This is a genomic window from Gracilibacillus oryzae, assembly GCF_009498735.1.
In the GTDB taxonomy this organism is placed as follows: Bacteria; Bacillota; Bacilli; order Bacillales; family Amphibacillaceae; genus Gracilibacillus; species Gracilibacillus oryzae.
Genome location: NZ_ML762424.1, coordinates 92,619 through 150,289, shown reverse-complemented (window position 1 = coordinate 150,289; position 57,671 = coordinate 92,619). Strand labels below are relative to the sequence as shown.

Below are 57,671 nucleotides of genomic sequence, written 5' to 3'. Positions count from 1 at the left end.
CCAATACCTATCAGATCGTAGAATTGTGTCATAACGTTCGCCCCAATTATTTTAATATTAACCTTAGTAAAGTTATCTTATCAGAATTGCAAAATTTATAATAATTATATACTTTGTTGAAACTTTTCGCTAATTCTTTACGTATCTGTATTAACCATTTTTTGAAGACATATATATTATGGTAAAATGCAAGGAGACTGAAGGGAGGGGAGAATATGCGCGAAAGTGATGATAGACTGTTTTCCATGTTGATTTATTTACTGAGTCTATTTTTTCCAATTATCGCACCTTTAATCATATGGTTGATGAAACGAGATGACTCAGAGTTGGTAGATTTTCATGGTAAGGAATACTTTAACTTTTTAATATCTTTTACTATTTATTCAATAGCAAGTACAATCCTTATGTTTGTGTTAATCGGATTTGTATTAATTTTTGTTGTTGGTATTGCTGCTCTTATCTTAACAATTATTGGAGCAGTAAAGGCATACCAAGGCGAAAGATACAAATTGCCTTTAGTGATCCATTTTATTAAATAAAAGCAAAGTGCGCATAAGTTTCGCGCACTTTTTCTTATTCCGTCACTTCAATGCTATGTTCTTCATGCTCATGTAAGCCCTCGTCATTTGTTACATGGATAACAACGGTGCTTGAACCAGTCTTGGCAAATGTATGTGTTGCTGTATAGACTCCTGCTTGCTCTGTTGCATCAAGCCATTTGTGTTCTTTTTCACCGTCCTGGATGATTTCATATCGAACTTCGGCATTTTCCAGAGGCTGCTCATCTAACATAGGAGAAACAGTCAGTGTAATCTCCTCGTTCACTTTTGCAGTTTCTATTGTTGTAAACTGCATATGGAAGTTTTCATTCTGATGTTGATGGCTGTGTTCTGTATCCTCATGTGATGGATGAGAATGTTCTTCTGTTGGCTCTCCAGTTACAGTGATGGATTTTTTTGGAATTGTGTGCAGTTCTCTTGCCGTCGTATGTGCATATATTTCATATGTACCAGGTTGCTGAAAAGTTACTTCCGCTGTGTAGGTGCCATCATTATTGTTAACTGATTCTACCATCGTTTTATTCGCTTCATCTTCTACATTCCAATATTCGAAACTCATTTCTTCCGCATCTGCAACCATTTCCTCCCCATATGTCACTGTTGCTTTCAATGGCACTGCTTTACCAGTTTCAGCCGATTCAGGAAGATCAAAATTTACCTCAAGACTTTTTGGTTCTTCCATTGTATTTTCTTCCGTTTTATTATTTTCCGATGAGTTGCTGCTGCATGCGGTAACAAATAAAAATAAGAGTACTATTACTAGTGTTTTTCTCATGCTATTTCCTCCAACATATCCTATTTATTCATTGCAACTATATTATTAAATAACAGATAAATCAATGGATAAATTATGAAAATCAAATCGTAATAATTACTGTTTACAAAATAGGGTTTACTATGTATAATAGGTTGATAAATCGTACTTATTTCGTTTTAATTGATTAAGCGGAAATTTTGGTTTCTATAATGTATATAAAACCTAAAAGGGGGACTGGAAATATGAAAAAAACAAGCTTACTAGTTTTATCATTTTTCTTTATTATTTTGCTTGCAGCTTGTGGACAAGAAGAGCAGTCAGAGGCTGACAGCACTGGCAATCAAGATACAACTGCAGGAACAGACGCACAAAAAACAAACAGCGAGGTAATAGATATCTATACAACATTGTATCCATTACAATTTTTTACAAAAGAAATTGGAGGAGAGTATGTGAATGCAACTAGTATCCTGCCTCCAGGCACGGATGCCCATACATTTGAACCAACCTCCAAGCTGATGGTCGAAATAGCAGAAGGGGACTTATTTGTTTATAATGGAGCAGAAATGGAATCATATGCCAGCTCAATCGAAGATGCACTGCAAGATGAAGATGTGAAAATCATAGAAGCAGCAGAAGGCATAAACCTTGTGGAACACACGCATAGTCATGAACATGGAGAAGAGCACAGTCATGGAGAACATGCTCATGATGAAGAAGAGCACAGTCATGAAGAGCATGCCCATGAAGAAGAAGGCCATGATCACGACCATGGTGGCAAAGATCCGCATATATGGCTAGATCCAATCAAAGCAATTGACTTGGCTGAAAACATTAAAAAAGCACTTGTTGAATTAAAACCAGAACAAGCTGATTATTTTGAAGAAAACTTTCATAACCTTGAAGAAAGATTAATAGCATTAGATGAGTCTTTTCATGAAACAATTGAGCAAGCTCCAAACAAAGAGATCTTAGTAACACATGCAGCTTACGGGTACTGGGAGCAGAGCTACGGTATGGAACAAATAGCTATTTCTGGTATATCTTCTTCTGATGAACCATCACAAAAGAAAATCGAAGAAATATTAAACCAGGTGGAAGAAAGCGGAATAAAGTATCTTTTGTTTGAACAAAATGTAGAACCGAAAGTAGCGAAGGTTATCCAAGAAGAAGCTCAAGTGGAACCTTTACAACTACACAATTTAGCTACATTAACAGAAGAAAACATTGAAAATGATGAAACATATTTCACGTTAATGGAAAAAAACTTAGAAGTTTTAGAAAAGGCATTGCAATATTAATAAAATGATGAAATAAAATAATATCAGAAAGCAGTTGGTTGATTGTAACCAGCTGCTTTTTTACTGTGTTGGATTCTCAATATTGTCAGCGGGATATAATTCCAGTAATGGTGAATCCTTTATAATTCCTGATCGTATAGGTAAGGGAACGTGCTGAGAGGAAAAGACTACTTTGGAAAGAAAAGGTGGGTATGGAATGATGGAAGACATGCAAGCAAGTAAAATATTTAGAAAAGAATTTATTTCTATTGATGGGCATAAGCATGGCATGATTATTGAAGGAGAAAATCTTAATAACCCTGTATTACTATTTCTGCATGGTGGTCCTGGCTATCCTCAATACCCGATGATAAAAGCATCTGGACTAGAATGGTCGAAATATGTAACCGTTTGTTATTGGGATCAAAGAGGAACAGGTATGTCTTTTGATGCGAAAACGCAAGGTCCTTTAACTATTGATCGTTTTATTGATGACACATTAAAGATTACTGAATTCTTAAAGAAAGAGTTCGGTAAAGACAAGATTTATTTGTTTGGTCATTCATGGGGAACATTATTGGGTAGTGTAGCTGCCTCCAAGCATCCGGAGCATTATTACGCTTATATCGGTTCAGGACAAATGGGCAGACATTTTAATTCAAATGAAGAAACTTATCAATTCTTACTCCATACATCGATTGCCAGGAATGATAAAAAAGCGGAGAGAAAGATAAGAAAGATTAATTTTGATGAAAATTTTTATCAAGATAAGAATTATCGAGATGTGTTGAATCGTTACTTAATAAAATATGGTGGCGGTATGAAACGTGAGAATTATAAACAAAAACATGGATTGATGGAGATATTAAAGTGCAGGGAATATACGTGGAAAGAAAAACTTAATTTCCCGAGAGGTCTATTCACAACCTATCAAGCATTTGGCGAGACGATTGCTAAAACAGATCTGGTGGAATTAGCTAACAGCTTTGAAATTCCGGTATATATCATGCAAGGCAAGTATGATTACCAAACTACCTATAATGAAGCAAAACGTTTTTTTGAATTAATAAGAGCCCCGCATAAGAAAATGTATACCTTTGAATCATCTGCCCACACTCCTTTTCTCGAAGAACAAGATAAATTCACCAAGCTTTTCTTGCAAGAAGTCTTAACACAGCATGGAAATGAAACAACATCTTGAAACCTTTTTATTTTTAATTCGACTATAAAAGTAAAAAGGCAGGGTGATTTGATGAAATATATATTAACCTTTTTCCTTGTAATTCTTGCAGCTTGTGGAACTGGTAACATGACTGATGGTGATAATAATTACGCAGATAATGAGAACAGTATGACTGGTTATGTTGCAGATGTAGGGGATGAGCGAATAATGGTAGTAGAGAAGAAACTGCAAGAACCATTTTCTGAGATTCCAATAGAAGAATTATCAGAAAAAGCAGGTAATGCGATTAGTTTTCGTGTAGAGGGTAATAAACTGTCAGAATCTTTACAGACAGGTGAAAAGGTGGAAGTAACTCACGGAGCTGTTGCAGAATCATACCCAGAACAAAGTACTGCTAGTCAAATAAAAAGAGTGGTTGACGAGGACGATGATATCATCTTACAACAAGATCAGAAAATGAACCTAATCGAGCTGGAAACATTCAGGCAAGCTGTACAGAATGGGAAGGAAGAACAAATAAGAATGGTTCAATATACAACAGAAGGTGATCCAGTTTTTATGAACATAAACTATGTGAACAAGCAAATCGAAGTAGTTATTGATAGTTCAGAGGATCAGTACGGATCCGAAGAAAATGCCATTCGCCACATTACATGTAGTCAATTGGAGTATTTTTTGACGGAAAGCCAGACAGTTTCTTTTGAAATAGTGAATTGTAATAATAGTGAGTCAACATTATTGGTTGCAGATATACCCCTTGCGGAGATTATCATCCCTGATCAGTCTTATCATAAAGTAGAGGTTAAAGCGGGGGATAACATATTGTTCAATACTTCTGATCAAAAGGAAATCAATGAGATAATTTAAAACATTAGAGGTAGTAAAGGAAATTCAATTGCAGCAATGAGCTTAATGCAGCCGGAAGGGGAACTTACACTTTACGGGGAAACAACAAACATTTCATTTGATTATTATCAAGGCGGAAATCTGGTTCGCTTAAACAGTTATCTGGAAACAGAATTATCTATTTGAAATAAGAGAGGAAAGATGTCTTTCCTCTCACTGAATTATCCGTGAAGTTTTTTAGCTACATCTGCTACACGTCTTGCCTGGTGTTTTACCGCATTTTCCACATTTTCAATCAAAGAACCGTCTTGTGCATGTGTCACACTTGTTCCGTATGGATTACCGCCAGATTCATAGGCACTGTCATCCGTATATCCTGGAGGTACAATTACTGCGCCCCAGTGCATCATGGAAATATAGAAGCTTAATAATGTCGCTTCATGCCCGCCGTGAGGGTTGGATGCTGATGACATTGCTGTCACGACTTTATTTGCAGTTTTGCCAGAAGCCCACAGACCACCTTGTGAATCGATAAATTGTTTCATTTGTGATGGCACATTTCCGAAACGTGTCGGCATACTGAAAATAATCGCATCAGCCCATTCAATATCATCAGAAGTTGCTACAGGAACATGTTGTGTTTCGTCAACATGTTTTCTCCATGCCGGATTCGAGTCAATCGCTGCATCTGGTGCTAATTCTTGAGTCCGCACAACCTTTACCTCTGCTCCAGCTTCTTTTAATGCATCTTCAGCCCATTTAGCAAGCTGATAGTTTGTTCCTGTCGAGCTATAATAAACTACTGCTACCTTAACCATTTATTCAAACTTCCTTTCATGTTTATTCCATCTTGGTTATGTTGGCTTGAACGATAAGAAATATGTATTATCTCAGTTTCAAGGCAATTGCCATCATAACAAATTATCTTTCAATTTTGCAAGATATAAGTCTTCTCATAGCTAGTTTCCATAAGATATGGTATTTGCTAAACAAACAGGAACATAAAACGTTTAGAAAAATTTATAGGATAATTTTACTGCTTATATCTTCTTTATTGTTGCGATCACCTTAAACAGTCATTTAAGAACAGGTAAAAAGTAACTGTACAAAGTGCATGATTTTTTATAGTATTATTTGTGAACATAGTTAAAAATTAACATATAGCGTAAATTAGAGGTGAGAACATGACAATAATAGGAATCGATCTAGGTACTTCTAATAGTGTAATGGCCTATTGGGACGGTGCAAAAGCAAAGATAATACCGAATTCACTTGGAGAAAATCTTACACCATCGATTGTTAGTATGGATGAAAATGGAGAACTTTTTATTGGAAAAGTTGCTAAAGAAAGGTTAATTACCTATCCTGAACAAACGGTTGCCCTGTTTAAACGGAATATGGGAACAGAAAAACAAATGATGTTAGGGAAAAAGTATTATTCAGCAGTTGATCTTTCATCCTTCTTATTAAAAAAATTAAAAATCGAGGCAGAAAAATTTTTGAATGAGACGATTGAAGAGGCGGTTATCAGTGTCCCCGCCTATTTTAATGATGCTCAAAGAAAAGCAACGAAAAGAGCTGGGGAATTAGCTGGTCTGCGTGTTGAAAGACTGATTAGTGAACCGACAGCTGCAGCATTGTCTTACGGAATTCATGAACGAGAGACAGATGCGAATTTTCTTGTGTTCGATTTAGGTGGCGGAACATATGATGTGTCGATTTTAGAGAAATTTGAAGGTGTTATTCAAGTTCGAGCAATCGCCGGCAACAATTATTTAGGGGGGACTGATTTTACTGATGCCCTCATCCATTATGCTTTATCAAAAAGAGGATACTCTCAACAGCAGATAACTACCAAAGAAAAAGCTGCCTTAGTAAAAAAAGCAGAAATTTGCAAAAGAAATTTAACGAATGGTAACACAGCGGAACTTGTATTTACTATTGATGGACAAAATGAAACAGTAAAAATGACGGTTGAGAAATTTGAAGAGATTACACATGATTTGATAATTAAACTTCGCGAACCATTACACCGTGCCATGCAAGATGCTTCTTTACAACCAAATGAATTAGATGCGGTAGTTTTAGTTGGCGGGGCTACAAGAATGCCATTAATTAAAACAGTTGTTAGTAAAATGCTCGGCCGAATCCCTTTTTCGCCAATTGATCCAGATGAATCTGTTGCACTTGGAGCTGCCATTCAAGCAGCATTAAAACAAAGAGCAGAATCTTTAAAAGAAGTAATCCTTACAGATGTTTGTCCATTTACACTAGGGACAGGTGTCGTAAAGGAAATCGGTCAGAATCAATGGGAGAGCGGATATTTTTTTCCGATAATCGAAAGAAATACTCCTATTCCAATCAGTATCCAAAAAAGATTATATACTGTGTATGATAATCAGGAACAAATATTGGTGGATGTTTATCAAGGGGAAAGCAGAAAAACGAAAGATAATCTGAAAATCGGAGAAGTGCGCATTCAGGTTCCCCCTGCGCCTGCAGGAGAAGAAATGATTGATGTCCGTTATACATATGATGTAAATGGTATCCTAGCCGTTGATTGTATCTCTGTTACTACACAGGAAACAAAAAGCATTGTTATTGAACAAAATCCTGGAATGTTAACTAATGAAGAACTAGAACAACAATTGGAAAAGATCGCACAATTAAAAGTACATCCAAAGGATAAAGAAGAAAATCGCTTACTATTAGCTAGAGGAGAAAGGTTGTATGAAGAACTTATAGGTGATCGAAGAAAATTAGTGGCTAATTTACTAGAAGAATTCGATCAGGCTCTAGAAACACAGCGGCCCGATATCATTGAAAAAGCAGCGAAGATTCTGAAAGGGAGGCTCGATCAATTAGAAGGGTGGAATCCACATGATTATTGATTGGGACTTGCTTGAGATAGAGCCAACAAAGGATATTCCAGCAATTAAAAAGGCTTATGCCAAACAATTAAAAAAAAATCATCCAGAGGATAATCCTGTTGGCTATCAAAAATTAAGAGAAGCCTATAACAATGCAGTTAAATATGCGAAGAATCCTGTTGAAAAAGAAGCATATTCAGTAGAACACATCGAGTTCGAGTTAAATCAAGATGCTGACATACATACCTCACCAATACAACCATTCTTGAGTACTCCCAGCTTATCATTCTATGAGCAAATATTATCCATATATGAAGATTATACGAGAAGAATTGACATTAACGAATGGAAAGGCCTGCTTGATCAAGAAGAAATATGGAATGTTGAATTATTTGAAAGAAATAAAAGAGTAATGACCCGATTTCTAGAAGAACACCATCATTTGCCTAGGGAAGTGTGGGAGTGGTTCAATCAAATTTTCCATTGGCAAAGTTGGAATCAGGATTTTTTTCAGACATATGTTCAATCACATAACAATCTGCGCTTTCAATACATAAAAGATATGGAAAAAGATCATGATCTGTTTTTAAACTATCGGGATAATGTATATAGCGGATTAACAGGTCAAACGGCCTTTGATCCTGCAGAATTACAGAAGGCAATGGAATTATTTGATCGTGATCCGGATCTGCTGAAAATGCAGGCACACTATTATAAAGAACTAAAGGAATGGGAATTAGCCTTGGAAACCTATTACAAGGCAATTGAAATAGAACCGGAGGAATGGGACTGTTATGCAGAGAGAGTACGTATTTATACCTATTTGGAGAATTGGCAGATTGTAATAAAAGAAGCTAGTGATATTTTAGAAAAAATACCTAATCATCAAATTAAAATTCATTTAGCAAAAGCCTATTCGGCGACAGAAAATTGGGAAAAGGCACTGGAAATAATTGAACAAATTCTGGCAGAAGAAAAAAATAACCTTGAAGCTAACCTGTTATATGCCCAAATACCAAAAAGTAAAAAACTTATAGTGCAAAATGAAATGGTACAAAAAGAAATGGCTCCCTTTTCATGGAAAGAACGGATAAAATTATTCAGGAAATTTTTATTTATTCCATGGTTGATTCTTATATCCGTAATTACCTTTATCATTCATGTAAGTTTGACAGATGATATAGAACGGCACACTGGACTCGATCTAGTTGGCTGGATGCAGAATCTGTTCCAGTCAGTCGAAGTGATGAAAATAGATTCAGTCAATCAATTAGAGGATTTAGAAGATACTCCCCATTCTTTTGTAACTTTATCGATTCAGGATGCAAGACATACAGGTCTTTATGAAACCCTTGGCAAAAGAGTAGAATGGCATACAAGAGAAAGAGGTTTTTATAACATCGAAGATGCAACCTATCCAGAGAATCTACTGGAAGATGATGCGAAACCCATCTTTGTTGGATACTTGGGGGATACGGCAATTATCTTCACTCAATCGTTAGAAGATATACCGGTAAATTTACCGACAACACAATCCTTCGATACAATTGTAACAGGTGAGTGGCGGCCAATCGATAATCATAGTGATAGTGAAGCAGTTACCAATAGAGTAGAGTCGAAAGTAATCCTGTCTAAGGATGACAGAACGGCACCTGTTATAACTGACATGTATGCTGATGGAGCGATGAAACTTGACGAACCAATGTCCTTTTTAAATTATCCATTTATTGCATTGCTTTTATTTCTGTACTCCTACATTATCTTCAGCATTTACCGAGGTTGTCGCATTGCTTTTTACAGGGAGGTTAGAAAATGACAAGAAAGGTCCCAAAAGAAATAAAACAATTTGTCACAGCAATTCTAGTATTAAATTCTCGTAAGGAATATATATTAGCTGTAGGGTTGTGGCCATATTGGCGCCATAAGAAGCTTTTCCGCAATGGTTTAAAAGCTAGAAAGATAGAAAATAAGCAAGACCTTGAAGAAGGATTGGACTGGTGTTTTGAAAAAGGAGGGAGGAGTGATTTTGATACAGCTTACAGCAGAATAAGTCTTATGCCCATGGATAGCAGGCAATTCATCCTCAAGACAATGTCACAGGAAGATGATAATTTCCATAAGTGTAACGGAATACACCATGAAATGCATCGAATACCTTTAGGCGGAATATTGGCTGTGGATATGACAGAATATCTGTTTATTGCTCTTGCCGGCCAACGATTAGGTTATTTAACGGAGGAAGAAGCAGCAGAACGATTTCGTTCAGGGCTGAAAAAATTACAGGAAAATTACCGTGATTGGAACGAATTTATCGTTGGATATAATTATGGTATGCAACATCACTCAGCTAATTTTTCGAACGAATATGCCAGAATAAATAAAAGATATTTGCGAACAATTCTATTAGCTAAGCGAAGCCCGATGAATAAGATTAATTGGCAGATGTCCTTAGACTTCTAAACAGAAACCATCTTCCTTCTCGTTATCTTCAACATAATTGTACAGAAGAAAAAACTTGAACTATTTGTTGTTTTATGTCAAAGTAATAAGATAAGATCATAAAAAAATGTGGGGGGACTGGTGTTGCCAGTTGAGATTGTATCCGTACAGATACTGACCCTTAGAACCTGATCTGGTTAGAACCAGCGTAGGGAACATATGGGATAATGCTATCTATATGCGCTCTAGGCTTATGTCTGGAGCGCTTTTTGCTGTATGTTCCCTTGTAAAAACAATTATAGGGGGAAAAAATCATGAAAAGAATTTTAGTTGTAGCAGTCAGCATGCTCTTGTTTTTAGCAGCATGTGGCGGGGGAAGCACTGAAAACGGAGAAGCAGAGGAAAATGCTTCCGAAGAATTAAAAGACATCACCTTTGTACTTGACTGGACACCAAATACGAATCATACCGGATTATATGTCGCACAGGAAAAAGGGTACTTTGAAGAACAAGGATTAAATGTAGAAATAGTCATGCCTGGTGAAGCAGGAGCAGATCAAATGGTAGCATCAGGCCGAGCAGATTTTGGTATAAGTGCACAAGAAGCTGTCACAGAAGCCCGTGTTCAGGATATTCCAATTGTATCAATTGCTGCAGTTATCCAGCACAACACATCAGGGTTTGCGGCACCAGTCGACAGAGGCATCACATCACCAGCTGACTTTGCCGGCAAAACATACGGCGGCTGGGGAGCACCAGTAGAGGCTGCTGTTATTGACTCATTAATGAAACAAGAAGGTGCGTCAGTTGATGATGTTGAGATTATCAATATGGGTGAAGCGAACTTTTTTACAGCAGTTGAGAGAGACGTAGATTTTGCCTGGATTTATTATGGCTGGACAGGTGTGGAGGCAGAATTAAGAGATGTCGAGCTTGATATGCTTTATTTAACCGATTATTCGGAAAAACTAGATTACTATACTCCTGTTATCACTACAAATGAGGAAATGGTTAATAGTGATTCAGAAACAGTTAGTGCATTCGTAGCTGCTGTAGCAAAAGGTTACCAATTTGCGATCGATAATCCAAGTGAAGCTGCTGATATCTTAATTGAAGCAGTACCAGATTTAGACCCTGAGCTTGTAAAGGCAAGTCAGGAATGGCTCTCACCGAAATATCAGGATGATGCAGCAAGATGGGGTGAACAGGATGCAGAAGTTTGGCAAAACTATGCAGACTGGATGTTTGAGAATGAACTATTAGAAAAAGAGCTGGATGTGGAATCAGCATTCACAAATGAATTTTTACCAGAGGAGTGATCTTGGATGGCAAATGCATTAGTCAGTATTCAAATAATTCCGAAAACACCGAATGGGGAGGACGTTATTCCGTTTGTTGATGCAGCGATTGAAGTGATTCAAGCTGCTGGTGTCGATTATAAAGTCGGACCATTGGAAACAACGATGGAAGGTGACCTGCACGAATTATTATTAGTTCTGGAAAAAATGAATCAGCGGATGCTGGAGTTAGGCTGTCCGAGCAACATATCACAGGTGAAAATATATACACGAGCAGATGACAAGGCATCAATGGATGATTTAACCGCAAAATATGATTAAACTTAGTTAATCTGGAAAGGAGGTGCCACACATATGATTAGGAAATCATGGCTCCCGGTTACTGTGATACTCTTCATTATCATTATTTGGGAGCTCTCTTCCAGGTTTTTCGCAATTCCTGACTGGATATTACCAGCACCTACGGGGATTATGACAGAAGCATTGGCAGGCTGGGCTGATTACCAGCACCATATTTTTTCAACTATTCAGTTAACCATTTACGGCTTTTTACTTGGTGTCACGATTGGATTGCTGATAGCCATTGCGCTGCATCTCATGCCGAAATTAAGAGAAGCTCTATACCCGTTATTAATTATGTCACAAAACATTCCGATCATTGTGCTGGCACCACTTCTTGTGATCTGGTTCGGATTTGGACTTACGCCAAAACTGATCATAATTGTTCTCGTCTGCTTTTTCCCAATTGCTGTCGCGACAATTGATGGCCTAAGACAGACAAATCCAGAACTTATTCACTATATGAAAATGGCAGGAGCAACAAATAAGCAGATTTTTACCAAACTGGAACTTCCACATGCACTCCCATCGATTTTTTCAGGACTGAAGATCTCTGCAACTTACAGTGTGATGGGTGCTGTGATTTCAGAATGGCTTGGTGCCAATCAGGGAATTGGTGTCTATATGACGCTGGCATCATCATCTTTCCGGACGGATCGGGTGTTTGTAGCGATTCTGTTTATTATGATATTATGCATGCTCTTTTTTGCGATTATTATCGGGTTGGAAAAATTGCTGATCAGATGGAGAAAGGATGAGAATGGATGAGCACATTAGCAATAAAGGATTTGTCGAAAAGCTTTGGCGGTGACACCATTCTCAGCCAGCTCGAACTTAAGGTAAATGAAGGAGAATTTGTTTCCTTATTAGGACCTTCAGGCAGTGGGAAAAGTACAATCTTTCATCTGATTGGCGGCCTTTACCAGCCGGATAAGGGAATAATCGAACTGGATGGGAAAGACATTACAGGCCAAAAGGGATCGATAAGCTATATGCCGCAGTCACCGTCCCTTTTCCCATGGCGGACGGTCTTGGAGAATGTGGTTTTAGCACAGGAGCTTTTCGAAAAACCGGATAAACAAAAAGCGACGGAGATGTTAACACGAGCAGGATTGGCAGATTATATCAACAGTTATCCCGCTCAATTATCTGGTGGAATGCGACAGCGAGTTGCTTTTGTCCGCAGTCTCCTGAGTCCGCAATCATTGATTTGCTTAGATGAGCCATTTTCCGCACTGGACGAATTTACAAGATTAGATATGCAGAAGTGGCTTTTATCGATATGGGAAGAAGAACGCCCATCTGTATTGTTTGTCACCCACAATATTGAAGAAACCATCTTTCTGTCTGACAGGATACTTGTCCTTGGCGCGCGGCCAGCAAATGTTATCGAGGAAATCAGCATCCCATTCGACAGACCAAGAGAAGAATCCTTAACATTAACACCAGAATTTTTACAATTGAAAAAACAGATCTTCCACACATTGCGAGGGATCAACAATGATTGATGCCCACATTCATTTGGACTGGTATAATGAGGAAGAACAAGCGATAATTTTAGAGGATTTGGAAAAACGTACGATCGACGGCGTTATTGCGGTATCGAGTGATTTGAATTCATGTAACAACGTATGGAAACTTCATCAAGCGTGCCCACACGTTTATCCGGCGTTCGGCTGGCATCCGGAGCAAAAGCTGCCAAGTGAAGCAGAACTTGATGCAATAGAGGAAATGATTCATAAACATCAAGATTCTCTTGCAGCAATTGGTGAGGTGGGCTTACCATATTATATGAAAAAAGAAGATCCTTTTCTTGATGTGCAGCCATATACGGAGATATTGGAGCGATTTCTTTCATTGGCGAAAAAGTGCGACTTGCCGATTGTTCTTCATGCCATCTATGAAGATGCAGAGCTTGTTTGTGACTTGCTTGAGAAACATCAGGTGACAAAAGCACATTTTCACTGGTTTAAAGGATCAGAAAAGACTATCCAACGAATGATTGAGCGGAAATATATGATATCTGTAACACCAGATTGTTTGTACGAACAAGAAATTCAAAGATTGATTGAGCAATATCCGCTTGAGTTAATGATGGTTGAAACAGACGGCCCCTGGCAATTTGAAGGACCATTTCAAGGGCAGATGACACATCCTAAGATGATGGAACAATCCCTTGCACAAATAGCGCGAATAAAAAACATGCCATTCGGAACGGTATCTGCAACGATTGTGAAGAATACTGTTACTTTTTATCAAGTAAAAGATCGCCATTGAAACGGCGGTCTTTCTTAATGAGAAAACCAGGGGGAAAATAACAGCTGGTGTGATGTTCTCTTTCACCACTGCCGTGAGAATTGTGATCGGAGAGAGTGAAGGCATTGAGAGAGTGGATCAATGCCGTGAGAGTTGTGATCGGAGAGAGTGAAGGCATTAAGAGAGCGGTTCAATGCCATGAGAGTAGTGATCGGAGAGAGTGAAGGCATTGAGAGAGCAAATCAATGCCATGAGACTTGTGATCGGAGGAACTCAATGCACTGAAAGAGTATTGCAAAATGCTAATGCCCTGCAGCAATAAGTATTTCCGGTTTATCTATCTAAATCAGCGAGTGTTGGTGCTATGATAGCAGCAGATTGACCAGACATATAAGCTCTGCCTAATGTGAAGTTTAGATAATATGTTCCATTGGACAAGGCATTTTTGCTGTAAAAACTCCATGTTTCGCCAGCAGGTATTCTAACAGTAAATCCTTCTATAACATCCCAATCTTTTCTTGTAATATCCTCTAATGAGATTGTAATGCTCTTTGATCCTGTATTTTGAATCCAAAATTTTGCATACTTAAATTCTCCATTTATCTCAAATTGTTGGGAATGATCAAGACCACTTAATGATATTAAGAATTCAAGATCGCCCATTGTTCCATCAGTTTCTTCTACTGGCAAACTATCATCTGCCACTCTTTCAAAAATAACATCGCCATTCTCCACAATAGTACCAACATCACCTTGAAGAATTGACTTGTAAGTTCCTTCTCCTGCGGGTGCGGCAGCAGCTTGCTCTTCCTGACCGGTATTCATATTGCTATTCGTTCGTTCTTCACTTGTAAAATGATCAATTGTAATGGTTCCTAAGAAAAACAGCAGAGATAGAGTAACCGCTACACTTATCAATTTAGGCAAGAGTGTCCTTTTTGCTTTTTTTTCGTGTAATTGCTGAAAAACATTGTGTTTTTGCTTTGAGCCGAATTTAATGTTCTTTAACTCAGAGGAAATCATATCGTTTCTAAGATTTTTTAATTTATTTTCCATTTTAGAAATCACCTCTGTCTATTTTTTTTCTAAGAATTTCTTTTGCCTTCTTCAGTCTGGTTTTTATCGTATTCTCATTTAATTGAAGTATTTCTTTTATCTCTCTAACTTTTAACTCCTCAAAATAATGTAATATGATTACTTCTCGATATTTGGGACCTAATGAAAATACACACTCAATTAGAGTGCTGGAAGTATCTTTTTCCATATATGCAGATTCTGATGATGGGGCCCTTTCACGATTCAATATTTCTTTCATATTAGTAGGGATATTGCGTTTAACGTAGGAGCTTCTCAGATAATCTTTACAGCAATTAATGGTGATTCGATAGATCCAGGTCTTTATTGAAGAGTTATTTTTAAACTCTTCTCGTTTTTGGTAACATTTTATAAAGGCATTTTGTGCTAAATCTTCAGCAATAGCCCTATCTCTTACATAACTGTATGCTAACCAGATAATCTCCTGTCCATATTCGTTCATCAGGTCATTTAGCCACGTTTCCTCGCTTGGCTGGTCTGTATAAATATCATTGAGTTCCGTGTGATGCGAGGACTTAGCGAAATTGTTTGCCATTTTTTTACCTCCTTCCTTCAATTATTAGACGTAGTTAACAAGAGTTTGGTTTTTGTTTTTAAAAAATATAAACATGACAGGAACATTATAATATATCGCTTCCATTTACTTTGCCTGCCCGCACATGGAAACTTTGAAAAATTAAAAAAGAATCCAATCATCAAACTAGATGACTGGATCCTTTTTCTGGTATTAACTAGTACATTCTGCTAGTTTAGATGCCCCTCAATTAACTATTGCCGTGGTGCACGAAATCCAGCCTCTATAGCTTCCATCTCTGTACAAAACATAACTTCTGCCTTTGTCTGCTCATACCAGGGTGATTCTTGTGTATGATAAATCTTATCAGATCCTATATTCCCTTTTATGAGACAACTGTTATTATCTGGAACGTCTTCTGTTTGCTTTTCGATCTCCTGATTAAAACCGTGTTCCGTAACATATCCTGGTATACTCCATATTCCTTGCATCTCAGATTTTGCTGCTTCCTCCACTTTTTCCATCTCGTCCTGATAAACATATGGCGGATCAATTATGTAAGCATAACGAGCATAACCTTCTTTGACAAGCAATTCGTTGAAGTTCACGCCATCCACCCAGACATATGCAAGTAATCGGCCATAGTGATCTTTCCTTGGTCCATCGAATTCTAGTTGAATATCTTTGCCATCCAGGGTTTTCTCAGCAAATGCAGATGCCTCTGGTCCAAATGGCTGAACAGGCAGATCGGGGTGTTTCGTTTCCGGTGTATCGACTAACAATAATCTAACCGTTTCTTCCTTTCCTTTATATCTTACTTTTACTGTATCGCCATCAATTACTCGAAGTACTTCGGCTGTTTCTAAGGTTTCTGCCCCGTTTTTTTCAACATTACTATTAAAAGAATTCTGCTCATGTACTTGTGCTGTTCCGCAGCCAGCTAATAGCAGCATGATAATAAGGAGTGCTGAAAAACTATTTTTCCAATTCATATCTGTATGTCCTCCTGCTGTTAAAACATAAAGCTATCAAACAGTTTACTATATGACAGACATGTTTAAAAGATTTACTTTTTCCTGTAAAATAAAGTAAAGGAGGATGCAATGAAACGAAAACTGATATTTACCATAATTCTCGCTATTGCTGGTGTTTTACTTATTCATATTGGCTGGATTGTTGTGGATGGACTTACAGACGAAAAGCAATCTGCACAAACAGGAGTAGTACTTGGTAATAAAGTAAATGAAGACGGTACTCCATCTGACAGATTAAAAGCAAGGTTGGACAGGGCCGTGGAACTGTACAACGATAACTTAATCGAAAAAATAATTGTCAGTGGCGGGACAGGGAAGGAAGGATATGATGAAGCTGTGGTGATGGGGGAATATTTAAGATCACAAGAGATTCCGGCAGAGCATATCATCAAAGACAGGAACGGCTATAACACAAGGATGACAGCAGAAAATGCGGCAAAAATTATCGAGGAGAATAATCTTAACGATGACGAGATTTATATAATCAGTCAGTTTTACCATATTTCCAGGACAAAGTTAGCATTTCAGCAGGAGGGTTTTGAAAAGGTTTATGGAGCACATCCAGCATATTGGGAATGGCGCGATATTTATTCTACATTAAGAGAAGTTCCAGCATTTTATAAATATCTTTCAGAGGGAATATTTTCACCAGGATGATTTATTTGTGAACTTTTTGTGAAGGAGACAATTAAAGCTAGTAAAAAAAACACACTTATCGTTATAATGAAAATGTTGGGCGATAATTAGTTTCATAGCTTAAAACTCTACATATCTGGAGAGAATAGTAATGGTGTGATCTTAATCAATTTATCTTTGATTTTAAATCACTATAATGAACAGGTAACCGATTAAAATAGTAAAGGGGTAAATGTAAATGAAGAAATGGTTAGTATCATTAACAGCAGTATCACTACTAGTTTTACTTGCAGCTTGCGGTGGCGGCTCTAGTGAAGAATCTGAATCTGGAAATAATGAAAATGAAACAAAAGAAGCTGGCGGAAGTGGGGAAACGGTTGATATTATCGCTTCAAACTGGGAATTTGATCAGGAAGAATATACAGTGCCAGCTGGTGAAGTAACTGTCAATCTATCAAGTAAAGATGGCTTTCATGGAATCGAAATTGAAAACACAGACATCGCAATTGAATCTGAAGGCAGCGCAACAGCAACATTAGAACCAGGGGAATATAAAATATACTGTAATATCCCATGTGGAGCAGGACATAGTGACATGGTAGCAACATTAATTGTTCAATAGTTTTAAGATAATAAGACTTCCTGGTTCACCAGGAAGTCTTTTCGATATGTTATGTACACAATAAGGCTGAAAGAGGAGAAGTTTATGAGTACATTTGAATTTGGTATTTATTCTTTATCAGAAATGATGGAAGATCCGATCAAAAAAGGGAAAATATCTGCTGCTGATAGATTGGAACAAATTATCCAACTGGCAGAATATACGGAAAAGGCTGGACTTGATTTATTTGGAGTAGGGGAACATCATCGGTTGGATTATGCGGTATCATCACCGCAAATGGTTTTATCGGCAATTGCGCAAAGAACGAAAAGAATCCGCTTAACTGCTTTAACATCTTTATTAAATACGTCTGATCCAGTCCGTTTGTTTGAAGATTTTTCCACATTGGACTTACTTTCAAAAGGCAGAGCAGAGTTTACAGCTGGACGAGGAGCATTTGTTGAATCATTCCCATTGTTCGGATATGACGAGCGAAATTATGATCAATTGTTTGAGGAACATTTGCAATTGTTTATCAAATTAAATCAGTCTACTAGTGTGAGCTGGCAAGGCAATTACCGGCCATCTTTAGATAATGCAGAGATTGCTCCAAGACCATACCAGCAAAAACTGCCAATTTCCATTGGGGTAGGCGGTACGATAGAAAGTGCCATTCGTGCCGGCAAATATGGCTGTGGTTTAACAGTTGTAATGATTGGGGGTACTGCAAAAAAATATCAGCGATTAATTCAAGCATACAGAGATAGTTATCAAGGGGAAAGCCCGCATATCGCGATAGCAGGTCATACCTTTATAAGGGAAACGGAGAAAGAGCTGGAAGAAGAGTTCTATCCTTACTATGCAAATTACTGGAAACATATAACACAAGAAGGTATTGGCGGTGCAATGGGTGCGGCAAGATCTGATTTGGAATATTTAACTAGTAAGGAAGCATCTATCTTTGTTGGTACACCTGAGCATATTATAGAGAAACTAAAATATCAATCCGAATTATTCGGCCATCATCGTTTCAATGCACAAGTGGATTTTGGCGGACAGTCATTAGAAGCAATGGAAAAAACAATCAGACTATTAGCTGGCAAAGTAGCTCCAGCGTTTAAATAACTTAGAGAATCCTCATTAAAACCAACAATAGACTAGTCGATTCAGCGAGGTTATGGTACGATGTAAGTATATTGAAAGCGTTTAAGAGGGGGATCTTATGTATTATAATAAAATACGAATACCTTTACTTATTGTTCTTGTTGTCCTGATGTTTTTAGATTTAAGTGGTATTATCTATGTACCGCCATTGGTCATATTCCTGATTGCAATTGGATTGATTGCTTATAACATTTATATCAGAAAAAATGCAGCAAATTATTATAAGAAGAAAGATTAACAATAGGAGCCGGAAAAAGAAGCGAAAAAATGCTTCTTTTTTTTGTACATTGGAAAAGATTTCTGCGAAAAAGTCTTGGTCGATGTACGGGGAATTTTATTTTTCCAAGTATAAGCCAATGGGATTTTTTCTAATTTGATCAGGTGTCTTTACAGATGTATAGAAAAGTGTATAATGATAGTGATAAAAAGAAATGGGCAGGTGGGGACAATGAATAAAAAAGAGAAAATATGGGGTTTGACCATTTTAATAATAATACTTCTAGGTTACCTTATTCCTTACACACTTCTTAGCAATGTTGCCAAATGGTACGGCAGTTTCTTATTATGGACAGTTTTAGCCATTTTAATCATTGCGGCAAACTATATGTTGACGAAAGATTGGAGTGATGAGGAATGAGTACAACGCTTGTATGGAGTATGATCATTATTTACGTAGCTTTTGCTTTAGTAATTGCATATTTGTCAAGAAACGGAAAGCAGGACAGTATGACAGGTTATTTCCTTGGTGATCGAAAATTAAACGGATTTGTGTCCGCACTTAGTTACAGTGCGACAACATACAGTGCTTTTATGTTAGTAGGATTAGCCGGACTTACTTATAATGGCGGAATTGGTGCATATGGTTTTGAAATTATTTATTTTATGGGTGTTTCTTTAGTAGCAATTTTCGGGCCGAGGTTCTGGTTAGTTGGGAAAAAATATGGCTATGTCACTCCATCAGAAATGTTAGGTGACAGGTACCAAAATAAATGGGTAGCAATAGTCACTGCTATATCAAGCTGCCTTTTTCTTATTCCTTACAGTGCTGTCCAATTAACAGGAATAGGCTATTTACTGCAAGGTGTGACGAATAATGCGGTCTCCTATACAACCGGTGTAATTATTGCGACAGTGTTAGCATTAGTATTTTCTTATATTGCGGGTATCCGCTCTGTTGCATGGACCGACTCCTTACAGGCATTAGTGATGATTATTACTGCTACCATTGTTGTTATTCTGATCATTAACGGATTAGGAGGAATAACAGGATTCTTTGACAGAATTGAAACAAATCATGCTGAGGATTTAACCGTTCCGGGGAATGGGTATTTCAGTTTCTGGACATTTCTTGGCTTGACGATTCCGTGGTTTTTCTTTAGTATTTCCAATCCGCAAGTCAGCCAACGATTATTTATGCCAGCTTCATTAAAAAGTTTGCGACATATGCTGATGGGCTTTCTTATATTTGGGCTGATTTATACGATTGTTTCTGTTGTGTGGGGATTCTCTGCAGCTATATTATTTCCCGATTTAGAGAATGCAGACCTGGCTACACCCATGTTACTATCATCTGATTTAGTGCCGCCAGTATTAGGTGCAATTGTGATGGTAGGAATCATGGCTGCAGCAATTTCCACAATCGATTCGATTCTTTTAACACTGTCTTCCCTTTTCTCCCGTGATGTATATGGCAATATGAAAAAACAGACAGACGATAAAAAGCAGCTTAAAGTCGGTAAAATTGTGATTCCAATAATAGCTATTCTGGCCTTCTTATTTGCGCAGTTACAGCTTGACTTGATTGCTGTACTGTCTGTAGCTTCATCAGCGGGTCTGATTGTTGTTGTGCCAGCAATTATCGGTACATTCTTTTGGAAAAAAGGAACAGCTGCTGGGGTAATCAGCAGTGTGTCGATTGGTAGTCTGGCAGTTATTATTCTTGAATTTTTCACCATAACGCCACTCGGATTAAAATCAGGGATATGGGGTCTCCTGCTATCAGCAATCTTATATATTGGAGTTAGTGCTGTTACAAAACCGCCAGCAGAAAAGGCCGAAGAATTTATTGGATATGTTACAGCTAAATTAAAAAGCAATAAATAGTTACCTGTGAAAGGGTAGCTATTTTTTTCTATTATTTTCCACGAAATGGTTGGGTGAAAAGGCTTTACTTCTTGAGGATTTTGTCGATATATATACAAAAGGGGAGTGTCGTATGAAAAAGATAAAATTAAGCAGCAGTGTTACAGCTAAATTAAATCTCTTAATAATCGGAATTGTGCTAATTACTGGTATTGTAATTGGAACAGTCAGTTATAATGTTGCTAAGAACCATTTACTGGAATCTGGACAAAGTGAATTAAGAAAAATTGCAGATGGGGCATTCACAGTTCTGGAGTTATTAAACCAGGATGTGGAAGAGGGGACGCTGACTTTAGAGCAAGCAAAAGACCGTGCAAGAGAAATTCTGAACGGACCGGTAAATAGTGAAAATGAATATGATTATATGCAGACAAATTTTGTCTATAAAAATGAAGGGTATGTTCTAGCATATGACCAATCATTAGTATTACAGCTGCACCCATCCAAAATCGGCGGCGAACCAGCCGATGAACTTAATCGCAGCAACAGGGCGAATTTAGTGGAAGCAGGTATGGAAACAAATCCCGAAGACCGCTTTGCTGGATACAATGATGAGCAGCCAGATGGCAGTTACCGTCAGAAAACAGCCTATATGCGTTATTTCGAACCATGGGATTGGACAGTTGGGATTGCCGTTTTTGAAGATGAATTTTATGAAGGACTCCACAATTTAAAATATGTCATTGTTGCAATAACTGGAGCCATTATTGTAGCAAGTTCCATTATCTTTTACTTGCTAATCAGACGTAAACTTAATTTACTTAAGAATGTCGCGGAAGCAGCTGCAACAATTTCTTCAGGAAATATAAGCCAGACTGAGCTTCCAGAATCAAAGGACGAGATCGGTTTATTAGCCGTTTCCTTTAATAGAATGTCTGGAGAATTAAAGCGTCTTGTGACAAGTGTTCAGCAATCAAGTGAACATCTGTTAGACTCTGCAACAGATCTGTCAGCCATATCTGAACAAACTTCGGCAAGCAGTCAGGAAGTAGGTACAGCAATGATGGAAATTTCCAGCGGTGCACAGGAGCAGGCGAACGACTTAGAAGATGTCCATTCAAGAGTAGAATTATTAATGAAGACAGTTCAGCAAATGAAAGAAGAGACTGTAAGAGTCGAAACAGTTATGCAACAGACAGAACAAGTATCCAATAAAGGAATGGCCATTGTTTCCAAGCTCAAAGTATCGAATAAGCAATCAGCTGACGCTTCGAGTGAAATATCAAGTGATATGAAACAATTAAGTGACAAAGTAAAACGAATTACCACTGTAATGGACACAATTGAACATATTGCAGAAGAAACTAATTTACTTGCACTGAATGCAAGTATAGAAGCAGCCAGAGCAGGTGAACATGGCAAAGGGTTCGCAGTAGTTGCTGATGAGATTAGAAAGCTGGCAGAACAGTCAAAGAAAGCCGCGCATCAGGTGCAGGATGTGATCTCTACTGTCGTGAAGGAAACAAACAAAACAGTAGAAGCAGTTAATGCGAATATGAAAAGTACCGAAAGTCTTAACATGGACGTATTAGAGACAGAAGGAAAATTTGCCGATTTACAAAAAGCGATTGAGAAGATTGCCCTTGCAACTAGTTCATTAAATAATAATATGGCTCAAATAACGAATCAGACAGAAATGATGAGTGAAAGTATTGAAAGTGTATCAAGCGTGTCAGAAGAAACTGCTGCGTCTGTTGAAGAAATATCTTCGTCTATTGATGAACAAGTTAATGCGATCACGAATGTTGCAAAAGCAGCAGAAAGTTTAACAAATCTAAATCACGAATTAAGTGACCTGCTTAGGAAGTATCATGTCTCTTAATACAGGAAGCTTCCATTGTATCTCCTTCCTTGATTAGGTAAAATAAATGTGGACAAGTATGATAGGAAGCTTTTCATAATTTTTCTGAAAAATTGAGGTGATAAAGTGGCAGGAATCAAATTTGAGATTGTTGAGCATGTTGCCGTCCTTTCTGAATCCGGCAAAGGCTGGCAAAAGGAGATCAATCTTGTAAGCTGGAATGACAGAGAACCAAAATATGATATAAGAGATTGGTCACCGGAACATGATAAGATGGGCAAAGGTGTAACGCTGAGTTTAGAAGAATGGCAAGAATTAAAGAAATATTTCAGAGCGGAATAATGTGGTTGCCAGAAGAAAAGTGGGCATAAGCAGGTTTATCCTAACGTAATCCGGACGATTTGAATCGTTCGGATTATTTGCTTTCTGAATATAGAGTTTATCCTCCTCTACTTAATATCAGGTTCATGCTTTTGGATGAGAGACTTTCATTGTAATAATTTTCATACCTACACTTACCTTGAGTGATGCTCTCTTCATAGGATGATATTCGTTCCACTTATTGGTCTAGAAAAGCAATAAAAGCTGGGGAAAATGCGAGACTCCAATGGGACAGCGAGACTGAAGATCCACTTGTTAAAGTGGGTTTCTTTAACAAGTTAGCTGAAGCAGTGCCCATGGAAAGCGAGTATTTTCCCCAGCGGTGTGTTAGCACTATCTATATTAGTACATTAGTAAGTGACAAACCTGTGTATTTATTGTTCGGTTTTTAGATTAACTTTTTTATGTCTCAACACTTCTTTTTCTTTTAAAAAGTCATCAAAAAACTTTGTCAGATTTTCTTACAAAAGTCATGACGGAACTCACAAGGAAATAGTAGGATTGTTTATAACAATAGATGTTAAATAAATTAACACAACAAAAAGGGGAAATGATTTATGGCAACTATAGCACCTGAAAGAACAGTGGACACAAAAGCTTTATTGGAAAATATTAAAGAAGAAATCAAACAAAAAAATGTCGATTTATTGCATTTACAATTTGTAGATATAGAAGGATCTTTGAAACAAGTGACAGTAACGGTTGAGCAGCTAAATGAAGTAGTAAAAGGTGAAACAATGTTTGACGGATCTTCTATCACAGGTTTTACTCCTATTAACAAATCTGACCTGTACTTATTACCAGACTTAAATACATTCGCTGTATTACCATGGACGGAAGAAGAAGGCTATTCTGAAGCAAGATTCTTGTGCAGTGTAACAAATCCTGATGGGACTTTATTTGAAGGGGACCCGCGTAATATCCTGAAAAAAACAGTAGATGAGGCTAAAGAAAAAGGATTCTCCATCAATGTAGGTCCTGAATTAGAGTTCTTCTTATTTGAAACGGATGAAAAAGGTGAACCAACAAGCCAAGTAGCTGACAGAGGCGGTTATTTTGAACCAGCTCCATATGATTTAGGAGAGCGAGTTCGTCTGGAAATTTATCGTACATTGAAGAAAATGGGCTTTACCATTGAAGCTTCTCACCATGAAGTAGCTGTTGGTCAGCACGAAATTAACTTCAAGTTTGGTGATGCGTTGACAACAGCAGATAATGCAACAACTTTTAAATGGGTAGTAAAAACAGTTGCTCAGCAATTTGGACTTCGTGCAACATTCATGCCTAAACCGATTTTCGGTGAGAATGGAAATGGAATGCATGTAAATATGTCATTATATGATGAAGAGGCAGGCAAAAATGCATTCTTTGATGAGTCAGATTCACGTCAATTATCTGAAACGGCATACCAGTTTATTGCAGGGTTGTTAACACATGTTCCATCATTTGCTGCATTAACAAATCCATTGGTTAACTCTTATAAGCGACTTGTTCCAGGATATGAAGCACCTTGTTACATTGCATGGTCTGCATCAAACCGTTCTGCATTAGTTCGTATTCCAGCAACTCGCGGCGCTGGAACACGTGTGGAGATCCGCTGTCCAGATCCATCAGCAAATCCGTATTACGCTTTTGCAGCAATTGCTTCTGCAGGTATTGATGGTATTGAAAAAGGGATGGAAGTACCTGGTGAAACAGTTGACGATATCTTCAGTATGTCTGAGGTGGAACGTGAAGAAAGAGGCATTCAGAACCTTCCAACAACATTAGGTGAATCAATTGAAGCATTGAAAAATGGCGAGATTGGCACAAAAGTTCTTGGGGAATATGCATTAAATGAATATGTTTCGTTAAAACAAGATGAGTGGAACAGCTATAGAATCGCTGTAACTGGATGGGAATTAGATAGATACCAAGCGAAATTCTAATAGAAAAATGATGAGGCCTGAATTCAAGTGGAATTCAGGCTTTTCTAAAGACTTTGTTGAGTAGTGGATTTACAGATATAGAGCTGTAATAAAACTGAGTACCGTAAAACAGAAGCTCTCCCTTATTCTAAAGCAGATAGGTAATATTATCACAGCGTCAACCGTCTGGTAATACCCCTGCTGATGAAAGTCTCCCTTTTTAATGTAGAATGCTTGTATGTGTCAAAATTATTCGCTTTCATAGCCTTTTTCGATATAATAATAGATAAGTGGGCTAATATGTGAGGTGAAATAAATGGATCCATTAGAGATTATGTTAGATCTAGAAAAAGCGAAGCCACTTTATCAGGCTATTTTCAGTGCGGACAGTCATGAAGTTACTGGCTATCAGGTGTTAGGTTATATGGAAACAGATAACGGAATGAAGAGTTTAAGAAATTTTTTCCGGGATGATAATGTTCCAGAAGATTTTAAAGTGGAAATGGATCGTCATTTACATAAACAAGCATTAGATGAGTTTATCAAAGAAGATGTCCAAACCTATATTTATTTAATCGTTCATCAAGATTATTTAACTAGCACCGGCGAGAATGACTTTATTCAGGAAATGTTATCATATGAAGAAAAAGGGCTGAATCTTTCTCAATTGGTCATCGAAATTGTGGAACAGGACCGGATTGATGAGATTAACGCACTGGCAAATTCTATTAAGTATTTAAAAACATTCGGTGTAAAAGTTGCAATAAATGTTGCATTAAAGGGCTCGAATAATTTAGACAGAATTAGTATGTTAGAACCGGATATCATTAAAATTAACTTAGCATCATTACAAACTCAATCGTTTATGGATAATTATCAGAATGTTATTTATTCCTTATCACTCTTAGCGCGAAAAGTTGGGGCAGAGCTGCTGTTTGACGGGATTGATTCCAATTACCAGTTTCATTATGCCTGGAGAAAAAATGGCAGGTATTATCAAGGCGAATTTTTCAGCGGTGCTAAAAATCATTTTGTTGAGAATACATTATGGAAAGAGAAGTTCAGGAAAGATATTGGACAGTTCATCTCTATTGAGAGATCCCATCTAACATCAAGGTATCAGTTAACCTCATCCTTAAATAATCAATTCCGTGATCTATTAATACAGTCTAAGAAAAATAAAACACTAGATGAACGTATTGAAATGATGGCAAAAGAGCTGCAAACAATCTGTTTTCGAATGTATGTAACAGATGGGGAAGGTTTCCAAAAAACAGCCAATGTCGAATTAACGGAAGGGCAATGGCAGATAGATGAGGCGGTAAAAGGCAAGAATTGGAGCTGGCGTCCGTATTTTATTGAAAATGTGATCAGAATGAATGAAGAGAAGAATGGTATCTTATCTGATTTATATAGTGATATTGAGACAGGCGAAATGATCAGAACTTTCTCCTACCCAATGGAGCAGGATCTATTCTTATTCATGGATATCTCTCAAATGTATATTGATGATAATCCGTATTTACTATGGTGAAATAAATAATCCCAAAAGAACGATCATTTCAGGCATTATTCTGCAATGATCGTTCTTTTTTTGTTTTTTTAGACTTTACATAAGGCTCCTTTTAAATCATAGCAATTACACTCCTTGTCCATATTTGTCTGACAATAGCCGGGTTTCCCTGAAATTATCTGAGAGTAAATGGATATTGTCGAAAATAAGGATTGATAGGTATTGTCTCTAACTGAGATTAGATGTTGGATTTTTGCTAACTTATCCAATAATCAAGAGAAGACATAGATTCAAAAGTTGAATTATTTACAATAATTCGATGCTTTTCCTTGTCAATCTCGATATACTATTAGTAAATCACTTGAAAGGAATGGTGAGTTTGGACGAACCGTTGAGAGTCGGATATCGAACGAGCAAAAATGAAGAATATGATTATCACTCGCATCCAGACCATTATGAAATTTATTTTTTTCATGCAGGATCCTGTCGTTATTTAATACATAATCAGATTTTTGATTTAATACCAGGTGACCTGCTGCTTATGGATGGAATGACACTTCACAAACCAAATATAAACCCAAATAAAGAATATGTTCGAAGTGTCATTCATTTTTCTCCGCAGTGGATTAAGAGTGTCCTTTTAGAAATAGACAGTATGTATTTATTAGAAGTATTTGAAAGGCTTCATCATTGCTTAATCCGTACAAAAGAAAACAATGAATCGAAATACTTAGAGGATGTAATTCACCGGCTTTATCAAAAGAAGATTGAAGCAATTCGGAATAATACTGTTAATGAATCAGAACTGAAAATATTATTAATCCAGATATTAATCAGCGTTCATCATCTCGGGCAGCTTGATTCTATTAAACTTCCAGACCGTAAAACTGATAAGTTAGTACACTCGGAGAAAATTGCAGAATATATTCAGGTTAATTATAAAAACAAGTTATCATTAAATGGTATTGCAGAAGCACTCAACTTAAGTAAATCTTATGTTTCGCATGTGTTTAAAGAAATGACAGGTTTTACTGTAATGGAATATGTGATGGGATGCCGCCTGAACCAAGTGAAATATTTATTAGAAATGGAACCACATAAACCACTCAAAGATATCGCATATGAGTGCGGTTTTGAAAGCGTTTCGCACTTTAGTCGCTTTTTTCGTGAAAAAGTTGGGATTACGGCGAAGCGCTATCGTCATAGTAGATTGGACAATAATTAAGAACTGCTTAGTCATCATTAATGTGACTTATGAGGATAACTGTGATGAACAGTTAGGTTTTTTTAGGAGATAAACGAAAAGCACGCTCAGATAATTTTAAGGATAATTTAAATAACTTCATGCACTGATTTTTCTCCAAAACCAAACTATACTGTAACTAGTTTCAAGTAAAATTAAGGTTATTTTTTGAAAACGATTGCATCTCGTATGATATTACATTACGGATTAGGAGAAGAGAAATAAAGTTGCTCTTTATTGAGTAATTATTTTGTGTAAAGGAGAGGTTGTTAATGGAAAACAAGTTTGCTGCACAGCTGTATACAGTGCGTGAGGAATTAAAAAACGAGGGGATACGTCCGGTATTCAAAAAATTGAAGGAGATGGGATGGGCAGGTGTGCAAATCTCCGCATTGCCACAAGATTATGATCCAAATGAAGTAGCACTTGCTTTGCAGGAAAATCAGTTAAAGGCTGCAGGGATGCACATTTCATTACAGCGTTTGCAAGAGGATTTGGATAATGTAGTAAAGGAAGCAGATTTATATGGAACAAAGGATATTATTTGTCCATTTCTTTCAGAGGAATTGCGCAATGAAGCTGGCTATCGTGAGGTCAAAGATATTTTAAACAAGGTTGCCGAACAAGTACCAGATTATCGAATTAGTTATCATAACCATGCATTCGAATTTGATAACGAAATTGATGGACAGGATGCTTTAAGTTATTTGCTGAATCCTCTCCATGATAACAAGATCCTTGCAGAGATAGATGTTTTTTGGGTGAAAAAAGGCGGGCAAGACCCTGTCGAATTTATCTCCCAATATCCCAACCGTATGCCAATCATTCACTTAAAAGATATGACACAGGATGAGCGTCAGACTTTTGCGGAAGTGGGGGAAGGTCTAATTGACTTTGTACCAATTCTCGAATGGGGCGAAGCAAATGGCATTGAATGGTATGCAGTAGAGCAAGATGTCTGTGAACGCGATCCGTTTGATTGCCTTCAAACAAGTTTAACGAATGTAAAGAAATTGTCGAAGCAAGTTAGTTTCGTGCAAAAATAAATCGTTAGGAAGTGAGTATAGATGAGTTTAGTTAAAGTCGGTGTAATCGGTATTGGTAATATGGGACGTTCTCATGCGAAAAATTTAAATCAAGGGGATGTAAAAGGAGCAATTTTAACAGCAGTTTGTGATGCATCAGAACAGCAGCTTGAATGGGCGAAAAATAACCTGACTAATGAAATTGAAATATATCAGGATGAAGACAAATTTTTAAACGAAGCTGACATTGATGCAATTATTATCGCTACACCACATTACTTCCATCCGACAACCGCAATGATTGCATTTGCCAAAGGAATTCATGTCATGCTTGAGAAACCAGCTGGTACGTATGCAAAAAATGTAAAAGAAATGAATGATCTGGCAATGGAGAGCGATGTTGTTTTTAGTATGATGTATAATCAGCGTACGAATCCATTATTTCAGAAATTACGCAAAATGATTCACTCTGGTGAACTAGGAGAAATCAGAAGAACAAACTGGATAATAACAGACTGGTATCGTTCGCAAAGCTATTATGATTCAAGTAAATGGAGAGCAACATGGGACGGAGAAGGTGGAGGTGTGTTGTTAAATCAGGCGCCACATCAATTAGACCTGTGGCAATGGACAACTGGTCTTATGCCGAAAAAAGTTCGCGCATTTGCCAGTTTGGGGAAATATCATGATATTGAAGTGGAAGATGATGTTACGGCATACGTTGAGTATGAAAATGGTGCGACAGGAGTGTTTATTACTTCAACAGGTGAAGCGCCTGGTACGAACCGGTTTGAAATCACAGGTGACCGTGGGAAAATTGTGGTAGAAAATAATAAACTAACTTTCTTCCGTTTAACTGAATCAGAGCGTGAATTTAATAAAGTAGACAAAACAGGATTCGGCAGGCCGGAATGCTGGGAAATTGAAATCCCGGTTACAGGGGATTATCCAGGTCATTTAGGAGTACTGCAAAACTGGATTGATGCTATTCAAAATGGCACTCCATTACTTGCTCCGGGAATTGAAGGAATTAAGGGATTAGAGATATCGAACGCTATTTATCTATCTGCATGGCTAGGGGAAATGGTTGAATTACCAGTAGACCCAGACTTATATCTGGAAAAACTGCGTGAGAAAATTAGACTGTCCACTTTTCAAAAAGAAGAAGTTACGAATGTAACACTTGATGTGGAGAAGTCCCACTGATTATTAAATTGAAGATGAATAAAGTATTGCATATGTAAAGCTCATACTTATTAATTAAAGCTCAGAACAGTCACTTACCATATTGATTGTTCTGGGCGAATACATTGCTTCCTGACACCATAAAATGATTTAGTATCGCTTACCAGTCTCCATATCCCCACTGATCAAAATTTCACTAATAGAAAACGCCTGAATATCACAGTCTCCCTTGTTCTGTTGACATTAACAGTTTATCTGCAAAAATGTGTTAGTTTCGCATAAAAGTATGGGAGTAGAAATCATGACAAAAAAATATTTACAAAAAATTATGATTGAAGGAAAAGTTAAAAGAATATATAGTACTATTATAGTTTGGAGGTGGTTTAGGAAAACTTTGTTCTTCAATTTTTCCCTCGCAAATTGTGAAAGTGCTTACATTTGTGGTAACATAGATTTTGGGAGGTGAAGAATATGAAAATTAAGCAAAAAATTTCCAAGGTAGTTCATTGGTTTTCATTACGCTGGCAAAGCAATTTCTTTAGAAAGAGTTTTCTGTTAATCCTGTTTATTACATCCATACCAGGTATCATTTCGGCAATTGCTATTTATACATTTGGTTTACATTCAACAGAAAATGAATTGAGAAAGGTCCATTTAGAAGAGATTGATGAGCGAGCAAAACATATTGATGAACAATTTAGTTATTTAGAAGAATCACTTACATATTGGGCGTTTGAGCCAACATTTAACTATCAACTGATTACAACCGATTTTGTTTATGAATTCCAGACAACAGAAGAAATAATGCAAAAGCTGATGATACTGGAAGGAAGTCAGCCACTTATTAATAAAGTGGATCTTTATGTTGAAACAGAGAATGGCCCGGTACTATTTACTCCATATATTCAGCATATTGATGAACAAGCAAAACAAGAAGCCTACCATTCCTTGTTAGAACAGACTAATAACATCACATGGAATCATACCAATAATTTTTATGAAAATACAGAATACAGCAGCAAACTTGTCCTGACACACCAAATACCAGGTGTAACTAGCAACCCTTTTGGCGCGATCGTTGTATCAATTGATAACAAGAGTCTCGTGCGTTCACTGGAAACTCTTACACCATACAGTAATGGTGTCACCTTATTAATGAGCGAAAATAATGAAGTATTAGTTTCAACAGAAAGTTCGGGAAGCGGTAGTTTCACAGAGCAGTTAATTTCTTATATTACAAGTAATAATCCAGCAGACCGGTCGTTTCAATTAGATTGGAATAACACTACTTACTCTGTTTCCTACGGTACATTTGACCGTATTGGTTCAGAGTGGACATATGTGTCTGCTGCACCAATTTCAGCAATTACAACACCAATTGTAACCATTTCTAAAGTCATTTTGATTGCAAGTCTGATTGTATTGGGATTGGCCTTTTTTCTGACATGGTTTGCATCCAATCGTTTATATCAGCCTGTGAAGAATTTAGCCAGCAGCTTTATACCAGCTAGCAATTCAGCAAACAAAGGGACGAAAGATGAATTTAAACAGATACGTGACAGGCTGGATACATTGACATCTGTGAGTGAACAATTAGAGAAACGAATCACTCGTCAAATTCCCCAGTTGAGACATAATTTCTTAATACAGTTAACAAAGGGATACTTATATGATTTCGATGAAAATGCTTTAAAAAGAAGAATGGAAAATTACCGTTGGAATGTTGATGACCATTCTTTCATATTAATAGATATCCAACTGACAGGGCTTATCAACAGCTCAAAGCGCACGTATGAGGATGACAGTTTAATTGCATTTGCCATGGCAAATATTGCGGATGACATCACAAGAGAGTATATGGATCAGTATACTGTCCTTAATCAATATGATATGACAGCAAGCATTTTCTTAATCGTTCCTAACGATTTTTCTAATCTGTCTAATCATTTAAATCAGCTTGCAAATGATATAACAACAGCAATAAACCGTGTCTTATCAAGATATGTAACGATTACGATCAGCTCTCAAAAGTCGAAAATTAAGGATATATCCTTTTTGTTTGATGAAATAGGAAAGGCGAGAAGGTTGAGAGATTTTAATAATCAGAATCAGATTCTTATGCTGAATGAAGTGGAGAAAGAAATGAATGGACAAACACTCTACTACCCGTTTGAAACAGAAAAAGAGATTATTCAATGTATTAGAAGAGGAAGGATTAAGGAAGCGGAGGAGCTGATCCGTCAGTTTTTTGATGAATTACTGGATAACAGCAAAAAAGAGGTTAGTGTCCAATCAGGTATGATGCAATTATACAGTACAATTCAGCATGAAATTTTATTATCTGGAGTGGATCCGGTCTTATTGTACAAAGGGCGGAATATGTATGAAGAATTATCACAGCTGAGAGAAATTGAGTGGGTTATTAGATGGTTAATGGAGCAGGTGATTGAGCCATATATCACTTATCTTGAAGATCATACCAATATGGAAATGAAACTGATTATAGATCAGGTAGTCCTGTATATTGAAGAGAATTATATGGAAGATATATCTTTGGAAAGCTGTGCAGAATATGCTGGCATTACTCCATATACATTAAGTAAGGCTTTTAAAAAGATTCACGGAACTAATTTTATTGATTATTTAACAAAAGTAAGAATGGATAAAGCAAAAGAACTGTTATTACAGACAAACATGAAAATTAATGAAATTTCTGAACAAGTAGGTTACAGACACAGTTACTTTAATCGGATATTTAAAAAACACGTAGGATTGCCTCCAAGTCAATACCGTAAATCGAGAGCAAGCAATTCATAGGGAGTGAGTAAAATGGACTCGTTATATCAACAATTTTTGAATCCAGCTTCTGAATTTTCGCCAATGCCGTTCTGGTTTTGGAATGATCAGCTTGATAAAGAAACCTTACGATCACAGATAGAAGACTTTCAGCAAAAAGGTGTAGAAGGATTTGTCTTACATCCAAGAATTGGGATACCAAAAGACACAGAATACTTATCAACTGAATTTATGGAATATGTAAAGTTTGCTGTAAAAGAAGCCCATCAACGAAACATGCACGTAATATTATATGATGAAGCAATGTATCCATCAGGTGCGGCCAATGGAAAAGTTGTGCAAAAAAACCGCAAATATGCCAGCAGGGGATTATATGCACAAGTTATCAATGATTTGGATCAGCCAGTTTCTTTATCTTTGGAAGAAGATGATCGAATAGTTGCCATTTACTTAGCAGAGAAACAAGATGATAAAACGTATATTCCAGAGCAGATAAGCTGTCTCTATCCATTAAATGCTCAAATCATTGAAGTGAGTGATAATACGGTTTTTATTACTAAAGAAGTGATTGATCAGTATTTTCAGGTAAAACAAAGAGATAAGGAAAATTACGAATGTATCGTCTTAATCGAGAAGTACACATATGGAACGATTCGCGGCATACATGCAGATCAGGATGATGGACAGTCTGAGGCTCCACGTTCAGCTGACCTGTTAAATCCTGAGGCTGTTAATACATTTATTGGATTAACACATGAGAGCTATAAAGAAGCAGTAGGCGATTATTTTGGCAATACGATATTTGCCATGTTTACAGATGAACCTGATATTACAGGGCGAAATGCAAGAAAAGGTGGTATTGCCTGGACCAATCAGTTTGAGAGATTTCTATATCAGAAAGGCTTGCATATTGAAGATTTGCCGGGGTTGTTTTTTTCTGTTGGGGAAAAAACAGACCGTTTGCGAAAGCTTTATGAAAAAGCGTTGAACAAAAGAATGTTAGAAACGTATTATGTTCCCATCAGCGAGTGGTGTGAGAAGAATCATCTGTATCTAACAGGACATCCGGCTAAGAGTGATGACATTGGGTTGCTTCATCCTTTCACCATTCCTGGCCAGGATGTTGTTTGGAGATGGGTTGCTCCAGAAGATGAAAAGGGATTGGCCGGCCAGCATGCAACTGCAGGAAAATGCGGCGCTGATGCTGCGAGGCATTTTAATCGGAGACGTAATTTGAATGAATATCTTGGTGTTTGCGGGAAAGACAACGGCTGGAATCTGTCGGCATCTGATATGAAATGGTACACCGATTGGTTAGCGGTAAGAGGAGTTAACTTATTTTGCCCACATGCCTTTTATTACAGTGTGGAAGGAAGAGAAAGAAGCCATGAACGTCCGCCGGATGTTGGGCCAAACAATGTATGGTGGCAATACTATCATTATTTCAGTACATACATTAAAAGAGTCAGCTGGTTAATGACAGATAGTGTGAATCAGGCTGATATAGCGGTCCTGGCTCAAGACAGTCATTTGCCATGGAAGATGGCGAAATATTTTCATCAAAATCAGATTGAGTTCAATTATTTGCACGAATCCTTGTTCAGTATGGATAAAGTCACGATCAATGGAGATCAATTATCCATCGGCAAACAAATCTATCATGCTTTCGTAATTGATAATATGGATCTAGCTGATTTTCATCCTAAAGTTGAACAGATAATACAGCAATTTGCAGCGAACGGCGGAAAAGTATATTTGGTAACAGGTAATGATGAGAAGAAGATAAATAATGCCACCTGCTTATCACCAGAAGAAGAAACTGAAATGAATGAGCATTTTCTGCCATATCGTTATTTTGAAATTACGGAGTCTGCTTCTGATCTCCGGATAACAAAGTTAAAGAAATCCGGTAAACAATTTTACTTTATGACAAATGAAGGAGAGACTTCCTGTCAAAGAAAAGTGAAATTGAAAGAACCTTTCCCTGTTGAAGAATGGAATCCATGGACAGGAACCAGACGTAGGCTGACAAAAAACGATCAAGGCGAGTATTTGCTGGAACTTTCCTCTCGTGAATCGAGAATATGGTATACAGAAGCAGGTATTAATTCAGAGAATCAACAGGAAGAATTAATAAAGGTGGCAGAACTGGATCTTAACGTGCAGCCATCTGCAGAGAATGATTACTGGAATAAAAATAGCTTAAGTGACTGGTCAGAATTGGAAGACTTGTGTCATTTCTCCGGTTCACTGGATTATCAGTTTAATTTTAATTATCAAGGACCAGAATTGGATGAAGTGGTCATTGACTTAGGCGAAGTATATGAAATCGCGGAAGTAATCTGGTCTGAAGAATCAAATGTAAAGATGTGGGCACCTTATCGGGTTACAATTTCTGGAGAAAAAGTCCAAAAAGGAGAAAATTCTTTTATTGTCAGGATAACAAATAACAGTGCTAATAAAATGGATAAACAGTTATTGCCATCAGGATTAATTGGTCCTGTCAGACTTTTTGGATACCAAAAAAAGATGAAAAGGAATGGACAGTGATGACAACATTATTTTTAGCGAGTGATTCTACGTGTCAATCCTATGAGGAGAAAGATGCTCCTCAAGCTGGGTGGGGCCAATTCTTACAAGAATACTTACCAGCGTATCAAATTAGTAATCATGCAATAGGTGGCAGAAGTTCAAGAACATTTATTGAAGAAGGACGATTATCGGTAATAGAAAAGACAATGAAAGAAGGCGACTTTCTATTAATCCAGATGGGTCATAATGATTCTACAAAAGATAAACCGGAACGCTATACCGAACCGTATCGAGATTATAAGCAATACTTAAAACAATATATCCATACAGCAAGAAAGAATCACGCCGCTCCTGTCCTAATCACCCCTGTTGCGCGCCTGCATTACGTTTCTGGCGAATTTCTGGCAGACTTTGGGGATTATTGTAATGCGATGAAAGAGGTTGGGGAGGAAGAGCAGTGTCCTGTAATTGATTTGATGCAGCATTCTATTAACCACCTGAAAAATGCAGGTTTTGAAGAAGCGAAAACCTATTATATGGTTGATGTTAATGGCACAGATCATACTCATTTTACTGAAAAAGGTGCCAGCCAAATTGCAAAGATCTTAGCAAATCACATAAGCAGCCTGATGAAAAGTTATTAAACTATTAACCTTTGATCCATTCCCCGTACTGCTGACAGTATGGGGAATTTCCATATTTGATATTCTATCAGAAAGGGATGTTGAGATTGAAAGTAAATTTAAAATGGTTAGAGGAAAAACCTGAAAATCTGACGAATATTACATGGGGTGTGCCTTGGCAGAAAGGGCAGCTCGATAGTACGGATTCCATAAGTTTAGAAAATGAAGCAGAGAATTCAATTCCTGTACAAACATGGCCACTTGCTTATTGGCCTGATGGCAGTGTGAAATGGACAGCGCATTCAGCCAACCTGCAAAATGAAGAAAAGGCAGCAATTACAACTGAAAGAAATGTATCAGAATCCGAGGGTCTACTGATTAAAGAAAATGAAAAGGGATTCTTTGTAAATAATAATAAACTGGAATGCTATATTCCTAAAAAGGGGGAGATAATCTTTGAAACAAACAAAAATCAGCAGAAATACCAGGCGTTCTTAGAAACAACAATAGAACAAAGAGAAAAAATGAAGAATAAACATGTTAATACTTATACAAATGTGCAGGGAAGAATTGAGGATGCACAGATAGAGAATAAAGGAAATATCCGGACAGTGATCAGGTTGGAAGGTGCACATTATTCAGACGATGAAGAGCGATTTTTACCGTTTATATTAAGGTTGTACTTTTTCCATCAAATAGCTGATATAAAAGTGACTTACACGATGATCCATGATAGTGATCCGGAGAAATATTTTATCAAAGGATTAGGATTAAAACTAAAAGCAAGATTCAGCGGAGATCCCTGGAATCGTCATGTTCAATTGGCTAGTGATGAAGGAATCTACAGTGAGCCTGGACAACTGATCCTAACGCGAAGGTATCGAAACACCGATGGATTATTTGAGAAGCAGATTGCTAATCAGACAATAGATTTAGACGAAATGCCGGATTTGAAGAAACATGTGCAGACAAACGCAATATGGAATGACTTTAAAATGGTTCAGGATAGTGCAAACCATTTTAAAGTATTAAAACGTTGTGATAATAACAACTCGTGGGTTGAAGTCATGCATGGTAACCGTTCGAAAGGTACATTGTATGCTGGCGGTGTAGATGGCGGGATTGCTGTCTGCCAAAGAAAGTTCTGGCAGAAATTCCCGAGTTCGCTTGAAGTAAATGGATTAAACAAAGAGGAATCGAACATAACGATCTGGCTCTGGTCACCAGACAGTGAAGCAATGGATCTGAGACATTACAGCAATGATACCCATGTATTAAGTGCATATGAAGGTTTTGACGAAATGCGCGCAACACCAATAGGAATAGCGAATACAAATGAATTAATTGTTTCTTTTTTTGACTCTGCCCCGACGACGGAAAAAATGTATGATAAAACAATCGATTGGCAGAACACCAAATTACTTGTATGTGAACCGGAATATTACCATCAGACGAAGACACTAGGAATATGGAGTATGCCAGATTATCGAAGTGACTTCACATCATTTTTGGAACAGCAGCTTGATAATGCTTTTGATTTCTACCAAAAGGAAATCGAACAGCGGAGCTGGTATGGTTTCTGGAATTACGGAGATGTGATGCATACATATGATCCAGTAAGGCACCAGTGGTGTTATGATGTTGGAGGATATGCATGGCAGAATACAGAACTCGCGCCAAATATCTGGTTATGGTACAGCTTTCTGCGAACAGGCAAGGCAGAAATATTTCATTTAGCGGAAGCGATGACAAGACACAATAGTGAAGTAGACTGCTATCATCTTGGGGAATACAAGGGACTTGGATCAAGGCATAATGTTAGTCACTGGGGTTGTGGCTGCAAGGAAGCTCGGATCAGTATGGCTAATTTATATAAATTTTATTTCTATTTAACAGCAGACGAACGAACTGGTGAGGTCTTAACAAGTGTAAGGGATGCTGATGAAGCGACAGTGGGACTTGATCCTATGAGAGAATTTTACCCGAAAGATGAATATCCAACACATACAAGAGTGGGACCGGACTGGGCAGCTTTTTCTTCTAACTGGCTATGTGAATGGGAGCGGACGAAAAATCCTCTATATTTGGAAAAGATCAAAACAGGCATAAATGATCTGAAAAAAATGCCATACCGCTTGCTGTCAGGGCCGACCTATGGATATGATCCAAAGACATCCCATTTATATCATATGGGAGATGGCAATGAAGGCGGATATCATATGATTATAGCGTTTGGTGCACCACAAGTATGGATGGAACTGGCAGAACTCTTGGATGACGAGGAATGGAAAGATATGATTGCAGAATTTGGTGAGTTTTATTCCCTATCTGATCAGGAAAAGCGAGACAGAAGTAATAATGCATTGCAAGATAAGTTTTTTAATTGGCCAATGTTTGCTTCTGCGATGGTTGCGTACAGTGCCAATCGGAATAACGATCAAAAAATGTCAGAAAAGGCATGGGAATTATTACTTAATCTGGAATACAGCCATACCCCACTTCCCATTAAAGCTCAACAAATAACAACCTGGAAGTCAATCAATGAAATTTCCTGGATAACAACTAACACTATTTCGCAATGGTCCATTAATACGATCGTCTGCCTGGAATTATTAAAGGATTCCTTGCCTGATAAGGGCTGGCAAAAAAGTATTATTAAGCTAAAAAAGTGATATTCCCAGAACTTGGAGTCTTGATAATCTAAACAATTGCTGAAAAGAGTGTTAGGAAACAAAAAATGAATATTGCAGGAAAAATGTAAGCGTTTTATATTTAGGTTACCGACAAGAACATTTCAACCTTTTCAAAAGACATGAAGGCAAGAAAAAGGGGGGAAGTGAATTTTATTTCACTAAAAAATGTGTTGAAAAGGAACAAGTGATTGTCTGCTTCATTTAAAGAATATTAAGGAGGGTCAAAATGAAAACAAAGTTTCTTCGTAATTTATTAATGGCATTATTTGTTTTTGGTGTTCTAATACTTGCTGGTTGCAGTAACAATAGTGAGACAACGGGCAATGATGATCAAGGAGAATCAGGTGAAGAAGGTTCTGAGGAAAGAATGAATATAAGAGTATTCGCACCAACATTTACAACAGAACCACCAACAGATGACAGTCCAGTATTAAAGGCAATCGAAGATTATACAAATAAAGACATTACAATGGAGTGGGCGCCGAACAGTAACATAGAAGATAAATTTAACATCACATTGTCATCAGGTGACTTACCACACATTATGGTAGTACCAAATAAGTCGCCAAGTTTTATCAGTGCAGTAGAAGATGGAGCATTCTGGGAATTAGGTCCATATTTAAAAGATTATCCAAATCTTAGCCAAGCAAATGAAATAATTTTAAATAACAGTTCAATTAATGGTGATATATACGGAATCTATCGCTCTCGTAATTTAGGTAGAACTGGTGTCATAATCCGTAAAGACTGGCTGGAAAATTTAGGTTTAGAAGAGCCGAAAACAATTGATGAATTTTATAATATGTTAAAAGCGTTTAAAGAGCAGGATCCTGATGGAGATGGACAAGATGATACGTATGGTTTAGTTGTTTCCAAATATGAAGGGCCATGGGATGTTATGCAAACATGGTTTGGTGTACCAAACAGATGGGGTGAAGATGAAAACGGTGAATTATATCCATTCTTTATGGATGATAATTATGTAGAGTCATTGAATTTCTTTAAAAAGCTTTATGATGAAGGTTTAGTAAATGAAGACTTTGCTGTAATGGATCCAGCTCAGTGGTCTGAGCCTGTTATTTCCGGTGAAGCGGGAGTTCAAGTAAACGTGCTTGATGAAGGCCACCGTATCCAGGATAAAATTGTTGAAGCGAATCCTGAAAATACGGAACCAATCACGGTAATCAAAGCTGTCGAAGGGGATCATGGGCTATTGAATTTACCAACTTCCGGCTATAACGGTATGCTTGCTATTTCAAAAACGTCCGTTAAATCAGAAGAAGAGCTAAAACAAGTCCTAGATTTTATTGATAAATTAGGTGATGAAGAAGCACAAATATTAGCAGGAAATGGGATTGAAGGGCGTCAATACGATATCGTTGATGGTGAACTTGTAAATCATGCACAAGATGATCCGGCACTTCTGGCTGAAATGGATGGGTTAAATCAGCTTTTAACATTTATACCAGAAAGTAAAGTGCTTACCCCAGCAGGAGATCCGTTACGTGAATTAGAAGAAAAATTAATGAAAGAAAATGAAGAAATTGTTGTGGCAAATCCTGCAGAATCTTATATTTCCGAAGTTTATTCGAAAAAAGGTCAGCAGCTTGACAATATTATCTTAGATGCACGTGTAAAATATATTGTTGGACAGATTGATGAAGCTGGATTGGAAGAGGCGATCGAGCTTTGGAAACAAAATGGCGGAACAGATTATATTGCAGAAATTAACCAGTTGCACCAGGAAGCACAAAAATAGTCTGCAATTAAAAGGTGAATAAGATAAAAAGCAGGTGAGCCAGCCTGCTTTTTATTCAAATACTAATCATAATGAAGTGCGGTTGCAAAAGGATTTTGTAAAAAGTTCGATCATCATTTAAGTTAAGAGGGGATTCGATGGCAAATGTACATGATAATACACTAGAGCGTACTGCAGCAAAAAGTAAGAAAGGCAAATGGAATCAGATATTAAAAGAGAAATGGTTATATTTAATGGTACTGCCAGGATTGGCGTATTTTCTTATCTTTAAGTACTTTCCAATGTGGGGAATAGTGATTGCATTTCAAGATTATTCGCCTTTTTTAGGAGTGTTTGGGAGTGAATGGGTAGGATTTGAACATTTTCAATATTTCTTTTCCAATCCTGATTTCTTACGTTTACTTAGAAATACATTTATTCTTGCTTTATATGACTTAGTCTTTTTCTTTCCGGCACCGATTATTCTGGCGTTAATGCTGAATGAAATCAGGATAAGTATTTATAAGCGAGCATTACAGACAATGGTATATGTACCTCACTTTATGTCATGGGTAATTATTGCAAGTATCAGTTATGTTTTCTTAACAACTGGCGGAGGGGTTGTAAACGATTTAATTGCCAAACTAATTGGTCAGGAAATTAACTTCCTATCAAGCCCGGAATGGTTTCGACCAATGATCATTGGTCAAATTATCTGGAAAGAGACTGGCTGGGGTACCGTAATATTCCTTGCAGCACTGGCTAGTGTGGATCAAGAACAATATGAGGCCGCGATCGTTGATGGTGCGGGACGTTTTCGCCGCTTATGGCATGTAACATTACCAGCACTGCGCAGCACGATTGTTATTTTATTAATCTTAAGATTAGGTAATTTCCTTGATACAGGTTTCCAACAGATCTATCTAATGTCGAACTCATTAAACCGCAGTGTGGCAGATGTGTTTGATACGTATGTTTATTTTGTTGGTATTACCGAAGGAGCATTTAGTTACAGTACAGCGGTCGGGTTATTTAAATCGGTTGTTGGAATCGTATTAATCGTCGGTGCTGATCGAATTGCGAAAAAATTAGGTCAAGGTGGATTGTTCTGATGCAATCATCTAACCAACTAGAAGAGGAGGAGTTAAATCATGCACCGAATGCATAACACAGGTCCAGGAAGAGTATTTGACATCTTTAATCATGTATTTTTAGCGGTTGTTGCGTTAATTACCGTTGTTCCGTTTCTATATATTATCGGTGGTTCCTTTGCAACAGAATCTGAAATTGCGACAAGATCATTTTTTGTCATACCAAATGAAATTACGACAGCTGCCTATGACTATATCTTCTCAACAGATGCCGTACTTCGCAGTCTTGGTATATCAATTTTAATAACTGTTTTAGGTACTGCAGTAAGTATGATATTGACACTTACAATGGCATATCCCTTATCAAGAAAAACGATGGTTGGGAGAAATTTTATTCTTAATCTGATTCTATTTTCCATGCTGTTTGGTGGAGGTATGATCCCGACATATTTACTTGTAAAAGGATTAGGTTTATTAGACTCAATTTGGGCATTAATCTTACCTGTTGCAATTAATCCCTTTAACCTGATTATTGTAAAAACATTCTTCCAGGAGTTGCCGAAAGAGTTGGAAGATGCCTCAAAAATAGATGGATGTACCGAATTTCAAACATTTTGGCGGGTAATGCTGCCATTATCCAAACCGGTTATTGCCACATTTACATTGTTTTATGCTGTATTTTACTGGAATGACTTTTTCCAGGCATTACTCTATTTAACAGATACAACAAAATGGCCGATCCAATTATTGCTTCAGCAACTTGTAATGGTAGCGAATATGGGGATTGGTGATTTACAGGAAGCTCAATTATACGAGCCTCCGGAAGAATCAGTTAAGTTAGCGGTTATCGTTATTGCAACCGTTCCTATTCTATTATTCTATCCGTTCTTACAAAAGCATTTTGCCAAAGGTGTCATGTTAGGGTCTGTGAAAGGATAATAACTGATGAACATTTATTAACTCAGGCAGAAGATAGGTTGTCGTCCACTTAATTTTTTTCTGCCTGAGAATGATAAAAAGGTAAAAACAAATGATTATCAGGCATGGTAATTATTTGTTTGCATCTTTTTGAACAGTAGGAAAATTGTGAATCAAAAGGGAGGAAATATAATTGAATAAGGTTACCTTTCGTACTGGAGAGACCATTTATGAAAATTCTTTAACAGATTTACAGTCCATTAAGGGTTGGATTAAAGAAGGAGAGTTGGTTACAAAAACGTGGCAAAATAAACTTTTGTTAGAAAATAAATTAGACCCAGAGGAATATGGAGACAATGCTCATTGGGTGTTATGGTGTCCGGAAGAATTTCCTGATCGGATTATTGTAGAATGGGATTTTTATCCACTGGAAGAACCTGGGCTGTGCATGTTGTTTTTCGCTGCAAAAGGCCGAAATGGGGAGGATATCTTTGATCCATCTCTACCTCAACGAACAGGGTATTATCCGCACTATCACTCAGGTTCGATCAATGCCTTGCATTTATCATATTTCCGCCATAAACATCCCGAAGAAAGAGCATTTCGCACATGTAATTTACGGAAAAGTCATGGATTTCATCTTGTAACACAGGCAGCAGATCCGTTGCCGCCAGCAGAGGATGCGATATCTCCGTACCATATGAAGTTAGTAAAATATGATCAGCACATCCAGTTTTATATTAATGATTTAGCTATTCTGGAATGGGAAGATGATGGGAAAGAATATGGTCCTGTTTTACAAGGGGGGAAAATCGGGTTCAGGCAGATGGCACCAATGGTTGCCGCATATGCCAATTTATCAGTTAAACATGCAATTAGAGATTAGGAGGAATGATGATGCTAGGTGATGGATTTATCGGTAAGTTTTATTTTTTCGGAGAAACAGTTTTGCTTTTATTATATGTGAATTTATTATGGGTCTGCTTTACACTGTTAGGTCTTGTGTTCTTTGGAATTGGACCTAGTACTGTTGCCATGTTTACCGTTTTCCGTAAATGGTCAATGGGCGAAGACGACCTTCCTGCATTCCGGATTTTCTGGCAGACTTATAAAAAAGAGTTTATCCGTGCGAATGGTTTAGGGCTTCTTTTACTATTCATTGGCTACATGCTTTATATTAATTTTACGTTTTTTGAAGTTGATATTGTCTGGCTGCAGCAGTTAAGCAAAATTTTATTAATTATAGCGGCAATTGTCTATGGAATTATGATTATTTATATTTTCCCAATGTATGTTCATTATGACAACAAATTAGTTGCCTATTTCAAAAATGCTGTCCTTATCGCAGTATATTCCCCGATAAGAACGATTTATGTTATAGCGGCATGCTTAACATTATATTATTTATATTTTGTATTACCAGTGTTCCTGTTCTTCTTTGGTGCAAGTTTGACTAGTTTTGTCATTATGTGGATCGCTTACCGAACGTTCCAGCGGCTGGAGTTAAGACAGGAAAAACTGCAGGAAACACAAGCATAGAATAGTAGGAGGGAGATTTTTTGTATGAAAACCACGGCTGAAAAGACAAAACCGGTTCGATTGAGAGAGATCAATATTGGAGAAGCAGGGAAGAATTGCAAAATGTATCTTGGTGATTTAACAGGAGATGGACGGAAAGATTTGCTGATGGTTCAGCCAGATAGCGGGATTGATGACAGATATGTTCCGCATCAAGTAGAAGCAATGACTGCATTCAATATGGAAGGGAGCGTTATCTGGCAAATTGGTACACCTGGTAATGAACCAGGCGGTCCTGGAAGTGACTATCCTGTGCAAATCTATGATATTGATGGGGACGGGTATAATGAAGTTCTATGTGTAATGGATAAAACGTTCCGGATCATTAATGGAAGAACAGGAGATATAAAAAAAGAATTCTCTCTGCCAGGTGAACATGCTCATGATTGCATCGTGATCGCTAATTTGGCGGGAAATGCATTTTCACAAGATATAATTTTAAAGGATCGCTATCATCAAATGTGGGCAATGAATGCCGAAGGGGAACTTTTATGGACACATAAAGGAAATATCGGGCATTTTCCCTGGGTTTTCGATTTTAATGGTGATGGTAAGGATGAAGTAATGGCTGGTTATGATTTTCTTAACTCTGATGGAGAACTGCTATGGTCTTGTAAAGAATTGGATGATCATGCAGATTGTATATGGGTGGGTAAAGTTCAGCAAAATGCTTCTGACTTCCAGTTAGTTATTGGTGGAAGTGTGACTGTTTTATATGATTGGAAAGGTAAGGAACTCTGGCGGTACAATGGTTCAATTGAATCGCAGCATGTTTGTATCGGAAAATTTAGAGAAGATTTACCTGGATTGCAAGTTGCCGGGCTTGACAGGATTATAAGGGGTTCCCATTATTCGGACGGAAAAGATGGTATTTTCTTACTTGATGAGAATGGGCAGGAGGTATGGAAAGAGAATAGACAAACAGATGGCTGGCTGACTATTATTGATACAATTGACAGTTGGGATGATAGTGACCTGGATTATATTATTGCATACAGACGTGGTGGAGATGTACTTCCAACAATTTATGATGGCTACCAGCAAATAGTGGCAACATTCCCTGTTGATGGTTATGTTGTTTATGATGATTTAGTTGGGAGTGGGAAGAAGCAAGTCATTGTATATAACCAGACAACTGCTTATGTTTACGGAAATGAACCTATCGATTTGTCTGTTAAAAGTGATCGAACTTTACCACAGAGTAAAAGGTCTTATGCTGTAACCTTGTATCCTGGCGGTGAATACATCGAACAGGATACAAGCAAAGACATGAAATAAGTTAAGAAAAACAGTGATTTATTCTCCGGATAACCTCGATAATACTAGCTCCAGTCATGGAAATGAAGGTTTTTTGTAAAAAAACCTGAATGCCATATGACAGGAGCTGGTTTTTAGTTATGAAGATAAGAAGCGTTCATAGCATCAAAAGTGTCGGAGTTCCAGTAAGTTATGAAGCCATGAAGCGTTCATAGCATCAAAAGTGCCGGAGCTCTCGCCAGTTATGATGTTATAAAGCGTTCATACCATCAAAAGTGTCGGAGTTCCTGCCAGTTATGAAGCTATAAAGCTAAATCTGCTCTAGTTCTTAATATAAAAAATGAAGTACAGGCAGGATTTTGCCGTGTACTTCATAATAAATGAAAAACTTCTTTTAGTTATATTTGAAATTTCTTCATCATTTCCTGAAGGTCTTCCGCCAGGTGTTTTAATTCATCAGATGTTGTTACAAGTGTTTCGCTTACTTTTAACTGCTCTTCTGTTGTTGCTGACACTTCTTCACTGATTGCTGATGACTCCTCCGCTGTTGCACTTACTTGATGAATCGTTGCAGACAAAATTTCCTGAGAATTTCTTAATTGCTGAATAGATTCTGTAACATGCTGTATTTTCCCTGTAAAAGACCCCATACTTTCCCCGACGCTGTTTAGCAGTGTTTGTGTCTCTTCGGCCTGTGTAACTTGAGCCTGGAAACGAGGATTTGCCTGTTCTAATACTTTTAATGTATCATTCACCTCATTGACAATTCCTGTTGTAATCTCATCAACACGATTAATGGATTGTTTTGATTGTTCAGACAGTTTTCTGATTTCATCAGCAACAACCGCAAAACCTTTTCCGGCTTCTCCTGCTCTTGCTGCTTCAATCGCTGCATTTAGTGATAATAAATTTGTTTGTTGTACGATATTTGTCAGCATAATCATCACATCAGAAATTTGCTCTGTACTCGTTTTTAATGTATCTACTTTATTTACAAGTGCTTTTGTCATTTGATCGCCATCTTTAGTGGTTTCGACAAGTTCGTTCATTTTTTCTAATCCTTCATGGCTTCTTTCTAGCACTCCTATTGCATGTGATTCCATTTCCGCATTGTTTTGGAAAACATTCTCGACCTCGTCATGAATTGTTATTGCAAGGGAGTTTCCTTTTTCTGCTTCATCTGTTAAGCCTGTTGCACCGCTGGCGATTTCTTCAGAAGCTGCAGCCACTTCTTTTGCTGATTGTGACTGTGTTTGAGAGATATCTGTTAATTTTGTTGCAGCATCGAGTACCATATTTGCTGAGTTTCTCGTTTTCTGCATCATTTGCGATATATTCTCTAACATTGTATTAAAGCTTGTGGCAAGTTCGCCGATTTCGTCTTTCCGTTTTATATCAGAAGAACGGACAGTTAATTTCCCTTGTTTTGCCTGAGCCATTAAGCTCGAGATATTTCCCAAAGGACGGGCAACAGTTCGGACTATTCCGTTTCCAATAAAAATCGAGATAATTAAAGATAAAACGATAATACCGAGTGTTACATAAAAGATAACTCGCGTGTCCTTTGTCAGTTCTGAATTGTCAAGAGAGCCTGTTAAAAACCAATTTGTGACATCAGACGGACTTTTCATTATTACCCTTCCATTTTCTTCAAGTGTCTGCTCATCAGAAGCTGCTTTTATATCATATGGATAGTCTGTTGTAATTTCTTCAGAATCAAAGGAAAAAACTACTTGATTGTTTCGATTTACCACATAGGCATGGCCATCTTCCCCTACGGTGACATTCTCCAATGCTTTTTCAAAAATTACGGGAGCGAGTTCTACCAGCATAATGTACTTATCTCCCCCAATACGTAATTTTTGGGCAAAGTTGATGGTTGGATTTTCACTTGTAGTGGAAACGCCGCCAATTAATCCGCCAATCCAATTAGTCGATTGTCTCGATTCTTCTGCTGCACGATACCATTCACTTTCAAAAATCTTTTTTTCGTCAATCGTTTGGGTTGAAGAAACAACACGCTGTTGTGCAGTATCTATGAAATATAAGTTAACATTCCCATCAATCATTTTTACCTGGGTGAGAGCTTCATCCACAGTGCTCTTAAGCGTGAAATATTCAAAGCTGGTTGTTTCTTCATAAGAATTCAATTCCATAACAGTATTACTGAAGTTAGGTGACATTAAAATTTCTGTAACACGATCCTTGTATTGCTGCATTATATAATCAAGTTTGTCACCTGATTGGATAATGGTTTGTTCTGTCGCTTCTGTTACTTTGTTCTTTATGATGTTATTAGAAATAGTATAAGACATAACTCCTACAATGATGACGCTTACTAGCACAGTTAACAGAATACTCAATAAAATTCTTGTACTAATCGAATGCTTTCTGGGTATGGTGGAATGGTATGCTGATTTTTGCTCTTTCTTTTTAGGGAACTTTATTTTATGTATGATATCTTGTAACCTATGTTCTTTTTTTGGCTGTTTGTTCTTTGCTTTCTTTTTAAAGTTAAACCGCTTTTTTTTCATCTTAGGCCTCCGTTAATCATTATTTTGACTGAATGGGTTTTCTTATAATTGTAGAACTATTGAATCAAATAAATTGATCTACCTGTTAATTCAATAGTCAATTAAATGAATATGAAAACGCTTGTATAGTTCAAAATAATTATATCATGTATGTGAAAAAATAACGATAGGTAATGGAAAAAAATTTCTGGACAAAGAAAAAGAGGGATATTTAACAGTAAATATCCCTCTTTTATATAGTTCAATGGATCTGGTTAGTGACAATTTTCCCCATCGCAATAACTGCCTTTGTTATCAGATAAATCCTGAAGTGGTTGTGGCTCCTCTGCGATTTTATCGAGTGCATTCATAAATGTCTCAATTGGTTGTGCACCAGAAATGGCATATTTGCCATTAAAGACAAAAAAAGGTACACCGGTTATCCCCAGATTTTGTGCTTCCTCTTGATCCTGTCGTACCTCTTCAGCAAATAAATCTGTGTTTTCCAATACTTGTCTTGCTTTCTCTGCATCTAATTGAAGGTCTTCGCAAATCGTTAGAAGTGTATCCCTGTCACTGATGTCAGCAGATAATGTGAAATATTGATGAAGCATTTCACTGACAAACTGTGCCTCTTTTCCCTCCGATTTAGCGAATTTCGCCAAACGGTGCGTATTAAATGTATTAGTAGGTTTCATTGTGTCAAAAACAAACTCCAGTCCGACAGATTTAGCCTGTTCGCCTAATTGCTGGTTCATTTGTTTCGCTCTTTCTACCGACATGTTATATTTCTTTGCTAATTGTTCGTGAATATTTTCGCCACTGTACTGTGGAGCATTAGGATCCAGCTGGAAGCTTTTAAACTGTATATTAACATCGATTTCTTCTGGAAATCTTTGAATTGCCTGCTCTAATCGTCTTTTTCCTATATAGCAAAATGGACATACGAAATCTGACCATATTTCGATCTTCATTTTTACACCTCTCTTATTTATTACACCTATTTTTAACATAAATAAGAATTACGATAAAGAAATCTGCTTACATTGTCCTTTCATATACTATCCTTAGATTTTCTCCGTGTTATCGTGTCTAATTTTTTTCTGCAAAGAATCAAAAAATTTTTTTCGGATTTCTTGCTACTTTTTCTAACGAAATATTGATTATAGATATGAGGATGTCTATTTTAATCGCCAAAACACTTTTTGTATTATTGCATACTTTATTAGTGAGTCCCTTTATAATCGCATGAGTATTTATGGGCTCATAAAAAAATCAGAGGGGGTGTTCGAAATGTTACAAGAACTGCAGTCTATGTTGCCGGACGAATACTACTATATTGTTCCAGCTTTATGGTTTGTCGGATATGCTTGTAAAAGAACACCATACATTCCTGATTGGTTAATTATATGGATCCTGTTTTGTTTTGGCATAATAGCATCCTGCAGCATATTTGGCTGGAATTTCCGATCTGTGATTAATGGAATTATTGCAGTAGGGATATCTGTATTAAGTCATCAGATGGTCAAACAAACGGCATGCCGTAAGGATTAAGTAGAGGAGGGGAAAAGTGGCAGAAAATTTTAAAGGGTATCGTATAACCAGTCCCTATGGTTACAGAATACACCCGATAAACGGGACGAGAGAATTCCATGCAGGTATCGATCTGGTTAAATACCATGAAGCTCCCATTCATGCATTTACTTCAGGAGTTGTAAGTTATGCTGGTTTTGGTAATAATGGTACAGGCTTGGGGGGATATGGTTATGTAGTATTAATGAAAGATAAAAATAACCGTGGCCAATTGTATGCACACCTGGACCGAGTTGCAGTAAGAACAGGACAACAGATAAGTGAAAATCAAGTCATAGGATATCAAGGGAGTACAGGATATGTTACTGGTTCGCATCTCCACTATGAAGTCCGCAGATATGGAGAAACAACTGTACCTTACGGGTATCGCTCAAATAAGCAGAATTCCACTTTAAATCCTGTCATTTATCTGAATCAGTTTGATGAGACATCATCACCGCCAACTCAAGTTAATTTAAAGAAAGGATCAAGAGGGAAAGAAGTTAGTCGATTGCAGCAGGATCTGATAAAACTAGGATACGACCTATCGAAGTTTGGGGCTGATGCCGTATTTGGGGATGAGACATTGTCAGCAGTGAGAATATTTCAGCAGGATTATGGATTAAAAGCTGATGGTATTGTAGGTCCAAGAACGAGAAACAAATGGTTAACTGCTGTTAGCCGTATCAGTAAATTCCCTGGAAACTATATCAGAAAAGGCAGTACAGGTGACTTAGTCAGACTTGTTCAGCGGAAATTGGCGGTTCCTGTTGATGGGATTTTCGGTGAGCAAACAGAACAAGCTGTAAGGCGATTTCAAAATAGAGCAAGACTTAGTGTTGATGGGATAATCGGTCCAAGAACGTGGGGAGCAATGTTTTAGCGCAATACTCATAAAATCACTGGTAAAATGGGCTATGCGTCTGTTTGATCCTCACTGATCAAATCTGTTTCTTTATTAATTGATAAGAAGGCTTGTCACTTTATTGCTGTGGCAAGTCTTCCTTTTTAATTCTGGCGACCTGTAACTATTATTTTCCCTATTATATGAAAAATACAGAAAAATAGAGATAATCATAGAAATAGAAAGAGATGCCTATTTGATCACGCTTACATAAGGTTATGTCTTTATTTGAAAATATGCTATTATTTATCCGTTCAGTCGGAATTTCTCTGAGGGGATCAGAGAAGCAAATTATTAATAAAAGAGAGGTGCTTCATGAACGTAGCAAAAATAAAAGAAGAATGGTTTGGCAATGTCAGAGGGGATATTTTATCAGGTATCGTAGTTGCACTTGCATTAATTCCTGAGGCGATTGCTTTCTCCATCATTGCAGGTGTGGATCCGATGGTCGGTTTATACGCCTCATTTTGTATTGCAGTCATTATTGCATTTGTTGGGGGAAGACCCGGGATGATTTCAGCAGCCACAGGCGCGATGGCACTGTTAATGGTCACTTTAGTTGCAGATCATGGATTACAGTATTTGTTTGCAGCAACAATTCTAACTGGTATCTTACAAATTCTCTTCGGAGTTTTTAAGTTAGCATCAGTGATGAAATTTGTTCCTCGCTCTGTAATGATTGGTTTTGTTAACTCACTGGCAATATTAATTTTCTTAGCACAGTTAGACCATTTCAAAGGGGAAAGCTGGATTATGTATAGTTTTGTTGCTTTAACCTTAGCAATTATCTATCTTTTTCCAATGCTTACAAAAGCAGTCCCATCTACATTGGTTGCCATTATTGCAGTAACAGCAATTGCTGTCTTTGCCGGATTTGATATGCGTGCTGTTGGTGATTTGGGTAATTTAAGCAGCGAATTACCAGTCTTTTTAATTCCGGACATTCCATTGAATTTTGATACATTAGCCATTATCTTTCCATATTCTTTATCACTGGCTTTAGTAGGTTTGCTCGAATCATTACTGACAGCGAATATTGTTGATGATATGACAGATACGGAAAGTGATAAGAACAAAGAAAGCCGCGGTCAAGGTATTGCCAATATCATTACAGGGTTTTTCGGCGGAATGGCTGGTTGTGCGATGATCGGACAATCTGTGATCAATGTGAAATCTGGTGGAAGAGGCCGCTTGTCTACGCTGGTTGCCGGTGTATTTCTGATGGTTTTGATTTTCGTATTAGACAGCTTAGTAGTTCAGATTCCAATGGCAGCACTTGTAGGTGTCATGATTATGGTTTCGATCAGTACATTTGACTGGTCTTCCATTAAAAATCTGCATAGAATACCGAGAACAGATGCAGTAGTTATGCTCATTACAGTAGCAGCAGTAGTGATGACGCATAACTTATCTATTGGTGTTCTGGCTGGTGTTCTGTTAAGTGCCATTTTCTTTGCTGCAAAAATTTCGAAAGTAAAAGTAACAAATATTGTAGCTGTAAACGGCAAGAAAAAGGTATATAAAGTTGATGGCCAGATTTTCTTCGCATCAGTTACTGATTTTGTCACAAAGTTTGATTTCAATGAGAAGCTGGAATGCACACCTTTGGGATGACTCCGCTATTGGTGCTTTAGATAAAATCGAAACGAAATTTGAACAAAATAATGTAAAAGTAAGATATACAGGTTTAAATCAGGACAGCAAAAGCCTGAAAGATAAAATCGGTGGTTTATCAAAAGCATCAGGGCATTAATGTTGGAAGAGGTGAAGGGGTTGTATAAGAGAATTTTACTTGCAGCTGATGGGTCAGATCATTCTGTTAGAGCCGCATCTCATGCTATTAACCTGACTAATCCTCATGATGGACAAATTGATTTAGTATATGTCGTGGATGGGAAAACTTCGAAAGAGGATGTTTTGCACGGTATTGATAAATATGAGGTGAAAAAAGAGCGGGAAGCGAAATTAAGACCAATAGTTGAATTGATGCAAGAGAAACAGGTTGCCTGCAAAACACATTTTCTGCATGGTGAGCCGGGACCGACAATTGTGGAATTTGCTAATAGCCAAACCTATGATTGTGTTGTCGTAGGAAGCCGGGGGTTAAATAAATTACAGACAATGATTTTAGGCAGTGTAAGCCATAAAATTGCAAAACGAGTTCATGTCCTGTGTTCATTGTTAAATAATATTTGCAGCAAGATACTGAAACGAAAGTATCTGATTTCTATTGAATCCGAACGATTTTTCTCAAGGGAAAATCAGTTCGGTTTTTTTGTTTCCACTATCAGGTTCTTTCTAAAATTGAATGAGAAAAAAAGAATTTATAATTTAGTATTCTGCAAACCTAGGTTATAATGTGAAATAAATACATCATTTAGATTTCAAGATTTATCGAAACATCTAACATATAGAATGAACCGAAGTCAGGAAAGAAGGTTTTACAATTGGAACAAAGGCAAGGGAGCTCATTCTTGAATATATTGAAATATGGTATAACTGATCAAATTTATGTCGTTCGTCCTATTTCTGATGGACAATTCGTTTTTGAATTTTTAAATGACACTGTCACAAAAATTGCAGGATTTACAGATAAAGTGATCGGAATGGAAGTAAGAGAAGTATTTCCGGGAGAACAAGCCGGAAATCTAGTAAAGAAATATCAAGAAGTACTGGATACAAAAAGAGCAGTTATATTTAGGGATGGATATGACCTTGATGGTACCACATTTTATTACGAAAGTACGCTTACACCATTGTTTGATGATAGTAATGTGATTTATTTAATTGTTGGAGTGGTCAAAAATGTTACGGCAGAGCAACAGGCAGAACTGGAATTGAAAGAGATATGGACAGAACTGAACAAAAGCAAAAAAAGATATCAATCACTATTCAGAGATAATCCTGAAGCTATTATTTCATTTGATTTAAATGGTACCATCTTAAATTGTAATCCTGAAACTAAAAAATTATTGGGTTACACTCCTGTTGAACTAAAAGGGAGAGAAATTATGAGTGTTCTGGATGATGACTCTTTTGATGAGTTAAAACGAATGGTGAACGGTGCCTTTTATCGCAAAATGAAATTGCATAGACTGACAGTACGTCATAAAAATGGTAATTTAGTACCTGTTTCTGTAAAAGTAAGCCCAATTATGATAAATAAACAGGTGGAAGGTATTTATACTATTTTTCAGGATTTGAGTGAGCAGTTAGAATCGGAACGCAGGCTGTATGAAAGTGAAGAGCGCTTTCGAGTGATTGCAGAAAATGCCAATGACCTTATCACATTGTTGAATCACCAGGGGAAAATTGTCTATGCATCCCCATCTTATCGACGGATAGTTGGTTTCGATGAACAGGAATATGTTAATAAAATTTTCCTTTATCATATTCATCCAGATGACAGAGAAGATTTCAATCAAATTGTAACAAGTTCCATCCAGGAGAGAAAGCCATTTACAATTGAAACAAGACATTTTACTAATTCTGGCACCTACATTTGGTTAGAATCTAAAGGAACTCCCGTCTTTAATGAGAATCATCAATTCAAACATATGGTTGTCTTATCAAGGGATATTACGGTACAAAAAGATTACCATGAAAAATTAAAATATGATGCGATGCACGATCATTTAACAGGGTTGCCAAATCGCAGGCTGTTTCAAGTACACTTAGCGGAAGCGTTGAATAGTAATGCAGATTTGGGTCTGCTAATGCTGGATATCGATGATTTTAAGAGCGTTAATGATACATACGGCCATGATATCGGTGATGCAGTTATAGTGGAATTTGGTCACAGAATCCAGTCACTCTTAACAAATAAAGATATCATCGCAAGGCTTGGTGGAGATGAATTTATCATATTAGTTGCGGACAAGTCTCTGCATGGCTTAGAGCAATTAGCTGAACAAATCAAAGCACATATGGAGCACGGCTGGCATCAAATTGCAGAAAATCTTAAAGTAACAACAAGTATTGGTATTGCAATGAAACAAAAGAGGTATGAAAGTTCTTTTGCATTAATGAAGAAAGCCGATTTAGCTTTATATGCAACAAAAAAAGGTGGAAAAGACGGCTATCATATTTATTCAAAAGAAAGATGATCCATAGACTCAACCCGTATACAATAGTGGAAATAAATTAATTATGTCTCATTAGTTAACAGCTAGTGGGGCTTTTTTATTTATTATATCATTATCATATTGTATTGATCTTTAAACGATATAGGTTTATCTATAAATGATGTTATAATTGTATATATAAACATATTGTTAGGAAGGTGTTAGGCATTGGAAATGCAACTGAAAGTTTCGACAGGTATGAGGGGGTTTGATGAAACGATTGACTCGCTGAGATTAGGTGATAATGTCGTATGGCAAGTAGATGATATCGAATCATATCAGGGAATCATCACTCCTTTCGTGAATAAAGCATTAGAAGATAACCGGAAAGTTGTGTATGTTCGATTTGGCCAGCATAAGAAATTAGTCGAAGATAATGAGCGGATCATTGTCTATGAAGTGGATGCTAAAAAAGGGTTTGAAAGTTTCGCGACCGAAATACATCGATTAATTGAAAAAGAAAGTTATAAAACGTTCTATATTTTCGATAGTTTGACAGAATTATTAACAAACTGGTATTCGGATTTAATGATAGGTAACTTTTTCAAGGTATGTTGTCCCTATTTGTACGAACTAGATACTGTTGCCTATTTTGCCATAAACAGAAATGTTCACACATACAGCACGATCGCCAGTATTCGTGAAACCACACAAGTTTTGTTAGATTTATACGAGGTGGAAGGACAGCGGTATATTCACCCGTTAAAAGTTTGGCAGAGGTACTCCCCAACAATGTTTTTCCCTCATTTAATTGAAGGTGATCATGTCAAAAGTATAACGGCAAGTTCTGAAGCAACCAGTCTGTTCGCTAATGTAAAACTTGTAGAAGAAAGAATGGATTATTGGGATGTTGTCTTTACTAAAGCGAAAGATGCGTTAAACGAAAGCAAAGAAAAGCAGGAAAATATTAAACAACTATTAATGTCCCTGCTGATTGGTGAAAAATCACGCATGTATGATTTATGCAATCAGTATTTTACATTAGAGGATATCCTGAGAATTGCCTCAAGAGAAGTAGGCACTGGATTTATCGGTGGAAAAAGTGTCGGAATGCTGTTAGCCAGAAAAATATTAAGATCAGAAAAAGAAGGTAAATTCCATCAGTATATGGAAGCACACGATTCCTTTTATATTGGTTCCGATATTTTTTATACGTTTATCGTTCAAAACGGCTGGTGGAAGCTTCGGGTAAAACAAAAAACAAAAGAAGGTTATTATCAGTATGCAAAGGAATTGAAAGAAAAAATCCTGACAGGTAAATTCCCGACAAATATCAAGGAACAATTTGTCCAGGTATTAGAATATTTTGGTCAATCACCGATAATTATTCGCTCCAGTTCTTTGCTGGAAGATAACTTCGGTAATGCATTTGCTGGTAAGTATGACAGCGTGTTTTGTGTGAACCAGGGGACACCGGAAGAGCGGTATGAACAATTGGAAAATGCAATAAGGACAGTTTATGCAAGTACGATGCATCCTGATGCATTAGAATATCGAATGAATCGCGGGTTATTTGAGAAAGATGAACAAATGGCTATCCTGATCCAAAGAGTATCTGGCGACCATTACGCAGATAATTTCTTTCCGCATATTGCAGGAGTGGGAAACTCTTCAAATTTATATGTATGGGACAAAAATGTTGATATGGATGCAGGTATGATCCGCCTTGTGTTTGGCTTAGGAACGAGAGCTGTTGATCGGACAGTAGACGATTATGCCAAAATCGTTACATTAGATCAGCCGACTCGAAAGCCATTAATGCATATGGATGATCAGAAAAAATTCTCCCAGCACGGTGTGGATGTCTTATCAATTAAAGAAAATAGGTTAACAAGTGTCAAGCTGGATGAAGCCATTTCAAATGTATGGGATGTCGAACGGAACTTATTTGCATCAATTGACACTGAAACGAGCTTCCGGTTAAAAGAGCTTGGTTATCAGAATATGCCAACACCATATATTCTTGATTTTAAAAACCTATTAAAACATTCTGCATTTCCACGAGTAATCAAGGAAATGCTGGCCGAAATTTCGAGAGTATATGATTATCCTGTTGATGTAGAATTTACGGCAAACTTCCGTTCAAAAGATGATTTCCAAATTAATGTTGTGCAATGCCGGCCATTACAGACAAAAGGTCTTGGTAAATCTGTGGAGATTCCAGTTGTTTCACCAGATGAGCCGTGCTTTATTCAAACAAATGGGAATTTTATGGGTGGGAACATTCGCTTGCCGATAGATTATGTTATCTATGTTGATATGGACCATTATTTAAGCTTGAATGAACAAGATAAATACAGTGTTGCCAGGATTATCGGAAAATTAACAAGAGAGCTAAAGGAAAAGAATATATTCCTTGTTGGTCCAGGGAGGTGGGGAACTTCTACGCCGTCACTCGGTGTACCTGTTCACTTCGCCGAGATTCAGCATGTTGATGCAATCTGTGAAATATCCTCCCAGGCAAAAGGGTTTATGCCAGAGTTATCGTATGGCAGTCACTTTTTCCAGGATATTGTCGAGTCAGATATCTTCTATGCTGCTTTGTTTGAAGGAGAAGAGAATGTCCGCTTCGAGCCGGATTATATTTTGAAGCAAGCTAACATGCTGGACAACTGGATATCAAATGCCGGTACATGGAAACAAACCATCCATATATGTGCGCCAAATCAGATGGAATTACTATCTGATATTGTTAGTCAGAAGCTGTTATGTAAGTAAATACAAAAGTAGGTAGTGCTGCAGATGTAAGTATTACCTACTTTTTTCTATTAATTTCGACAAAAATATGATTAAATAGTGTAGTAGGAAAGTTCTATATTAAAATGCTTACTTTTATTTATAGGTGGAGATAATTTGGACTTAGGTCAATTTATTCATTCAGAACATCAATTAATTTTCATAATAATATCCTTTCTTATTGCATATACAGCTTCCATTACTTCGATAGATTCGGCAAAACAGATACATTTATCAAATGGACTGATAAAACACGCTTGGATTTTAACAGGTGGTGCGGTATTAGGAATAGGAATATGGTCAATGCATTTCGTCTCAATGTTATCCTATCCTTTTTCTGAACAAGCTTACTTCGATAAAGCGATGTCAGCATATTCTGTTATTATTGCTGTCCTTTCGTGCGTAATAGGTTTTTATTCCATTACCTTTATGAAGCATAAGCTGCTGGCACTTTTCCTTGGAGGAATAACGATAGGTACAGGGACTTTTGGAATGCACTATATTGGGATGAGTGCAATGAAATCGGT

General features: G+C 37.2%; 50 protein-coding genes, 1 pseudogene and 1 riboswitch (1 of these 52 only partly in view). Of the genes and pseudogenes, 43 read left to right on the top strand and 8 right to left on the bottom strand.

Annotated elements, in window-relative coordinates:
- Positions 1-32, bottom strand: the 5' portion of a protein-coding gene (locus F9U64_RS00695) for a lysine N(6)-hydroxylase/L-ornithine N(5)-oxygenase family protein (protein WP_153400855.1). 1,273 nt of this gene lie to the left of the window's left edge; 32 of the gene's 1,305 nt are visible here — the first part of the coding sequence; its start codon is at positions 30-32; its stop codon lies beyond the left edge, outside the window.
- A 183-nt stretch (positions 33-215) separates the two neighbouring features.
- Between F9U64_RS00695 and F9U64_RS00690 the strand changes: the two genes are divergently transcribed.
- A complete protein-coding gene (locus tag F9U64_RS00690) occupies positions 216-539 on the top strand; it encodes a DUF4870 domain-containing protein (RefSeq protein ID WP_153400854.1) in 324 nt (107 codons plus the stop codon).
- Between the two features lie 34 nt (positions 540-573).
- Here F9U64_RS00690 and F9U64_RS00685 read toward each other — a convergent pair whose 3' ends face one another.
- Entirely contained in the window at positions 574-1,335 is a 762-nt protein-coding gene (locus F9U64_RS00685) for a FixH family protein (protein WP_153400853.1), read from the bottom strand.
- 224 nt (positions 1,336-1,559) lie between these two features.
- On the opposite strand from F9U64_RS00685, the gene F9U64_RS00680 reads away from it, so the two are divergent.
- The 4 genes from F9U64_RS00680 to F9U64_RS23330 all read left to right on the top strand — a co-directional run bounded on the left by F9U64_RS00680 (position 1,560) and on the right by F9U64_RS23330 (position 4,812).
- On the top strand, positions 1,560-2,618 hold the full coding sequence (locus F9U64_RS00680; protein ID WP_153400852.1) for a metal ABC transporter solute-binding protein, Zn/Mn family: 1,059 nt from the start codon (positions 1,560-1,562) through the stop codon (positions 2,616-2,618).
- Between the two features lie 196 nt (positions 2,619-2,814).
- Positions 2,815-3,798: an alpha/beta fold hydrolase gene (locus F9U64_RS00675; RefSeq protein WP_153400851.1), complete on the top strand. Its 984-nt coding sequence runs from the start codon at positions 2,815-2,817 to the stop codon at positions 3,796-3,798.
- A 51-nt stretch (positions 3,799-3,849) separates the two neighbouring features.
- Positions 3,850-4,647 carry a DUF4362 domain-containing protein gene (locus F9U64_RS00670; RefSeq protein ID WP_153400850.1) on the top strand — a complete coding sequence of 266 codons (798 nt, stop codon included), beginning with the start codon at positions 3,850-3,852 and terminating at the stop codon, positions 4,645-4,647.
- Between the two features lie 36 nt (positions 4,648-4,683).
- Positions 4,684-4,812 (top strand): hypothetical protein, encoded by a 129-nt coding sequence (locus tag F9U64_RS23330; RefSeq protein ID WP_266095226.1) that lies wholly within the window; start codon positions 4,684-4,686, stop codon positions 4,810-4,812.
- A 35-nt stretch (positions 4,813-4,847) separates the two neighbouring features.
- On the opposite strand, the gene wrbA is transcribed toward F9U64_RS23330, so the two are convergent.
- A complete protein-coding gene (gene wrbA, locus F9U64_RS00665; protein WP_153400849.1) occupies positions 4,848-5,444 on the bottom strand; it encodes an NAD(P)H:quinone oxidoreductase in 597 nt (198 codons plus the stop codon).
- Between the two features lie 366 nt (positions 5,445-5,810).
- Between wrbA and F9U64_RS00660 the strand changes: the two genes are divergently transcribed.
- The 8 genes from F9U64_RS00660 (at position 5,811) to F9U64_RS00625 (ending at position 13,849) form a co-directional block, all read left to right on the top strand.
- On the top strand, positions 5,811-7,517 hold the full coding sequence (locus tag F9U64_RS00660; protein ID WP_153400848.1) for an Hsp70 family protein: 1,707 nt from the start codon (positions 5,811-5,813) through the stop codon (positions 7,515-7,517).
- Positions 7,507-9,312, top strand: a complete 1,806-nt coding sequence (locus F9U64_RS00655) for a J domain-containing protein (RefSeq protein ID WP_153400847.1) — start codon at positions 7,507-7,509, stop codon at positions 9,310-9,312. Before F9U64_RS00660 ends, F9U64_RS00655 begins: the two co-directional genes overlap by 11 nt.
- Complete coding sequence (locus tag F9U64_RS00650; RefSeq protein ID WP_153400846.1) at positions 9,309-9,956, top strand: DUF1266 domain-containing protein; 648 nt, start codon at positions 9,309-9,311, stop codon at positions 9,954-9,956. Before F9U64_RS00655 ends, F9U64_RS00650 begins: the two co-directional genes overlap by 4 nt.
- A 100-nt stretch (positions 9,957-10,056) precedes the next feature.
- A riboswitch (TPP riboswitch) is annotated at positions 10,057-10,167 on the top strand.
- Between the two features lie 82 nt (positions 10,168-10,249).
- The gene (locus F9U64_RS00645) at positions 10,250-11,254 is read left to right on the top strand and encodes an ABC transporter substrate-binding protein (RefSeq protein WP_153400845.1); all 1,005 of its coding nucleotides are present in this window, start codon (positions 10,250-10,252) and stop codon (positions 11,252-11,254) included.
- Positions 11,255-11,260: 6 nt separating this feature from the next.
- On the top strand, positions 11,261-11,554 hold the full coding sequence (locus F9U64_RS00640) for a thiamine-binding protein (RefSeq protein WP_153400844.1): 294 nt from the start codon (positions 11,261-11,263) through the stop codon (positions 11,552-11,554).
- Positions 11,555-11,587: 33 nt separating this feature from the next.
- Positions 11,588-12,340, top strand: a complete 753-nt coding sequence (locus F9U64_RS00635; RefSeq protein ID WP_153400843.1) for an ABC transporter permease — start codon at positions 11,588-11,590, stop codon at positions 12,338-12,340.
- Complete coding sequence (locus tag F9U64_RS00630) at positions 12,337-13,080, top strand: ABC transporter ATP-binding protein (RefSeq protein WP_153400842.1); 744 nt, start codon at positions 12,337-12,339, stop codon at positions 13,078-13,080. Before F9U64_RS00635 ends, F9U64_RS00630 begins: the two co-directional genes overlap by 4 nt.
- On the top strand, positions 13,073-13,849 hold the full coding sequence (locus F9U64_RS00625; RefSeq protein ID WP_153400841.1) for a TatD family hydrolase: 777 nt from the start codon (positions 13,073-13,075) through the stop codon (positions 13,847-13,849). The genes F9U64_RS00630 and F9U64_RS00625 overlap by 8 nt, the downstream gene beginning before the upstream one ends.
- Before the next feature lie 312 nt (positions 13,850-14,161).
- On the opposite strand, the gene F9U64_RS00620 is transcribed toward F9U64_RS00625, so the two are convergent.
- The 3 genes from F9U64_RS00620 to F9U64_RS00610 all read right to left on the bottom strand — a co-directional run bounded on the left by F9U64_RS00620 (position 14,162) and on the right by F9U64_RS00610 (position 16,429).
- Positions 14,162-14,884, bottom strand: a complete 723-nt coding sequence (locus F9U64_RS00620) for a hypothetical protein (protein WP_153400840.1) — start codon at positions 14,882-14,884, stop codon at positions 14,162-14,164.
- A 1-nt stretch (position 14,885) separates the two neighbouring features.
- On the bottom strand, positions 14,886-15,458 hold the full coding sequence (locus tag F9U64_RS00615; protein WP_153400839.1) for a sigma-70 family RNA polymerase sigma factor: 573 nt from the start codon (positions 15,456-15,458) through the stop codon (positions 14,886-14,888).
- A 233-nt stretch (positions 15,459-15,691) separates the two neighbouring features.
- Positions 15,692-16,429 (bottom strand): thermonuclease family protein, encoded by a 738-nt coding sequence (locus tag F9U64_RS00610; protein WP_153400838.1) that lies wholly within the window; start codon positions 16,427-16,429, stop codon positions 15,692-15,694.
- A gap of 111 nt (positions 16,430-16,540) precedes the next feature.
- Here F9U64_RS00610 and F9U64_RS00605 point away from each other — a divergent pair, with 111 nt between their 5' ends.
- The 23 genes from F9U64_RS00605 to F9U64_RS00495 all read left to right on the top strand — a co-directional run bounded on the left by F9U64_RS00605 (position 16,541) and on the right by F9U64_RS00495 (position 45,316).
- Complete coding sequence (locus tag F9U64_RS00605) at positions 16,541-17,128, top strand: YdcF family protein (protein WP_153400837.1); 588 nt, start codon at positions 16,541-16,543, stop codon at positions 17,126-17,128.
- A 217-nt stretch (positions 17,129-17,345) separates the two neighbouring features.
- Entirely contained in the window at positions 17,346-17,729 is a 384-nt protein-coding gene (locus tag F9U64_RS00600; RefSeq protein ID WP_153400836.1) for a cupredoxin domain-containing protein, read from the top strand.
- A gap of 84 nt (positions 17,730-17,813) precedes the next feature.
- Positions 17,814-18,833, top strand: coding sequence for an LLM class flavin-dependent oxidoreductase (locus F9U64_RS00595; RefSeq protein ID WP_153400835.1), 1,020 nt, complete (start codon positions 17,814-17,816; stop codon positions 18,831-18,833).
- Positions 18,834-18,930: 97 nt separating this feature from the next.
- Positions 18,931-19,110 (top strand): hypothetical protein, encoded by a 180-nt coding sequence (locus F9U64_RS00590; protein ID WP_153400834.1) that lies wholly within the window; start codon positions 18,931-18,933, stop codon positions 19,108-19,110.
- A 210-nt stretch (positions 19,111-19,320) separates the two neighbouring features.
- Positions 19,321-19,509 (top strand): hypothetical protein, encoded by a 189-nt coding sequence (locus tag F9U64_RS00585; RefSeq protein WP_153400833.1) that lies wholly within the window; start codon positions 19,321-19,323, stop codon positions 19,507-19,509.
- A complete protein-coding gene (locus F9U64_RS00580) occupies positions 19,506-20,975 on the top strand; it encodes a sodium:solute symporter family protein (protein ID WP_153400832.1) in 1,470 nt (489 codons plus the stop codon). The genes F9U64_RS00585 and F9U64_RS00580 overlap by 4 nt, the downstream gene beginning before the upstream one ends.
- A 112-nt stretch (positions 20,976-21,087) precedes the next feature.
- Complete coding sequence (locus F9U64_RS00575; protein WP_153400831.1) at positions 21,088-22,836, top strand: methyl-accepting chemotaxis protein; 1,749 nt, start codon at positions 21,088-21,090, stop codon at positions 22,834-22,836.
- 105 nt (positions 22,837-22,941) lie between these two features.
- Positions 22,942-23,157, top strand: a complete 216-nt coding sequence (locus tag F9U64_RS00570; protein ID WP_153400830.1) for a YdbC family protein — start codon at positions 22,942-22,944, stop codon at positions 23,155-23,157.
- A gap of 596 nt (positions 23,158-23,753) precedes the next feature.
- Positions 23,754-25,124, top strand: a complete 1,371-nt coding sequence (gene glnA / locus F9U64_RS00565; RefSeq protein WP_153400829.1) for a type I glutamate--ammonia ligase — start codon at positions 23,754-23,756, stop codon at positions 25,122-25,124.
- Positions 25,125-25,419: 295 nt separating this feature from the next.
- On the top strand, positions 25,420-26,637 hold the full coding sequence (locus F9U64_RS00560) for an EAL domain-containing protein (RefSeq protein WP_153400828.1): 1,218 nt from the start codon (positions 25,420-25,422) through the stop codon (positions 26,635-26,637).
- A 358-nt stretch (positions 26,638-26,995) separates the two neighbouring features.
- The gene (locus F9U64_RS00555; protein WP_194287237.1) at positions 26,996-27,841 is read left to right on the top strand and encodes an AraC family transcriptional regulator; all 846 of its coding nucleotides are present in this window, start codon (positions 26,996-26,998) and stop codon (positions 27,839-27,841) included.
- Positions 27,842-28,131: 290 nt separating this feature from the next.
- Positions 28,132-28,905, top strand: coding sequence for a sugar phosphate isomerase/epimerase family protein (locus F9U64_RS00550; RefSeq protein WP_153400826.1), 774 nt, complete (start codon positions 28,132-28,134; stop codon positions 28,903-28,905).
- 21 nt (positions 28,906-28,926) lie between these two features.
- Positions 28,927-30,090: a Gfo/Idh/MocA family protein gene (locus tag F9U64_RS00545; protein ID WP_153400825.1), complete on the top strand. Its 1,164-nt coding sequence runs from the start codon at positions 28,927-28,929 to the stop codon at positions 30,088-30,090.
- Positions 30,091-30,540: 450 nt separating this feature from the next.
- The gene (locus tag F9U64_RS00540; protein WP_153400824.1) at positions 30,541-32,886 is read left to right on the top strand and encodes an AraC family transcriptional regulator; all 2,346 of its coding nucleotides are present in this window, start codon (positions 30,541-30,543) and stop codon (positions 32,884-32,886) included.
- A 12-nt stretch (positions 32,887-32,898) separates the two neighbouring features.
- Positions 32,899-35,415 carry a glycosyl hydrolase gene (locus tag F9U64_RS00535; RefSeq protein ID WP_153400823.1) on the top strand — a complete coding sequence of 839 codons (2,517 nt, stop codon included), beginning with the start codon at positions 32,899-32,901 and terminating at the stop codon, positions 35,413-35,415.
- Positions 35,412-36,041: a rhamnogalacturonan acetylesterase gene (locus tag F9U64_RS00530; RefSeq protein ID WP_153400822.1), complete on the top strand. Its 630-nt coding sequence runs from the start codon at positions 35,412-35,414 to the stop codon at positions 36,039-36,041. The genes F9U64_RS00535 and F9U64_RS00530 overlap by 4 nt, the downstream gene beginning before the upstream one ends.
- A 77-nt stretch (positions 36,042-36,118) precedes the next feature.
- A complete protein-coding gene (locus F9U64_RS00525) occupies positions 36,119-38,692 on the top strand; it encodes an exo-rhamnogalacturonan lyase family protein (RefSeq protein ID WP_153401397.1) in 2,574 nt (857 codons plus the stop codon).
- A 247-nt stretch (positions 38,693-38,939) separates the two neighbouring features.
- Positions 38,940-40,472, top strand: coding sequence for an extracellular solute-binding protein (locus F9U64_RS00520; protein WP_153400821.1), 1,533 nt, complete (start codon positions 38,940-38,942; stop codon positions 40,470-40,472).
- A 137-nt stretch (positions 40,473-40,609) separates the two neighbouring features.
- Positions 40,610-41,563 carry an ABC transporter permease gene (locus F9U64_RS00515; protein ID WP_153400820.1) on the top strand — a complete coding sequence of 318 codons (954 nt, stop codon included), beginning with the start codon at positions 40,610-40,612 and terminating at the stop codon, positions 41,561-41,563.
- Between the two features lie 39 nt (positions 41,564-41,602).
- Positions 41,603-42,481 carry a carbohydrate ABC transporter permease gene (locus tag F9U64_RS00510; RefSeq protein ID WP_153400819.1) on the top strand — a complete coding sequence of 293 codons (879 nt, stop codon included), beginning with the start codon at positions 41,603-41,605 and terminating at the stop codon, positions 42,479-42,481.
- Positions 42,482-42,653: 172 nt separating this feature from the next.
- On the top strand, positions 42,654-43,346 hold the full coding sequence (locus F9U64_RS00505; protein ID WP_153400818.1) for a DUF1961 family protein: 693 nt from the start codon (positions 42,654-42,656) through the stop codon (positions 43,344-43,346).
- A gap of 11 nt (positions 43,347-43,357) precedes the next feature.
- Entirely contained in the window at positions 43,358-43,999 is a 642-nt protein-coding gene (locus tag F9U64_RS00500; protein WP_153400817.1) for a YesL family protein, read from the top strand.
- Positions 44,000-44,023: 24 nt separating this feature from the next.
- Entirely contained in the window at positions 44,024-45,316 is a 1,293-nt protein-coding gene (locus F9U64_RS00495; RefSeq protein WP_153400816.1) for a hypothetical protein, read from the top strand.
- A 377-nt stretch (positions 45,317-45,693) separates the two neighbouring features.
- Here F9U64_RS00495 and F9U64_RS00490 read toward each other — a convergent pair whose 3' ends face one another.
- On the bottom strand, positions 45,694-47,829 hold the full coding sequence (locus F9U64_RS00490; RefSeq protein WP_153400815.1) for a methyl-accepting chemotaxis protein: 2,136 nt from the start codon (positions 47,827-47,829) through the stop codon (positions 45,694-45,696).
- 254 nt (positions 47,830-48,083) lie between these two features.
- Entirely contained in the window at positions 48,084-48,782 is a 699-nt protein-coding gene (locus F9U64_RS00485; protein WP_153400814.1) for a DsbA family oxidoreductase, read from the bottom strand.
- 319 nt (positions 48,783-49,101) lie between these two features.
- Between F9U64_RS00485 and F9U64_RS00480 the strand changes: the two genes are divergently transcribed.
- The 7 genes and pseudogenes from F9U64_RS00480 to F9U64_RS22560 form a co-directional block, all read left to right on the top strand.
- A complete protein-coding gene (locus tag F9U64_RS00480; protein ID WP_194287236.1) occupies positions 49,102-49,362 on the top strand; it encodes a phage holin family protein in 261 nt (86 codons plus the stop codon).
- A 16-nt stretch (positions 49,363-49,378) separates the two neighbouring features.
- Entirely contained in the window at positions 49,379-50,263 is an 885-nt protein-coding gene (locus F9U64_RS00475) for a peptidoglycan-binding protein (protein ID WP_153400813.1), read from the top strand.
- 336 nt (positions 50,264-50,599) lie between these two features.
- Positions 50,600-52,037, top strand: a pseudogene (locus F9U64_RS00470) (SulP family inorganic anion transporter).
- Positions 52,038-52,057: 20 nt separating this feature from the next.
- Positions 52,058-52,642: a universal stress protein gene (locus F9U64_RS00465; protein ID WP_153400812.1), complete on the top strand. Its 585-nt coding sequence runs from the start codon at positions 52,058-52,060 to the stop codon at positions 52,640-52,642.
- Positions 52,643-52,758: 116 nt separating this feature from the next.
- Positions 52,759-54,390: a PAS domain S-box protein gene (locus F9U64_RS00460; RefSeq protein ID WP_194287235.1), complete on the top strand. Its 1,632-nt coding sequence runs from the start codon at positions 52,759-52,761 to the stop codon at positions 54,388-54,390.
- Positions 54,391-54,582: 192 nt separating this feature from the next.
- Positions 54,583-57,126, top strand: a complete 2,544-nt coding sequence (locus tag F9U64_RS00455) for a PEP/pyruvate-binding domain-containing protein (RefSeq protein ID WP_153401394.1) — start codon at positions 54,583-54,585, stop codon at positions 57,124-57,126.
- A 135-nt stretch (positions 57,127-57,261) separates the two neighbouring features.
- The coding region (locus F9U64_RS22560) for an MHYT domain-containing protein (protein ID WP_323125807.1) at positions 57,262-57,671 on the top strand (410 nt) is incomplete at its 3' end.

Excerpts from the sequence above, each read along its gene's own strand:
- F9U64_RS00690 (WP_153400854.1), top strand. The coding sequence starts at position 216 with ATGCGCGAAAGTGATGATAGACTGTTTTCCATGTTGATTTATTTACTG.
- F9U64_RS00685 (WP_153400853.1), bottom strand. The coding sequence starts at position 1,335 with ATGAGAAAAACACTAGTAATAGTACTCTTATTTTTATTTGTTACCGCA.
- F9U64_RS00680 (WP_153400852.1), top strand. The coding sequence starts at position 1,560 with ATGAAAAAAACAAGCTTACTAGTTTTATCATTTTTCTTTATTATTTTG.
- F9U64_RS00675 (WP_153400851.1), top strand. The coding sequence starts at position 2,815 with ATGATGGAAGACATGCAAGCAAGTAAAATATTTAGAAAAGAATTTATT.
- F9U64_RS00670 (WP_153400850.1), top strand. The coding sequence starts at position 3,850 with ATGAAATATATATTAACCTTTTTCCTTGTAATTCTTGCAGCTTGTGGA.
- F9U64_RS23330 (WP_266095226.1), top strand. The coding sequence starts at position 4,684 with ATGAGCTTAATGCAGCCGGAAGGGGAACTTACACTTTACGGGGAAACA.
- wrbA (WP_153400849.1), bottom strand. The coding sequence starts at position 5,444 with ATGGTTAAGGTAGCAGTAGTTTATTATAGCTCGACAGGAACAAACTAT.
- F9U64_RS00660 (WP_153400848.1), top strand. The coding sequence starts at position 5,811 with ATGACAATAATAGGAATCGATCTAGGTACTTCTAATAGTGTAATGGCC.
- F9U64_RS00655 (WP_153400847.1), top strand. The coding sequence starts at position 7,507 with ATGATTATTGATTGGGACTTGCTTGAGATAGAGCCAACAAAGGATATT.
- F9U64_RS00650 (WP_153400846.1), top strand. The coding sequence starts at position 9,309 with ATGACAAGAAAGGTCCCAAAAGAAATAAAACAATTTGTCACAGCAATT.
- F9U64_RS00645 (WP_153400845.1), top strand. The coding sequence starts at position 10,250 with ATGAAAAGAATTTTAGTTGTAGCAGTCAGCATGCTCTTGTTTTTAGCA.
- F9U64_RS00640 (WP_153400844.1), top strand. The coding sequence starts at position 11,261 with ATGGCAAATGCATTAGTCAGTATTCAAATAATTCCGAAAACACCGAAT.
- F9U64_RS00635 (WP_153400843.1), top strand. The coding sequence starts at position 11,588 with ATGATTAGGAAATCATGGCTCCCGGTTACTGTGATACTCTTCATTATC.
- F9U64_RS00630 (WP_153400842.1), top strand. The coding sequence starts at position 12,337 with ATGAGCACATTAGCAATAAAGGATTTGTCGAAAAGCTTTGGCGGTGAC.
- F9U64_RS00625 (WP_153400841.1), top strand. The coding sequence starts at position 13,073 with ATGATTGATGCCCACATTCATTTGGACTGGTATAATGAGGAAGAACAA.
- F9U64_RS00620 (WP_153400840.1), bottom strand. The coding sequence starts at position 14,884 with ATGGAAAATAAATTAAAAAATCTTAGAAACGATATGATTTCCTCTGAG.
- F9U64_RS00615 (WP_153400839.1), bottom strand. The coding sequence starts at position 15,458 with ATGGCAAACAATTTCGCTAAGTCCTCGCATCACACGGAACTCAATGAT.
- F9U64_RS00610 (WP_153400838.1), bottom strand. The coding sequence starts at position 16,429 with ATGAATTGGAAAAATAGTTTTTCAGCACTCCTTATTATCATGCTGCTA.
- F9U64_RS00605 (WP_153400837.1), top strand. The coding sequence starts at position 16,541 with ATGAAACGAAAACTGATATTTACCATAATTCTCGCTATTGCTGGTGTT.
- F9U64_RS00600 (WP_153400836.1), top strand. The coding sequence starts at position 17,346 with ATGAAGAAATGGTTAGTATCATTAACAGCAGTATCACTACTAGTTTTA.
- F9U64_RS00595 (WP_153400835.1), top strand. The coding sequence starts at position 17,814 with ATGAGTACATTTGAATTTGGTATTTATTCTTTATCAGAAATGATGGAA.
- F9U64_RS00590 (WP_153400834.1), top strand. The coding sequence starts at position 18,931 with ATGTATTATAATAAAATACGAATACCTTTACTTATTGTTCTTGTTGTC.
- F9U64_RS00585 (WP_153400833.1), top strand. The coding sequence starts at position 19,321 with ATGAATAAAAAAGAGAAAATATGGGGTTTGACCATTTTAATAATAATA.
- F9U64_RS00580 (WP_153400832.1), top strand. The coding sequence starts at position 19,506 with ATGAGTACAACGCTTGTATGGAGTATGATCATTATTTACGTAGCTTTT.
- F9U64_RS00575 (WP_153400831.1), top strand. The coding sequence starts at position 21,088 with ATGAAAAAGATAAAATTAAGCAGCAGTGTTACAGCTAAATTAAATCTC.
- glnA (WP_153400829.1), top strand. The coding sequence starts at position 23,754 with ATGGCAACTATAGCACCTGAAAGAACAGTGGACACAAAAGCTTTATTG.
- F9U64_RS00560 (WP_153400828.1), top strand. The coding sequence starts at position 25,420 with ATGGATCCATTAGAGATTATGTTAGATCTAGAAAAAGCGAAGCCACTT.
- F9U64_RS00550 (WP_153400826.1), top strand. The coding sequence starts at position 28,132 with ATGGAAAACAAGTTTGCTGCACAGCTGTATACAGTGCGTGAGGAATTA.
- F9U64_RS00545 (WP_153400825.1), top strand. The coding sequence starts at position 28,927 with ATGAGTTTAGTTAAAGTCGGTGTAATCGGTATTGGTAATATGGGACGT.
- F9U64_RS00540 (WP_153400824.1), top strand. The coding sequence starts at position 30,541 with ATGAAAATTAAGCAAAAAATTTCCAAGGTAGTTCATTGGTTTTCATTA.
- F9U64_RS00535 (WP_153400823.1), top strand. The coding sequence starts at position 32,899 with ATGGACTCGTTATATCAACAATTTTTGAATCCAGCTTCTGAATTTTCG.
- F9U64_RS00525 (WP_153401397.1), top strand. The coding sequence starts at position 36,119 with ATGTTGAGATTGAAAGTAAATTTAAAATGGTTAGAGGAAAAACCTGAA.
- F9U64_RS00520 (WP_153400821.1), top strand. The coding sequence starts at position 38,940 with ATGAAAACAAAGTTTCTTCGTAATTTATTAATGGCATTATTTGTTTTT.
- F9U64_RS00515 (WP_153400820.1), top strand. The coding sequence starts at position 40,610 with ATGGCAAATGTACATGATAATACACTAGAGCGTACTGCAGCAAAAAGT.
- F9U64_RS00510 (WP_153400819.1), top strand. The coding sequence starts at position 41,603 with ATGCACCGAATGCATAACACAGGTCCAGGAAGAGTATTTGACATCTTT.
- F9U64_RS00500 (WP_153400817.1), top strand. The coding sequence starts at position 43,358 with ATGCTAGGTGATGGATTTATCGGTAAGTTTTATTTTTTCGGAGAAACA.
- F9U64_RS00495 (WP_153400816.1), top strand. The coding sequence starts at position 44,024 with ATGAAAACCACGGCTGAAAAGACAAAACCGGTTCGATTGAGAGAGATC.
- F9U64_RS00490 (WP_153400815.1), bottom strand. The coding sequence starts at position 47,829 with ATGAAAAAAAAGCGGTTTAACTTTAAAAAGAAAGCAAAGAACAAACAG.
- F9U64_RS00485 (WP_153400814.1), bottom strand. The coding sequence starts at position 48,782 with ATGAAGATCGAAATATGGTCAGATTTCGTATGTCCATTTTGCTATATA.
- F9U64_RS00480 (WP_194287236.1), top strand. The coding sequence starts at position 49,102 with ATGTTACAAGAACTGCAGTCTATGTTGCCGGACGAATACTACTATATT.
- F9U64_RS00455 (WP_153401394.1), top strand. The coding sequence starts at position 54,583 with ATGCAACTGAAAGTTTCGACAGGTATGAGGGGGTTTGATGAAACGATT.